The following is a 56,548-nucleotide window of genomic DNA, read 5'->3' as shown; positions in this document are numbered from 1 at the left end:
AGTTCCTCGAAAGAGAGCGTCGCATAGTACGCGTTACGCTCCGCCTCCGACAGTCTTTCCAGTTGTTCGGGCGTCATTTTGGACTTTACAAAGATGTTTGCCTCACATGCTATCAGCACCTGTAAAGAATTGCTCGGCTTATACTCCGAGAGAAGGCCCCTCCCTCCGTATTGAAAAGTGTCAGAAACGCGTTTATGGCTTGGATGAGCGCATATTCCATAGTAAAATCGGAGCGTTGCTCCTACGTGACGAAGTATCTTATCTCTGGACTTTACAAAAAATGCGCGTGAGCGAGCGAGACCTGACGAACCTGCAGGCAATGGCCAGTGTGGCGGCGCAGTGGCGTGAATACCTGCGAACGGAGTGCTGTATCACGGCGTCGTTGAGCGACCAGGACGGGTGCTCGGTCTGCCTGAACTATCAGGAACAGCATTCCGGCGCGATTTACGAACCGTTCACCTGGGCAGAGCTGCACTTTGAGAAGGCGCCGGATGCGCAACTGTGGCTGGCGCGCTTCGTGGCGTGGCATGGCGCAAATCGTAAGGCGCTTGATATGAAGCGAGCGCCGCTCGGGGACCACGCATCGTATGAGGAGCGTTTGGTCGCGGAATTGGAAGCATTACGGGAGAATGCGGCCCAATTCAGGGAGCGTTGTGAACCGGGCTTCGAGGCAATGGGTCGGATTGAGCCCAAGGTCCTGCTTTTCGCTGATAGCTCCGCGACAGAAGGCAAGACGGTCCAGTATGAGTCGCGCGCGCCGGCAGAAATGGCGTATTAGCGGTTAGTGTCCGGGCTATCGACTTGAATTCTGTCGGGCATGCGCGTTAGCCCCGATTCACGGTGCCCAGACAGGCGGAGAATGCGTGGCGACGAAGTCACCGCTCTAATGTAAACTGTCGCCGGCTGCGTCATTAAAAACTACGGGGAACGGCGGTGGCTCAGAAAAAGAATTCAAAACCAGTGCTTGCGTTTGCAGGCCTGACGGTCTTCAGTTTATGGCTTTTAAGTGTCGCACCTAACGGCTGGACGTTGCTGTTAATAGCCCTGATGTACGTCGCACTTATCGGCTACTTTCTGTCGGAATCGCAGAGTAAAAAGCAGGAAAAGCGCGTTACCGCCCGGTATGTGCCTCCGGCCGCAAACGCAAGCTCTGAGAAGGACAGGACCCGCGCGCGCAGTAGTGCGCAGGCCACAACCACAAAATCGGACGGGGTCCGCGCCCACTCATCGGGCAACACCCCCGCCAGTAATCGCTCAACACCGAAGTCCTCCGAGATGACCGAAGACCAGTTCGTTACCTTTGTGACCGGCGACAGGGATGGCAGCGCCCCGAGGTTCACCATTGACTCTCCCAACGGTGAGCCGAGGAAAGCCGCCGCTGCGTCGAGTGCGGCGGAATGTTGGTTGCCGGACGGAAAGTCCGCCAAGGTCGGCCGCTACGTGATTCCGGGCGGCCTGATTTACGTGGGCGCGGGTCTTAAGGCAGCTTCAGCGGTCGGCGTCGAGCCGAGCCTCGTCAATCCGGCGTTGCCCATCGGAAGTCGCGACGACTATACCGTCCATCAGCTCGACTACTTCCCGATGTATGCCAAGGCGTCGAACGACGCGCGCGCCGCCTACCTGAACTGGCTGGCCAACGGGCGGCGTGACCCGAATGCGGACATCGGCTACGTGTTCCTGTATTTTTACGGCCTCGAGCGTCGCGCGTTTATCGACGCCCGGACCGACCCAGTGGCAGAAAGCGAAATCCCGCGCTTGTGCGAGGAGGTTCGCGGGCTACTGTCCGTCTATTCGCGGCACCAGTCGTTTTCGCCCCGCGCGCGCCGCTTCATCGACTTTTTCGAGACAGCTGCCCTAGGCGACCGCCTATACGGCCAGGTGCCCAGTGGCTTCGAGCGGGACACCGAGACTAGCTTTATCCAGCGCCTGGCGCTGTCGCAGGCTGTGAGGGACAACCAGCCCGTGCCCGCCCCCTGGCTGCTCTCGTGGTATCTGTCCGACCGACAGTTCCAGAAGCCGGCCGCCGTTTTTCGTTGCCGGGCACAGTTTGAAGCTCTCTTTGCGGCGGAGTTGCCGGTCATGTTCCCCAAAGGGATTGCTGACCGGTTCAAGCCAGAAAAGGCTGCGAGGCTTTTGTTGGAATACACCCCGGTGTATCCGGGGCTTGAGTCGAAGAGAATCCCTGTCGCGAAACCTGAGTTCGACATACCCGACTTTACGTCGTCGACCGGCCGCATTCCGCCGTTGCTGGATGCCTTTGGGCGCCACGTTGGCGAACAGCTGGACGCTTACACGCGCTTCATTGGGCGAAATCCGGACAAGGCTGACAGTGTTGAGGCCAGTCTGCTGCTGCCGGTCGCGCTGTGGCCGGAGGCGACGCGCGAGTACTTCACGCAAAAGGCTACTGGTCTCAGGGGAGGCAACCCCGTGCTCGAGGCGGTGCCTTTGTCGTCGATGCTCTCACCCATGGAACTGCCGGAGAAGTTCGAGCGACCGCTCTATCTCAGTATTATTGACAGGCTTACGGCGAGCTTTGGCGTAGGCGTGGAGCCGGACCCTCGCTTCGGGAACCCGGTGCCCGCGCGAGACGCCTCAGCTGTACTCTTTCACATTCGCGGCAAGCCCGCGCCGGAGCCAACGGCCGCCTATCGTAAGCGCGCCGCCGAAGTGTGGTTCTATTCGGCAATTGCGCGTGCTGATGGGGTGGGTAGCGCCGCCGAAGTGCTGCAGGCAGACGCCTTCATTGGTCGCATGAAGGAGCAGGCTGAACCAGAGCAGACGCGCCTACGCGCCCTGCTCCGGTTTTATCTTGCTCAACCGATGTCGATGGCCGGCATCAAGAAACGCGGTGAGGTCCTCGAGGAGGCTGACCGCGCGCGAGTCGCGAGCGAGCTGGTGCTGATGTGCAAAGCTGACGGGGGCTTGACCAACGTCGCCAATCTTCGCGTGCTGGAAAAGCTTTTCGAGGCGCTGGGGCAAGACACGCAGGGTCTATATAGCATGGCGCACGCAGGTGCCGTGCATGCGCAGCCGGCGGAGTCGGCAGGCAACAAACAAGGTGCTCGAAAGTCCGGCGCGCAAACGGCGAGCGGCGGCGCGACCTCGGGTTTCTCGCTCGACATGCAGAAAATCGCGAAGTTGCGGGAGGAGACCGCGCAGGTAGGCGAGTTTCTTGGGGCAATCTTTCAGGAACCTCAAGCCGAGTCCATTCCCGCGACAGTGGCCAGTACGGCCGCTCTGGCAGCTGTACCTGTCGAGCCTGCTATTACAGTCCCGGACGTTGCGCCGGTCACGTCGGCGGCAGCAAGTGCGCACGGGCCGTCGACCGCCGACGGCGTGGCTGGGCTGGGTGACACGCCAATTGCAACGGCGCCCCCTCTCGCAGCCGACGCAGCCGACGCAGGCGTGATGGGGCTGGACGCAAAACATTCATCACTCGTTCGCATGCTGCTAGCGCAGTCGCAGTGGAGCCGCAGCGACGTGGCGCAACTGTGCCGCGAGAGAGGACTGATGCCGGACGGCGCCATAGAACGCATCAACGACGCAGCATTTGACAAGTTTGACGATTCGTTGCTCGACGGCGACGACCCTATCGAAATCAACGAAGACCTGAAACGGGAGATTCTATCTTGACAATCCGAGCAAAAGAACGTGAAGCAGTGTTGCAATCGCTGCGCGCGGGGGTCGTACCTCGAAGCGGCCAGTATCTGGTGCAGGTGGGCCGCCACAAGGAAATCGAAGCGCTGGTTGCGGATGTCGACCGGATTGCTGACGGGGGCTCTTCCTTTCGCGTGGTCGTCGGCGAGTATGGAGCGGGCAAAACGTTCTTCCTGAATCAGGTTCGTGCGGTTGCACTCGAGAAAAAACTGGTCGCGGCCTACGCTGACCTGAATCCGGACCGTCGCCTGCAGGCCTCCGGCGGGCAAGCACGCTCGCTCTACTCGGAGCTGATGAAGAACCTCGCAACACGCTCGCGCCCCGAGGGCGGGGGTCTCTCGGCGGTGGTGGAAAAGTTCATCACGAACGTGCTTGAGGAGGCACAAGAAACCGGCGAAAAACCGGAGAACGTCATTGCCCGCAAGTGCGCGCATCTGACGGAGATGGTCAACGGTTATGACTTCGCGTCGGTCATTACGGCCTACTGGCGCGGTTACGACCAGGGAAATGAGCAGCTCAAGCTCGACGCGGTCCGCTGGTTGCGTGGTGAATTTTCCACGAGGACTGACGCGCGCGCGGCGCTCGGCGTTCGCAACATCGTCGAGGATGCGCATCTGTACGACCAGCTGAAACTGATGGCGGCGTTCGTGCGCCTCGCGGGCTACTCCGGTCTTCTGGTGGGCCTGGATGAAATGGTAAATCTGTACAAGCTAGCGAACACCCAGGCCCGTAACGCAAACTACGAGCAGGTCCTGCGCATCCTGAACGACGTGCACCAAGGCTCGGTAGAGGGCCTTGGATTCATTCTCGGCTGCACGCCGGACTCGCTGCTCGATACCCGACGGGGCATCTACAGCTACCAGGCGCTTCAATCGCGCCTGGCTGAGAACTCGTTCGCAAAGAATGGGATGGTCGATTACAACCACCCCGTGCTTCGGCTGACCGCCCTGACGCCGGAAGACTTCTACATGCTTCTTGAGAAGATTCGGCATGTCTACGCCTCGGGCGACGCCTCGAAGTATCTGCTTCCGGATGAAGGTATTGCGGCTTTCATGGAGCACTGCGCGAAGCGGATTGGCGAAGCCTATTTCCGCACACCGCGCACGACCATTACCGCCTATGTGAACCTGCTCTCGGTGCTGGAACAGTACCCGGACACCTCGTGGCAGTCAATGCTCGACAAGGTCGAGGTCGTTAAGGACGAAGGCGGCGCGGCCGACCTCGTGGTTGAGAGTGCAACGGCTACCGAAGGGAGCGACGAGTTTGCAGAATTCAAGCTCTAACTCAGCCAAAATGCTCGACCACCGCATCCAGCGGTGGATTTGGCAAAAAGGCTGGACCGAGTTGCGCGATGCGCAGGAGCGCGCGATTCCGCCCATCCTCGAAGCGAAGAACGACGTCATCATCGCGGCCAGCACCGCCTCGGGGAAGACCGAGGCGGCGTTCATGCCAATCCTGAGCCGCCTGCTCGCTCTTGAGCCAGAACAGGGTGTCGTCCTGTATATCTCGCCGCTCAAGGCCCTCATCAATGACCAGTGGGGCCGCCTTGACCAGCTTTGTGAGGAGCTGGAGATACCCGTCGTGCCGTGGCACGGCGACGTGGCAGCAACGAAGAAGCAGCGCTTTGTAAAGCAGCCGGCCGGCTGTGTGCTCATTACGCCTGAGTCGCTCGAGGCCATCCTTTACAACAAGGGGCACTCCGTTACGCGGCTGTTTGCGCAACTGCAGTACATCGTCATCGACGAGCTGCACTCCTTTATGGGCATCGAGCGTGGCAAACAGCTTCAAAGCCTGATGAACCGGCTCGAGGTTGCCCTTCAGCGGACCGTGCCGCGCATCGGCCTGTCCGCTACGCTGGGCGATATCCGGCTCGCGGCCGAGTTCTTGCGTCCGGGCGCGGGCGACGCGGTCACGCTCATCGAGAGCAAGGAGAGTTCGGGCGCGCTTAAAATCCTCGTCAAAGGCTATCTCGACCTTCCGCCGGTGCTGAATGACGCGGAAATCGCCGCACGGGAGCGTGACGGAGAAGAACTGAGCTTCACCGACACGACCGGCGTCGGCCAGCTGGCTATTGCACGGCACCTGTACGATAACCTGCGCGGTACGAACAACCTGATTTTCCCGAACAGCCGTAACGCGGTCGAAAAATACGCGGCGATGTTGCGCTCCCTGTCAGAAGCGGACGGAGTGCCGACCGAGTTCTGGCCGCACCACGGCAACCTGTCGAAGGAAATCCGTGAAGAGACCGAGCGCGCGCTGAAGCAGTCTGAGCGTCCAGCGACGGCCATCGCGACATCGACGCTCGAAATGGGTATCGACATCGGCACGGTTGAAACGGTCGCCCAAATCGGGCCAGGTCCGTCGGTGGGCAGCTTGCGACAACGCCTGGGTCGCTCGGGACGGCGCGAGGGTGCTGCTGCCGTGCTTCGCGGGTATGCGATTGAGCCGGACATCGACCCGCACTCGCCTATCGCGGATACGCTTCGCGAAAGTCTTGTTCAGCTGGTCGCGCAGGTGCAGTTGCTCCTGCAAGGATGGTTCGAGCCGCCGCGCGCGGCGGGGATGCACCTGTCAACGCTCATCCAGCAACTGTTGTCAGCTATTGGACAGTACGGGGGCATCTCCTTTAAGCAGGCGTACGCGCTTCTGTGCGAGCGGGGGCCGTTCCGGGCGGTTTCGATGCAGGACTTTGCTCTGCTGTTGCGCTCTCTCGGCACGCAGGGCATTCTGCTGCAGGACAGCGGCGGCGCGTTGCTGCACGGGCCTGCGGGCGAAGCTATCGCCAATCACTATTCCTTTTACGCGGCGTTCTCCAGCCCTGAGGAGTACCGGCTGGTGGCGCATGGCCGCGTGCTCGGGTCGTTGCCTATCACTTCGCCCGTTGGCGTCGGCGACTACCTGCTGTTCGGCGGGCGGCGCTGGAAAGTGGAGCGCGTCGACCTGAAGGACAAGGTCGTCGAAGTCCACGCCGCGCGCGGCGGGCGCGCGCCAGCCTTTGGCGGCGAGTCCGGTGCGGTGCACACCCGCGTGAGGCAGGAGATGCGCGCGATACTGAAGGACGACCGCCCCATCGGGTATCTGGACCCGAAGGCAAAGGAGCTCCTTGCGGGCGCCCGCGCGGCCTTCCGCTCAGCGGACCTTGGCGTCACGCAGCGGCTTGTCGCAGGCAAGGATATCAAGCTCTTCCTTTGGCAAGGCGATGAAATCCAGAATACGCTCGCACTGCTGCTCAAGAGCCGTGGTATCGCAGCCCAAAGCCAGGGTCTGGTTATCGCCATCGAAAACTGCGAGGAGGCCCAGCTCGATGAGGCGCTGACCCAACTCGCCGGCACGCCGGAGCTGGCGCCAGAAGCGTTGCTCGCTGAGGCTGAAAATCTCGTGGTCGAGAAGTGGGACATGCTGGTGCCTTCACCGCTGCGCGAGCGCAACTACGCGTCCCTCTATCTGGACCTGCCAGGGGCCTATCGCCTGCTCCGGACCTGGTCGCCTCAGCAGCCGAAGCCGCCGGCCTAGCGGGGGTCTTGTCATTCCCGGAGACTCGGGTTTATACTTATTCCCGTCTCCTCCATGTCTCCTCTAAAGACCATGGATTGCGCCCGCCTCCTGAGGTGGGCTTTTTTTTGTGGACCCGGCATGATGACGGAGTCCCTAAGCGTACACGAGTTCTTTTTCAGCGTTGAGGTGCCGTTCAGCAGGCTCGGTCTGTGACGATGCACCGCGCCAGGTCGCAATTGCGTGCCTTTGCCTAAACCGGCCGCGTCGTGACGAGTGAGCACTTTGCCGAACAAACACGCGGCCTGGTCCAACTACCCCGAGTAGTCAGGTTCCGCTTGCCTTCGTCGGCGAAATCAGGTGCCCCTCGTCGTCATACTACGGTTCGGGGCCGTCGTGATGCACTACCAGCGAAGCGAACGTCCTGCCCGAATATATCCAAGGTTTGGTAAGTCCGATGCGAAAACGGCAGACATCGATGGCGAAAAGATGTTGGGCCATTTGACCTACGATGACGGACGTCACGTCGTTCAGTGGAAGGCCCGGTGCGTAGCTGAGAGCCAGCCAATACATTCCACGCAGGTCGACCGATTTGTCACAATCTTCCGGCCCGTTTGGGTCGAGTGCCTGCGGCGTCACGGTCACTGGCATGGGCAACCAGTTTGCTCTGCTTCCCTGTGGGTTATCGTAGTAACCGCGCGGACCTAATCTCACTCGTCTCTTCGGTCGTTCCTGGCTCTAAAGCCCCTCACACTGTAGCGGGAGCCGTAATGCGAGATTTTGGGAGACATCCATTGAGACATTTATCAATGGATGCGCTCCGACGGCTCCCATGACGGCACCTAATTGACGTCACAGCGAAGGGAGCGACGGCCCCCTTGTTGAAGTAACCGTCGTTTTCTCAGTCTCGGCAACAATCAATGAGACGGCGTTTCAGCCCGACTTCGGCTACCTTTCTCTGCTCTGCGGTTCCCGCCTATGCTCCAACCCAAGCTATTGAAAGCGACTCAGAGTTACCCGTCGCCATCGGCGCAATTTTTCGAACTTATCGCCGCTTCATGCTGACGTTTTAAGATTTCGCATACTATTCTCTCAACAGTCTCCGGGTCAGCATTTTCGACCTTTACTCCTCCCCCCGCGTCCACCGTAAGGGAAACTTTGCGCTTCCGCATCCAGTCTGCAATAGTCCGAGCGAGTTCCCGCGCGGCCTCTTCAAAAAAAGCCGAGACAACTGGGGCCGCCACGGACCCAACTATCGCTAGGATGCTTCCCAAATCTTGATTACTCGGGTCCCCCCGCCTAAGTGTGTGTGCAAAATTGTTGTCATATTTATCAAGCCACATTCTTAATTCGTTGGCCAATTTTCCAGACTGCGCTTGGGTCGAGGCCACAACACTCAGCTCAATTGTCGGAATTTCCACGGGTGTTCTCCTTGGGTTCTTCATGCTTCTCATCCGATAGCGAAATTCCATGCGACCTGGAGGCCACCATCGTAGGGCGTCGGAGCAAAAACAGTTTGACAGAAATCCACGATATGGCCTTGGCGAAAAAAACCAAAACCACGCAAACAGCGGACACGTATTCGAACTGCAAGACGAAAGCCTTTCCCTCTTCAAAATTAAGACCCAACCATCGAAAATGCAGCATGGCCAACCAATTCGCATAGCAAATAATTATTGCTGAGCCAGTCGCTAAAATAGGATTGCGAATTGTAATACCAGCTGCAGTGCAAACAGGGGTAAATCGTAAGAAAAGCAAATATCCAGCATCCGGATAGGTCACGCCATCCATGTAATTCGAACCGACGAAATAGCCCTCGGACACCACATTTAGGGTAATCATCAAGTTTGCTGCGATGAATGCGAAAGTCCCGCCTATAAATTTGACTCGCTGACGACTGCGGGCGGACCGAAACCAATCGGACAGCGGCGCCGTGTAGGACAAGGAGATAAAACCATTTGCCAACTTAGTCCAGATATTTAATTTTTGACCTATCGAAATTGCCGGAACACATATGGCGCTGCTCGTCACCACAAACAAAAGGTATAGTGCCAGGTTTAGTCCAATGTATGACCCCATTATTATAAGAGGTAACATCACAAACACGAACGATAAAATAATAGTCGAAATGGTCGCGTAGAATCGATTGCCAGATATCCTCAAAGCCATCAAGCCAATATAGGTCACCATCACACCAGCTAACAGAAAAAGTATGGAATATACGTTGTTCCCGCTTATCTCCGTTAGTTGTAAATTCGACCAATTTAAAAAGAAATCACAAAAAATTATCTCAAGAACAAACAAAATTCCAAGCAATCGGAGGGTTGAGTGTTTATAGATAGTTTGTGTGGCTAGTTCACTCGGGTTATCGCGAGCAATTAACCTGGTGAATACTCCATAGGCCGGAAGTTTTAATAATGCAGTCAAAAATCGTTGACGGAAATCAAATCGGCTTTTGAATGCGGGGCCGGTGCTCTCGTTTGTGGCCTGACGCGTTCTGTCCTTTCGGCCAACAGCTGACGCAGCCCGAGGTTTGGCGGGAATCGTGCCGGGACCCTCCCTAACATTTTCCTGACGTGCGTCAGGTCTTTCCCCTTGCGTGTGTGTGCGGTACGCGTTCGGAAACAACGAAACACGTGACGCGATGTTTCCTGCAGACTGGTCTGGAGAGTGAACTTCGGGCTTGACTTGCATCGAAGTCGGAAACTTATCGCGAATCCGCTTCCAAGTCAGTTCTTCTAACTGGTAGAGCGTCAACTCTGGTGGCGCGTATCGGTCGCCCGTCGTAAGCACTTCAAGAAGTCCCTCGGCGAATACAGTGCGTGGTGCATCCGACGGGCTTTTCGCTACGTGGTCTTTGCTCGCCGCACAAAATAGCGCGGTACCTCGTGGCGGAGTTTCTTGCGGGAAGCGGGGCGCGTCGTCCGCAAAGGCGTCACAGGCATTGCGTGCAATGGCTTGGGCCGCAGCCCCCTGAAATACCTTGAATGCTTCAGCAGCGAAACAGCAGTCGAGGAAAATAAAACGCCTATAAGCACTAGCGTGCTGCTTAATATTCTCCGCTAGGTCGACGATTCGGAGTCCGGTGGGCGATTCATAGTTCATTCGAATGCTTGCAACAGCCAAGTGATATTCCTGTTGCATACCACAAAAGAATCCGTGGCCAACGTAATAGACGATGAGGTTACGAAGTTCACCGGGCTGCGAAAGTTGACTAAATCCGTCTAGAAAGTCCCCGATGGCGACCAGCTGCAGCGGAGGTAATTCATTGGAGTCAAACAGGTCGAGGATGTTTTCGTCAGGGATTCCTAGTCCGTTGTCAGCATCCTGTAGATATGCTCGAAAGTCCTGCTTGGAACGCAGAAAAGAAGGGTTGGCCTCATAGCCGCCGTGCTCTGGAAACTGCGACGCTCCAAGAAGGATGACTGCGGTAACGGACATTTCCATTCCCTGACGTTGTGTGTCATTCCTACCTAAATGGCGTTCTGATGTATGTGCGTTCCGCCACGTTCTGGAAAGCTTCGCGCCACCCACCGGCAGCATAGGAGCTTTCTTCGAATTTCGCACCAAGGCATGACTGCGTGACATTGCGACGCTCACGAGCGCGAGCTAAATTGCCGGCTTGATGCGTATTGGATGTCCAGACTGCGCACTGACAGAATGGCCATCCTGTCAATGCGGGCGTGCGCAGCTTTCCCGTGTGGGTCGGCTAGTTGCACATGTTCGCTATCTGCGTATGGGTCGGACTCGTTCTCGTGACAAAGTATGTCGCTGTGCCATGCATGTTCAATGCGCCCGTCACAGCGGGTGCGAACAGTGCGGCAGTCGTTCGGTCACTGTCCGACACCGCCACGCTCGCCAGTTATCCGGTTTGTCACCGGCGCATACAGCGGCTGGCGCGGAGTGAATACACCTGAGAGCCTGCTGTCGTCGGCATATGGGCAAGTTTGCTCCCGATATACGCGGTTCAACCTCGCAGTGCCTTGCTCATTTCCGCAATCGGCATATGCATGATGGAGTTCAACAGCCGGGTTTCGCCCGCATCAGGGTGGGCAATTTCAACGACGTGCTGACGTACGCGAGCGACCTTTCCGTCAAGGCCGGTAAGGAACGTTTCGAGCTCCTTCTTCGCACCTGTCGGCCGCATGCCCAGCGCTTGCGCGAACACAAGAACGTTATCACGCGTGATTTCGTTGAAATGCCGTGCCTGCCCGGTTTGCATCGTCAACGCACACTGCGGCCAACGCTCGCCACCCTCATGGTACGTTGCCGTGTTGTAGACGACCGTACTGACGAGGTCGTAGAACGGCGCGAGTTGATAGCCCTTGGCGGTGGAGAAGAACGACAGGTTTTTCAGATGAGCATCGGCGTTGCCAATCAGTATGTTGAACACCGTCCAGCGGAATATCGAGAGCCGAGCTACCGCGCGGGTGCTGACCTTCTCAAGGCACTTCGCCAGTGAATCTCCCGTGGCTTCCCGATATTTGAACGACTTGTCCAATCCGAGCAACTGCACCGCATCAAGGATGTGCAGACGATTTGCTGGCGTTGTACCAGTGTCGCGGTCGAAGCGGTCGACGACGTAGCAGGCCGAAGGTACGCGCAGGAAGTGAGTGTTCGGGACGTTGAGTCCCATTTCCTTAGCGAGCTGCATGCAGAAGAATTCGTTGATGGCTGAGTGCGGGTAGCCGGCGGCGCGCATATCAGGTTTGAGAATGTGCATCGAAGGCTCGGCACCCTCGGGTTCAAACAGCTGATAGTCCGGACGCTCTCCCTCAAGGATGACGAGCGCCTTTTGCTGCGCGCCAGCGGCGGCCATGCGTTTGCGGGCTGCGGCCGTTAAGGCGTGCTGAGGCATCGCCTGGATGCGCTTTTCGAGCACGTCGAAGGACAGGGGCGACTTGCCGCCCGCTGGCTCCTGTTGCGCGTCTGTCAGAAGCGTCAAGGCGCCCGCCGACTCACGTCCGAAATACTCGAGCAGTGCCCACGCATCGTTGCCGTCGGTCCTGGCTTCCCTGGCCATGGCGGCGCGCATACCTTCTTCCGGCAGCAGGTTGTCGAAGAACCACTGGACCGGACGTTCGTTCGAGCCGTCAATGACTTTCCCGCCCTCGAGCGGAAAGGCGGGGGACAGCGCGAATGCGTCGTCCGCGCGCGCCCAGTCCGCATCGTATTCAAACGACCAGATGCCGTTTTCGGCGAGGACAGTTCCGACGCGCCGCCCATCGGCGAGCGCAAACAACGTTCTAGTGGCCATGCGGGCTCCGGCGTTTGCGGCTGGCGGCGTGCGTTCCGGGGGAGATTTCGATGGCTGTGTGGGCTCGCAAGGCGATGCCGAGCTCGGCGAGCAAACTGAAAACCTTCCCAATCTGCGCGGTGGGCTTGCCAGCTTCCACCTCAGTGATGAATCTGGGGGAGAGTCCCGTGGTGTTCGCCAATTGGTCGCGCGTGAAGCGTTGCTCCAGGCGCGCCGCCCGGATGAGGAGGCCCAACGCCTCGGTGGTGTCGATTTTCGTATCCATGCCGATTCCTCCGTTCCCGCTCGGGAACAACATGGCACGTGTAGGTACGAAAACCGACCGTTCGTTCCCGTGCGAATACGAAGCCTTAGAACCTGGGCGCGCGCGAGGCAGTTCGTTCCCGAGACTCCGCGATTCTTGAAGCGATGCCGCCTGCCGACGCAGACGGGTTCGCCTGGGAGGGAAATGGAGTGAAATCAGGCGCTGCGGATGAACCGGAAAACCTGCTCCGCGTGCTGAGCCAAAGCGCCTTTAAATGCGTCCCTCGTCAGACCTTTTTCAGTCGCTACCGGCGGCATCGCTTGTCGCTCGATGTCTTCCCGCAGCAGCGCTAAAGCGCCGGCGAGACAGCTCTGACTGGGCGCGCCCGCCGACAAACACGTCCGTTCGTAGCGGTGCGCATGCAACGCGATATGCGAGCCTTTGGCCTGCAGCCACCTGTCGAGCCGCGTCGGTCGCGCGGGAGAGAGGGGGTGCCCCGTTTCGCTGTCCCGTTCAGCGTGTACCGGCGCGGGGCTGGGTTGCCGGGGTTGCGCGTGCGGCGTGGACGAAAAAATGGCTAGTGCAGTCAGCCCGCCAAGGACCGTCGCGAGGAACGACGCGATAGCGGGACCCGATTTCGGCGGAGTGCGACTCCCGGTGGGCGCCACTGTCGGCTGCATCAAGGACGGCCCCGTTTAGGCTTCGTCGGACCCTCTCCCGTCGCGGCAGCAATAAAGGCGTCTGCATGTGCTTCGGACGAGAAAGTGAAGCGCTGGAACGAGTGAGGCGCGGCAAAGTGGAGGTCGACGTAGGTAACCTTCAGGTCGGGCGCCCACGTCGGGTTCACGAATTTTTCCATGCGGGCAATCGCGGATAGCGGCACGTCCGCTCCCCGGGTCCCGATGGAGACGTGCAGCGTTGGAGCAGCTCCGGCCCGTGTGACCGAGTACAGGGGTTCGTTCTCTGCAAGCTTTTTCTGGAACAACGGAGCGCAGGTGGTTGCGTTCAGCTTGACGAGACGGTAGGGGCCTGTGCCGCCGGCCCCGGCGATATTCGCCCAGAGGTCTCCGCAGGCGAGCGCTTCCTGTCCGCTGATTTCCGGCCGACATTGACGGAATCGGTAGTGGTTCTCCCGCTCCGCATCGGCGGCGATATCGGTTGCCAGTTGCTCCCCGTTGGCCAGGTCGATGTCCCATGGCGTTAGCTTCATCACGAGCTGCTCACAGCTAATCGGCGACCCGGCTAAATCAAGCGCCTTGAAGGCGTTAAACTGCGCGGCGGTCGGCTTTTGAGAACTGCAGCCAGCGGCAAGGAGCGAAAGCGCACCGATAGCGACGAGACTCTTTGCGAAGGTTTTAAGGATTTTTTCCACGCTTTCATTGCTCGAGAACGCCTGTCGACGACGACACGGCACTCAATGTAAAGCCATCTTTTCGTGCGTTTTTATGCGCGTTTAGAACGTCGCAGGATTCGATGTCTAGCGCGCAGCCACGGCGAGCCGCGCGCGCCCAGCGCCGCCCCGACTGTTGCGGGCAACGAACAACTGTTTTGTGAAAGCGCCCGCGTACTTCTACGCGCCGGCTTCGCTACACAAAAGGACGTTGCATGAATAGAAGGAGGAAGCCGATGCAAATAGCAGTCGAAGCAGTAGAAGCAGTTCAAGAGGCCGACAGCGGCCCCGACCTTTCGGTCCAAAAGCCCTCGCCGCGCGCCAAACGCCGCGCCGATAACAGTCGCGCCATCGCACGCCAGGTTCGAATCAATGCGGCAAGCGGGCGCTCTGTGGAAAAGCCCGGTCGCCTGCGCAAGCAACACGCCGGAAATTGTGGCAATCCGCAGTGCGCTATGTGCGGTAATCCTCGCGTGTTCTTCGGCGAAAAAACCATGCAGGAAAGGCGGTTCGACCAACCGAAGCTTCACACTTTCGAGGATGAGCCGCCACTATGACCCCGTGGAACCGGTCCCCTACGCGCACGCCGCCCACTAAACGCGCCGGCGCGCAACGAGATATTGCAGCTGGCGTTCCCGCGCCTTCCGCCCTGAAAAGTGGCAGATAGATGCCGTGACAGCAAGCAGAGGGTCGCCATTCTCAGCGGCCCAGCATCCCCAAACCAAAGGAGTCCTTAATGAAGAAGCGTTTTGTTGTGGCCGCCGGCGCGGCTTTCCTTGCGAGCGGCGCATTCGCCCAGGTTTCGTCAGGTGCGACCGGGGCTGAGACGTCGGCGCCCGCTCCGAGAGAGTGGCGCTCGGAAGGGAACCCGGGCGAAAACGGAGCGCCCGGTTCGCAAAGTCGTCTCGACGCTCGCGCGCAACAAGTCCCGCACGCCGTTGCGGCTGGACGCCCGCCTGAGGCTCAGCCCGTCGCGCACGAGAGTGCGATGGACGCCCCCGCTGCCGAGCCGGAACGTCAGCGCGGCCACCCTGCTCTGCGTGCAGCGCGCCGCGCTCGCGAAAAGTTGCAACGCGGCCGTGCCGAGCGGCGTGAAGCCCGCCTGGAACGCGAAGAAGCGCGGCAGGAACGCAAAAACGCCCGTCGTATGTGACGCGGCATTGACTGCAGCTGATGCGACCGGAAGCGCCGAGGGACTCTCGGCGCTTTTATTTCTCGCGGACTGACATGCACCCCCACGGCCCGGTCGCCCCATTACCTATACGCGGCGGGAGCAGGCGCCGAAAACCTTGCGAATACCTTGCAAGTTCGCCCGCTCGATGTGACACCCTAACCGTTAAAGGGAGTTTGATGAAATCAAAGCTTATGGTAGCGCTCGCCGCTGCCCTTTTTGCGACTGGCGCTCTCGCGCAGGTCGCGTCTACCCCGGCCGCATCTGCGCCGTCCGCCAGCACGCCGGGTGCAAGCAACCCGGCAGGGTGGGGTTCCATGTCCGGACAGCCGGGCGGCGGACGCGTTCGTCAGGACTGGCAACAGTACCGTCAAGACCGCCAGCAGGCGGCGAGCGCAGTCCAGGCGGCACGCGGCGACCAGCAGCAGGCGCAACAGCTGCGCCAGCAAATGCGCAGTGACTATCAGGCCGGGAACATGCAGGCCGCGCAAGCCGACCGCGCAAAGTTGCAACAGGCGCGGCAGGCTGCGGAACAGGCCCGACAGCAGGCGCGGCAGCAAATCCAGGAGGCGCGGCAGGCCCACGAGAAAGCCGAGCGTGTGACACAGGAGCGGCGGGAAGAACACCGCGACCAGTGGGAACGGCAGCCGGCTCACGTTGGTCATGAAATGCGCCATTAACCGGCTTCGGCAGGGATAGTGCAAGCCCCGCTTCCTGCGGGGCTTTTTTATTTTGGGCGCCAACGTGGCGCGCGCTTTGCTGCCGACGGGAAAAGGTGCGTCTCCAACCGGTCTGCGCAATGTGGCGCCAGTCGGTTGGGCTGTGCTACCGTAGTAATCGCCCGCGCGGCCCGGGTGGGTCTTTAACGTCAGAGCGCGCAAGGCTGCGCTCGGCGCCGAGGAGGATGTCATGCCAGCACGCTCCATCGCATCACTGTCACTTTCGTTCGGCCTTGTCTCCATACCCGTCAAGCTGTACTCGGCGACCGAAAGCGCGTCTGGCGTGAAGTTCAACTTCTTATGTGCCGATGGGTCTCGGGCTAAGCAACAATACGTTTCGGAGAAAACGGGGCAGAAAGTCGAACGAGCTGACCTGAAGAAGGGCTACGAGTTTGATAAAGACCGCTTCGTCGTTTTCACTCCCGACGAACTCAAGGCGCTCGAGGAAGGCGCGAGCCATATCGTGGAGATTCTGGCTTTCGTTCCTGACAACGCCATTGACCCAATCTATCTGGACAAGGCTTACTTTATCGCTCCCGACAAACGTGGAGGCAAGCCGTACACCCTTCTGCAGCAAGCACTCCTGCAAAGCCATCGAGGTGCCGTGGCAAAATGGGCAGCCCGGGGCAAGACGAATATGGTGCAAATACGGGCAACCGAGGACGGCCTGGTTTTTCAGCAGCTCTTATACGCCGACGAAGTACGGTCGCTGAAAGACCTGAACATCGAACACGCGCCCGTTACAGAGGCTGAATTGAAGCTGGCCTTACAAATCATCGAGCAAGCGGCGGAGCCGAATTACGACCCGGCACAGTACGAAGACGAAGAAAAGAAACGCATCCTTAAGGCCATTGACCAGAAGATTGCGGGCAAGGAAATCGTTTCCCCCGCTCCGGCAGATGCAACCGTCGGCGGCCAGGTCATCGACCTGATGGAAGCACTGCGGGCGAGTTTGTCCAGAGGCCCCAAAGGCAAGGGGAAGGCGGCAAGCGAACAGCCGGAAGCTGCGAGTGATGTCGAAGCACTGGGAACAAAGGCGAAAAGGCCGGTTCGACGCACCGCTAAAACGCAGGAAGTTCAGGAAACGCCGGCGAAGGTTCGGGGCCGCAAGTGAGACGGCGCAGCAACGTCAATGGCTACTCACTGAGCAGCCTCCAGTCCTTGTTGGGTGTATCGAGACGCGTCCTCTCTGGACTGATTGAGGCCGGCTTTGTCGAGCCTGCGCGGGGAGCGCGCAACGAGATGCGCTTCAGCTTCCGGGACGTGGTGCTTCTTCGCACGGCTTTCCAGCTGCAGTCTGCCCAGATTGCCCCGCGCAAAATCGTAAAGGCTCTGGCGAAGCTCAAAAACGACCTGCCCGGAGAGTTGCCACTCTCGGGTCTGCGCATCACGGCCGTCGGCAATGCCGTCGCCGTTAGAACCGGACCCGCCCAATGGGATGCCGACTCAGGGCAATTGTTGCTCGATTTCGAGGTAGCCCCTATCAAGGGCGACGTTGCGTTCCTCGACACGGTACCGCGCAGTCTGAAGAGTGCCCAGGCGCAGGCGGACGAATGGCTTGCGTTGGCCGAACAACTGACCGACGTCGACCCGGCCGGCGCGGAGCAGGCCTACCGCAAGGTGTTGGAACTTTCACCCGAGCCGCACTACGATGCCTACACGAACCTCGGCGTCCTGCTCTGTGAAGAGCAGGCGCGTTGTCAGGAAGCTTTAGCAATTTTCGAGGAGGGTCTCCAGCACTTTCCGGAGGCGGGTTTGCTGCATTTCAACCGAGCCGTGGTTCTGGAAGAACTGGAACGGATTGACGACGCGGCAGAAAGCTATCGCCAATCTCTCAAGCTCGACCCGACTCTCGCCGACGCGCACTTTAATCTCGCGCGCCTGAGCCAGCTTCGAGGCGACGAACAAGCGGCGCTGCGGCACCTAAATGCCTATCGCCGGCTGGGTGCTTGACATATCAGACCAAAATTAATGCCCCGGGAGCTGCGCTCGCGGGGCATCGAAAATCAACTTACGGTTTCAAAAAAACCGCCTTGCTTCAGTGCGTCGTAAAGCTGCCGCATCGTGCCGTGAAGCACGGACGCCTTTACCTCTTCGTTGTGCGCATCGCAAGGATGCACGTCGACGTCATCGAGGGCCTCGGCGACGACAGCGGCTGCTGCTGCAATGACACACTTGGCGACATCGGGCGTCTCATACAGCGCAACCAGCGGCACGCCCATATCCCGTGCGAGCTTCAGCCAGTTGTCCCAGTTCGCACCGACGTACGCGTAGCCGAAGGCCGGCGCCTCGCCCTCGCCCCACAGAATGCGATAAGCCGAGGGAGCCGCAGCTTTCGCTGCGTGTGTCCGGTTCCAGTGTTCCAGCAGAATGGATACCGTGTCGACCACGCTCGCGGGGAACGGGCCATCGTCGTTGTAAAGTGCGCGTCTGACCTGCGGCTCAATCATGTCGGTAATCTGCTCGTACACGTCCTCGTAAATACCATCGGGACGAGCCTCGAGACGATTCGCCCACAAGTCGAGCTCGACTGCCGCTCCATCGTCGCTTGCTCCCACGGCTTCACGGCGCCGTTCGGCCGCCGCCCGCAATTCCTCGACAACACGCTGGACGGTGGGGGTCGGCTCGGACAAGGTTACGCCCCCCGGTCCCTTGCTGTGAGCGAGCAGAAAGCCTTTCCACTGCTCGGCGACAGACGCCGTTACGTAGCTGCCATCCGGGTGCTTGTTGACCGCCCACGAGGCCGTATCGGCATCCAGTTTGGCAGCTTTGAGGAACCGCTCCTCAAACGTCCGTTGGAGTGCGACCAGTGCATCTTCTTTCGACAGTGTTGCGGACTTCTTCTTTGCCATTCGGGATTCTCCTTGATTAATTGACGTGACCTCCTCCCGTGTAGCTAAGTGCACGGCACGAGGCGTGAGACAGCCGATTAATCCGGACCCGAAGGAAAAACGCCCGTCACGAATGACGGGCGTTGAATGAGAACTTAGCGGCCGCCTTCCTCCGGATACCCCGCCTCGATATTCTCTCGACGGGCCCACTCCGGAAGCCGGGGCAGATACATCCACTGCGCAACCTCCCAATCCCAGCTGCGACCGCCTGCCGGTTGCCAGCCCAGGCTCGCGTGATACTGAACCAGGCCTGCCTTCCAGTCGCGGTGAAACTGCGGGCTTCGATATACGGCCCAGACAAACAGCGGGTTTTCCGCGCCGCCGTCGTGAACCGGTACGTACTCGCTCACCGGCAGAAAATCCAGCATGTCTCCGGGTGAGAGGTCTTCGTGTTTAACAGCTTTTGGCATAGTGGTGTCCTCAGTGACCTGTCTGGTCCTCAATTTTCAGATTAGCTCGGCGGCGCGCGAGGCGCCGGTCGGCGCGGTGCGCTTCAGGAACCGACGGAATGGGGAAGAAATGCGTGTAGCCGTCTTCCCGGAAGTCTCTCGGGTGCGTTCCAACGAACTCGAGGCGTGGTTCTTCAACCTGCGGATGCAGGACAGCCACGTACCCCGACATCGGGTGTGGAAGCTGTTCGGCAACCGCTCGCCAACCTTCGCTTCGCCGCACATCGGCCATCAGCGCCGCGAGCGATTCGAGGTCGAACGTGAAGGTAGCCTGCGCGTTTGTTGAGTCTGCGTCCGTTTCGTTGCAAAGGCCGTGCTTGCGCGCGAGCGCAAGCAATACAGCTTGGTCCATCATTTTTTTATGCTCCTGAGCGTTGTCAAATCCCTCTTGGTCCTGCGCAGTCTAGGCAATCTTTCCGCTGCCCAATTCTACCGGCAGGCGCGGACTGTGGCGTGAAAAAGAAACGCCCGTCGGGGAGACGGGCGAGAATCAAACTAGTGGCGGTTAGAGAACTTTCCTGAGCGCGATTTCGTACGTCGGTGCGCGGGCCTGCAGATGCTCCGGGAAAAACTGCAGCAAAGGCCTATTGTCCTGAAGGACAAAGCGCGCGACGTAATCGCGGCACATGTCGAGGAACTTGAACGCGCGCGCCGTAGAAAACGAGGCGTCGAGCCGCACCGTACCTCCGCTCTCATGTTGCCATTCCAGCGGAAACCTGACATCGGCTGATTGCGGGCCAGTCAAGCGAAGGTAGTCGAATGGTGCGAAGAGGTCCTCATCCACTCGACGGTAGTTCAGCTGGCTCAGCCCCAATTTGGGTTTCAGCTTATAAAAAACATCTAGCTGAATGAGTTGTTGCACGACGGGCCGCGCGTACAGAAAAGCACCCCAAACTGCAGGGTTACGCTCAGCCAGCTCGCGACCCTCAGCAGCGGCCGCTTCGACCGTACTGCACTGGACTGGCGAATGCGCCCATGGTGCGCCGTTGCGTTGAAATACCTGAGTGCAAATCATCGGGTTCTCCGGTTAGCCTTTGAGTTCCGGCGGATTCAGACGGAGTTCTTCCTCGAGCGCCATCCAGAAACCCGTCGGTTGTGCCTCGACCGGACGAGGGTCCTCGCCATATCCCTTGATTGCTTCCAGCACAATCGTGCGCAGACTGAGGCCGGTCAAACAGGGCATTTCACAGAACACACGGTTGTGCACCGCGTTCAGTGCTTCTTTGAAAAGTCCCCAGTTCACGATTCGCGGAAGGTTGGGCGTGAGCCGCTCCTCGTACGCAATGTCAAGCTCGTCCATCTGCTCGACGTCGGCCGGGTTGTCGGTTCCCATGACCTCGCCATCCAGGTTCTGAATCGCGTAGCGGTAACCGGCGCCGCGCAGGAGCAAGTGGACTGCAAGCGAAGGTCTGCCCGCAACTGGCATCACTATCTCACCAAGAGGCTGAAGCATAAGCCCAAGTCCCAGATACCCCTTGACGAGATGGTCGGCCTGCTGCCCGATACGCAGAGGCAACGTCTGGAAAGGGATGGTGTCCAGATGCGAAGGCGCGGGGTCGATAACGATAACGCCAAACTGCTCCAGGTCGTGCCACGTGTTGATGAAACAGGGCACTTTGAGGCTAGAGGGAGATGTCTTTTTGTTCATTTCGAATGTCCTTACAGTTGGAGTGGTCCTCCGACGTATAGCTCCGCCGCGCCGCACAAGGCAGGAGTTTTGTAAAGACAATCGTAACGCAGCGCGGTAGAATGGCACGCCCGCCTGACCGGCGAACAAACGAACCAATAACCCATTGAACGACAGGAAAAGCAAAAAGATGAAGCGTATCCTCGGTGTAGCCCTGCTGGTGGTTGCAATGCATGCTCACGCAGGGTCGTCCTGCGCCCAGTTCAGCCCGAACGGCCTTGAACCCGTGCTGACGAACCAGAAGCTGGCGCCTAAGGCGCGCGAGCTCTGCTTTTCCGATTTTGCTGTCCTCCATTCCGGTATCACGCGCACGCCGCTGTGGTCAGCCGAGCATCTGACGCGAGAGCATCTGCTTGCGGCAAAGGAAGAGGTCAGAACGAACCGTTTCTACGCAGAACCCGCCCTACCCGCTGATGAACGTGCAGAACTTTCGGACTACTTACATTCCGGTTTCGATAGAGGGCATCAGGCGCCGGCCGGAGACAGATGGACAGATGCTTCGATGTCCGAATCGTTTTCGCTGGCGAACATGGCCCCGGAAAATCCTTCGCACAACCGACGATTGTGGGCGCACATCGAGATGGCCGTGCGCAAGATGGCCCTTAGCGCTGGGGAGGCGTATGTCACAACCGGACCTCTATTCATCGGGTCACAGTTGAGCACCATCGGACCCGACCATGTGTTCGTACCGACGGCGCTCTACAAAGTCGTGTACATTCCTTCTCAGCAGCTCGCGTTCGCCGTTGTTGCCGAAAACGTCGCGACGAACCACTACGACGTGAAGACGGTGCACGAGCTTGAGGCGCTCTCGGGGATTTCCTTCCCAGGCATCCCTGCGGGCCTTAAAGACCGGCGTATCGGAGGCTTGAATGGCGTTTGATGCTTTTAAGAACGACGACGAAGCGGTAAACATCGAGGGTGACGCGTTCACCGTGGAAAACGGTTCAGACCGCGTCGTGTTCAACGGTGAGCTGGAAATCAGAAAGGATAAGGCGGGCCTGAAGGCCGCGCTCGCCCTGAAAGATGCGGTCGACTCGGTGGTCGCCGCGTTGCAGGCTGACAAAGCCCTCCCGGAACATGCGAAGGATGAGACGGTCAAGCCGGGCAAGGTAGATAATCCCTTCGCTTAATGTGTCGGCGGCTTCGCGCCGTCTAGCAAAAAAGGCCCCGTGCGAGTAGCGACGGGGCCTTCTGTTTTTGCGGCTATCCGCTCGTGCACGCTTACTTTTTTGCAGGGGCCAGGAAGGCATGCACGGGGCGCTCGACGCCGTAGTGAAGGACAGCGGCCAGGGTGATAGCCGCAACGAGTGCCACGCCTGTGGCGAGCTGCAACGAAACAGAGCCTTCCAGCGCCGATATCGCGGCGTACCCAAGATTCTGGTGGCAGAGATAAAAGCTGTACGTCAGTGCGCCGAGGGGAAGGAAAGCCCGGCGATTGAGCCTTTCGAGTTTGTGACAGGCGAGGAGCGTGAACAGGCCGAACAGGCCGGCGATGATAAGAAACACAACCGTTTCGTTGAGGCGATAACCGGCATCCCGCGCAACATCGGATATTCGCAACTTCGCCGCCTGAAGCGCGACCAGAAACGAGAACAGCACATTGTAGACGTCGTGCCGCGTAGCACGCCCACGGTAGATGTCGAAAAAGGCGGCGCCCGCAACAAAATATGGCGCGTATTCAGCAATGGTGACTGTGCGTAACGGGCCAGCCTTTGTCTTGAGCAGCAGCATCGCGACGACCAGCCAGATGGTCAGGTAGGTCGCTCGGTACCGGTCATAATGGCCGAAGCGGAGCAAAGCCGCGACGGCGAAGTAGAAGAGCCACTCAGGCAGCAGCGTCCAGTAGACGCCGTCGACATACGGGGTGTGCAGAAAGTGCGGGAGCACCATGGTCATGCTGGCGAGATACCCAGCGACGCTGGTTTGGAATGGAACGGGTCCAGCCAGTTTTACGCCGACGAAGGTGATGGTGCACGCTACCCAGAAAACCGGAAAGAGGCGGCAGAATCGAGCACGAAGGAATTCCGACGCTGTCTTTCCCTCTGCGCTCATGGCGATAACAAAGCCCGAGATGAGGAAGAAGAGCGGCACCCCATAAAAGCCGTACCGCGCCGCCGGCACGATGTCCGGGAAAGGCGCTTCATACATACCAAAGAGCGGACCCATGGTGAGGTAGTGAAAAGCGACGACGAGCGCGGCCGCGCAGAAACGAAACAGGTCGAGCTGGTGTATCCTGGAGTGGGGTTGCATGCTGCTCAGGGGGAGAAGTGGTCCTGAGCTGGATAGGAATCGCCTTTAAACAGCACGAAAAACGGGCCGCTCACTGAGCGGCCCGCCTAATCAAACATCGCTTTGCCTGTTACGTATTGGCGAGCGATGGGGTGCCTCCGCCAAAGACGTACTCGATGAAAGAATGGACCAGCGAGACGGCAGGTTTGCCGTGATACGTGCCACTGATGTACCGGATGTGCCAGTCGCTTGCGCAATGAAGGTCTTTCTGGCCGCCGATTGCATAGCCCAGGCTGCGCTCGAGCGCGATGCGGTCCGCGCGGCTCACCTTGCGGCAGAAAGTGGCGCGGGTGATATCGCGGGCGTTGTCCTTGAAGTCGATAAGGGCTTCGACCTCACCCGGGTTCTCCCAGCTTACGTCCACACAGCTGTGGCGGTATTGCATCTTTTCTTTGTTGGCCATCGTCGAGTCCCTAGGTGGTTTCCTGTGGGATGTGTAGCCAATCACCCGTACGGTAGCCGCCGCGCTACTCTCGATTGTGTACGGTTGCAGCCCCGCCGTTGCGGGCTGTTCGGGCGGCCCGCCGGGGCGCTCCCGACGCCTGAAATGCATCTGCCCGGGCTGGACCGCTAAGTCTGCTCGCGCCGCGCAGGCCCCGAAACTTGAGAACACGCGGCGCCTCACCGGTGCCGTTAAGCGACGGCCTTCTCGCCCAGGCGCACGGCTTCCCCGAAAATTCTCGCGGCCTGCACGCCAGTTCGAGCCTCGAACTCGCCTGCCGAACAACCGGTCCAACACTGGAAACCCAGCCCTTCGGAGCCCCGGCAGCGCTTGATGGCAAGCCTCGGGTGCCCTTCGAAGTCGAACCAGGCGAGTGGCCCTTCACTGCCGCGCTCGTCGGCGCGGTCGAAGCCGCGCAAGAACGCCGAGCGACCCCAGCGCGCCGTCGGGATGCCCATGGCCGCCAGGAGTCTGTGCTTCCAGTCGATGCCTTCCCGGTTAAAGCTGCCGGCGTGGAGCGCATCCCAAACGTCGTCGATAAGCCGGGGGTGCAGGTCGAAAACGTTACGGTCGGCCGACATCGTGCGCACTGCAAAGCTGACCCGGCCGTTGTGCTCTATCACGTACACGTCAACGTAGACGCGGCCCTTCGTGCTGAGGACCGGAAGGGCATGTCGGACGACAGTCGGCTCAGGGACGACGGCGGCGCAGGGAACGGCGGCGCGTGCTGAGGCGTTTGGCGGGGGCTGACGGTCCGCCGCAACAACATGTGTAAGCGCGCTCTCGGTCAGTGCGGCCAGCACTTCCTTTTCGGCGTCGGCGAGCGGCAACCATGTCGCTTTCTTGAGAAGACTGAGCAACGCGGTATGGTGCGTGGCCGGAAGGGTCGCGGCAAATTCGATGGCGTTCGTTTGTAACATGAATGTCCTGATTTTTCCTGCAAATGAGTGAAGTTAAGCTTGCGGTTTTAGCCTTTCGTCGTGAGGTCGGCTCCACGAGCCTCCGAGCTAGCCGAGTGACCCGTTCCCATCGTCCCGGTTTCTACACGGAGCATTAGACAACCGGCACGAGGTGAACCATGCTTCAACACAACCCGAACGGATTGACTCTCGCCCGTCAGTCACATTTCGACGACCCCATCCCCGATGACGGGCTGCCCCATGGCAACAGTCGCCGGTGGGGCGACGCTTCGCCGGAGGTGAAGCAGCAAGTCATTAGCGCGTTGGTGAGTGAAAGCGCGCACCGGGGCCTTGGGCGTGACGATATTGCCCACGTGCTGGCTATCGCGCGGATTGAGTCCGGGTTCAATCCCGACGCCGCAGCAACGAGCACAAGCGCGAGCGGGCTGGGTCAGTTCATCAAGGCAACCGGCGCGGCCTACGGGCTCGAGCACGCTAATCGCTTCGACATTGAAGATAACGCAAAAGCGCTGGTGGCTCATTTCATCGACAACAAGGAGCTCGCACGCGAAAACGGTAAGGACGCGGCCTGGATTTATAAATATCACCACGACGGCCCGAAGGAGGATTTCGGAGGGCTGGAGCTGGCGCGCACCGAGGTGATTCCTTACGCGAAGGAATATGCCGCGACGCTTGAAAAAGACGGCCACGACGCGGTTAAGGGCGGCGCGCTGCTGGCAGTCGCGCTGGAGGGTTCGCACGCTTCTCACCCATCTCACTCATCGCCGCATTCTTCGCGCGCCGAGGGAGGCATTCACGAGGCGGCGCCAGAGCCTTTCCCGAAGTCTTTCAGCGACGGCTCGATTACCCTGACCCAGGCGCTTACGGAGCACCTGAAGGATAAAGGGTTTGACGACGCGAGCATTGCGCAGGTCCAGGCGCTAGTACAGAAAATCGAGCACAACGCCGGCACGCGAGACCCCGCGCACGAGTTCCTTGTTCTGCAGAAGGATGGCTCTGCCCTCGCGACCATGGTTTCGGCTCAGGAAGCAGAGGCGATGTCCCGGAGCGGAGCGTCGGTGCTGCCGATGGCCATGCTCGAGGATGTTGCCCGCAACGGCCTGGATGAGAAGTCGCTCCCAGTAACAAGCATCCGGGGCGTCAATGGCCCGAACGCAGACCCGTCTAACCTCGAGTTGGCCGCCCGCAGCCTTCAGCCTGTAAGTCAGGTCGCCTTAATCGAGGCGGCGACCGAGCGGGCGATGCAGGGCGTGAATAGCAGTGTCCGGGATGCTGGCGACAAGAGCAGCGCGCGCGATAATCAGGTGGCGGCCGCAGACAAGGAAAGCGCTCAGTCACGGAAGGAAGCCGGGCGGTCGGCAGAGGCCGCGATGGATATGGCCTGAGCTGTTTTCTGATACGTGGGACGAGCACCGGCGCCGGAACGATTGAGGCAGTCACGCCAGTTGATTGGACGGTGATGCTAGAAAGGGACGCAGCCGGGTCCGTGGCAGTTCCACGTACCGGCCGGGTAGCCATCCCCCCGGGGCAGGTTGGTGAACTTGCCGCAGATGTGGCAAGCGCCGTGGGCGGGCGGCTTGGCGGGCTCGCACAATAACTCGTACAGCTTGCGCCGAAACTGGGCCTGTGCCTTCACCACCTCCTGCGCGGTAGCCGGAGGGAGTTCCGCGAACACGTTCCGGTTTCCGTCGTTCACGTCGACCAGGCCACTGGGGTGCGTGCCGATTATCTTGTAGAGGCCGACCGCCTCGTCCACGTACTGGTCCTTCATCGGTACGGGCATGCTCGCTCCTGGTACGGCGCGGCTCAGCGCCGGGTTCTCATATCAGCTGTCGGTGGAAAAGAGGTGCCGTATTGCCCGTCAGCTTCCATGCAATGCGACCGCGTAGGCTTTCACAGCCGCGAAGCTCTGGCAGCACCAACGAACACGACCAGAACTCCATGTTGTGCGCCCGCTTGAACCATAGGCGCCGGTGCTCGCACCACTCGGTTCGCCCGGGTATCTGGTCTAACTCCGCCGGCATCAAACTAATGTGAGCAACATCGTGCGGGGTCAACGGTTTGCGCGGGTCGACGGGTAGATTCTCGTTCAACCAGGGGAATAGCTCGACGAGCAGCTGCGCCATGAATGAGCTTCGCGCGTGAGAGATTCCCGCTGAAGAAAGGGGTTCGGGTTGTGGCATGGGACCTGTGTCGAAGATTGGCCAGCGTGAATGAAGAAACTTTACAATGTCGCCCCATTCATTGTAAAGCTTTGTTCTCGCGGATGGTTAAGCCGCCCTAGGCAAGCATCCGAGTTGTTTTCAGGTCGAGCACGTCCCTGCTAGAGGGAATGCGTCCGCTAAAGCAGTTCCGCGCTGCTCTCGCCCGCGCCCTTTCTTCGTAGGATGCTTCTGCGGCCTTCACGACGTCGACGCTAGAGCTTTGATATCTTCGTCGGTGACCACGCGGCTTCGGGCGGCTGATATCAGGTCGGATACGGTCATGTCTCTCAAGTCCAGTTAATCGGTTACGGTGCGAGCCGGCGCGTTGGAAAATTTGACAAGGCAGTCGAGGCTCTTATGCACGTGTACACACCGGATTTACGCCTGAGATAGCAGCGCCATCTCAGGGGTCGCGCTCGGACGCACTTAAGAAAAAACCTCGGGTCAGTTTTCGCGTAGCTACACTGGGTTTGCCACCCCTCAAAGGATTGTTATGCGTCGTATCGCCTTGCTTGGAGCATCACTGGTAGCAACGCTGTTGTGTGCCTGCTCGTCTGTCCCAATGGTCGAGCACGGCCCCTATTCGCCACAGCTGAAGTCGCAGTCTGTGCAAGCGTGGGAGTCCGTTGCGGACAAGGTCGCGTTCCACCTCGCCAAGGCCGCTGACGAGGCAGGCGTGCCGGCCACTGACCGTGCGGTGTTCCTTCCGGCCGCCGGCTCGTCGAAATTCCAGCAGGGCCTGCGTGAGTTGTTGGTGACCGACCTGACTGCCCGAGGCTTTGAAGTTGTCGCTGACCCGAACCGGGCTAGCATCGGATTTTTCGAGAACAGCATCTTCGTGAAGCACTCGAGCGACACGCCGTCCGTCTCGCCGATTACTGGTCTCGCCTACGTTCTGACGCTGGGCCTCGCGTTCGACCCATGGAACGACCCGACGTATTCCGAGGTCCTGCTCACCTCTACAGCCACTCGCAAGGGGGCCATCCTTATGCGTGACGAGCAATCCTTCTACGTGCGCCCCGACGATGCGCACGTGTACGACAGCAGCTATCGCTAAGTATTTCGGGCGGGGCCGCCCAAACCCTCGCCGCTGCGTAGCCCCTCATGGCTTGTTCTTGAGGGGCTTTTTCATTCCAAGAGAAAAGGTTTCGCGGATGCCATCCGTCGCTGCCAATTTCGGTGCATCGCACTTCGCGTTTTTATTTATAGCCGGTGAGAAAGTCAAGAAAAGTTTGCGAAATGGGATAAAAAATAAGGTTCTCCATCGCAATACGGTATACGGCCCTCGTTGTACGCAAGGACCGTCCGCTTTCCTGGTTGGCATCCCTGTCCCCGTGAGCCAGAAAGCGCGCCCGACAACCTGCTCTCTGCCGGCTCCGACCCTGGCATGAAGCAAAGCTGGAAAGCCGATGAAGCCGCAAAACAAATTTGATTTCGTAGTTCAGTCCACGGTGCTGCGGGGCGAGAAAGCCAACAAAGCTCTGGAAGCCTTCCCGTCGGCGAACGAACACCAGATGAACCGGTTGGTCGGCTACCTGCCCGACGGGCGTAAGGTAGTTGTCGCACAACGCGGCAACAAGGCCGGCGTCGACTTTACGAAACTCATGGGCGGAAAGGTGTTCGCGGTGGCCGCTGACGCCGTGTCTCCTGTCTACGAGAAGGTGGACGGCAAAGCCACCAAGACACAAAAGCTGGAAGACGGCTTGCCGCTCTTTTCCGCGAACGGCTTTTACCTGCTCTCGTCGAAAGACTACCCGGCGCAGGACATCTGGGAAGCCTACACGCGCCTGAATGCTGACGGCACGGTCGCGCGCATGGTGACGGACGAGCAGCTCGCGCAGTCGCAGACTCATCACCTTAGTTCGGACTTCGATTGCGAGCTCCTGCAGACCGCTATCGAGGAATGCCTCTCAGATGAACGCAATCTGGTGGCAGTTTACGACGCCGCTATGAACAAAAAGCGCGAGCGCCGCATTCAGGACGCGCGGCGCGACGCCGAAGACGCCAACGAGACCTACAGCGGAGTAGAGTTCAAGCAGCTTGCTGTGAGCAAGAAAGACGGCAATCCGTTTGTACTCTACGCGTGGCGCATCGCCGGCGGGGGCGTGCGGGTCGGTGAAATTGTCCGGGAGCTAGAAGAGCAGGACGGGGAGCACACCAAGGTCCGGTACCTGTCGGCGCAAGACGGCCTTACCCGGTTCCTGATGTCGCAGGACTACGCGGATATTGTAAAGGCCGTTGAGGCGGGCCAGACCGTGGAGTTCGGGTTTGCGCAGGGCCACCTCATGCGAACCAGCGTCCAGTTTCGGCTCAAGGTAGAGAACGCCCTCAAGCCCTCTGATAGGGGCATCTTCGGCGATGCGGTGTATATCCATGGCGCTCTGAACGCGTGGACGAAAGCCATCGTGTCAGTGCTGCACTCGATGCATCCTGCTTTTCCTGCGCAGGACTATGACGCGCACCATTACGTGGTGGCTCTGCGTCAGGCCGAAGTGGGCATGAATCGCAACGGCGAGAAGGCTTGGTCGCGGCCGGGTAGCCTCGCCTACGACGTCGCGAGTTCGCTTCTCCCCTGATTGTCGAGAGCGGGGCTTGCCCCGCCTTCTTACAGTTGCAAGCGGCCGAAGTCTAAAATCAAGTGCTGGACTAGGGGAAACCCTACGTCTCTTTCGTAGGGCAACTACGGAGCCGGCTATGGAATTTCGTACTCGAAAATGGGTAAGCCCCGGTGATTTAAATCCCAACGGCGGTTTGTTTGGGGGCAGATTACTTTGCTGGATTGACGAGGAAGCGGCCATCTATGCAATTGGCGTACTGGGTAATCGCCGCGTGGTCACGAAGATGATGTCCGAAATCAACTTCGTCAGCTCGGGTCAGCAAGGCGACATCGTGGAGCTGGGTATCACCGCGATTGCGTTCGGTCGAACGTCCCTGACCTTGCGTTGCGAAGTCCGGAACCAAATCACACGCAGAAGCATTCTCACCATCGACCGTGTGGTATTCGTAAATATGGACGAACAAGGTCGGCCACTGCCGCACGGCAAATCGGAGCGCGACATCGAGTAAGTGTCCTCGGCTTTTACGGGGTCGGTCGGACTGCTGTCACGAAGTTGGTTTCCGGCGATGCTAGAATCCCGGGGTTTCTCGTAACCGAAAGCGCTATGCCTGTTACTGTACAAACCCGCTACACCCGCACGGCCATGGCTTTTCACTGGTCGCTCGCCGTGGTGATGCTTGCCATGCTTGTAGTGGGGTGGAATCTCGATACGATGGGTCCCGGCCCGCTGCACACGCTTCTGCTGAACCTGCATAAGCTGGTCGGCTGCCTGGTGCTGCTGCTTGCGGCCGCACGACTTGCGTGGCGCGTTACGCACAAGCCGCCAACGCCGCACTGGTCGGCGCCCGTCTGGCAGTTACGCCTCGCGGGTGTTGTGCACGCGGGACTCTACCTGTTCCTTTTCGCGATGCCGGTCACCGGCATCCTTTTCACAAACTACGGGAACGGACTCAAGATTTTCGGGGTGCAGTTGCCGCAATTCGGCGACGCGCCGAACGACGACCTGTGTGAGTTCTTCAAACGACTCCATGGCTTCGGACTGTACGCGCTTGCCGCGCTTATCTTTGTCCACGTGGCCGCCGCCTGCTGGCATCAACTGGTTCTCAAGGACGACACGCTCAAGCGGATGCTGCCCGGGAGAAATCCCTAAGGGCGGAAGTTCGTTGCGTGTGCACCGGCTCGGCACGGAGCCGTGTCAAGGCTGGCGTAGTGCCGGCTTGTTGAATCGAAACCGCTCGAGTTGCCGCATCGGCCGCTCTCTGCATTGTCCTATACCCGTCAGGACCCTCTAACTTGACAAGGACAATGTATGGAACTTACCAAGCTGTTGAACACGCTCGACCAGTTTCCTCTCGTGACGGATGCAACTGACCGCATCAACGAGATTTTGATGGCGATGTACTCGGACGACCTTCCGCTGCGTGAGGAAGACGCTCCACTGGACCTTATCCCTCTTAACGACGTCACACTGCGCCAGGTCTATGACCTGCCGGTTGAGGATGACCATTGGTGCGTAGTTGAAGTCCTGTGCATTCGTGGCCGGCCGCTGGCGGTCTTCGCGAAGCATGGATACGTCGACAGCCAACCCGGGGAAACCTTTGTTCTGGACCGAGAGACAGCTAGGCAAATCGGGTGGCAGTTGATGGCCGCGATTGCGGACCGGAATCTCAGGGCGTTCGACAAGCGCCTGGACGAGGCGACTCCTCCGAAGACGCTCGAAGACCTCGGCGGCAACGAGTACGTCGGTTTTCGTCAGGGCGGTGCGTTCTTCGGCATAAAAGACGTGGCCGGCTGCGGGGACTTGAACCGGCTGACGCTCGCGCCTTACGCTGCCTACGCCAGGTTCGACGACGCACTGGTGCGCGTTAAGTCGATTCGCACCACGGGTCGTCGGCATAGAGGGGAGCACAAGCTCTTTGTGCAGACCGAGCGAGGGGAGCATGAGCTGGACGACGGGCGACTGATTTTCGGGTTGACGCCCGCCGAAGGCGACGTCTCCCAGCTCGAAAAGGAAATGTCACCTGAAGCCGCGTGGATGGTCTGCAGTCAAAAGTCCATCCGCAGCGGGATTCCGAGTGCTGTTGTCTACGTCCGAGACCCCTTCAACTGGGCATCGCGTATGGTTCTCATATCTTTCAGGACCCAGCCGGATTACGACGCATTCGTCGAGCGGTACCCGTACGACAAAGTCTTCCTGGGTAGCTTTGCTGACGCAGAGGTTCCCGCAACCGCCCAGGTTGTCTAGTAATTGATTTCAGCCGGTCCCTGTAACTCAGGGCCGGCTTTTCTTTGTTCGGGCCGGGGTGTTGTAGCGCGCGCCTGGCGTCGCCACCCTTTTTGAACTCGTATGGCGGTAGGGCACTAGCGCCCAGCCGATACTTCCTGTGCGGTCCGCGAACGGCTATGGACTCAGACACGGGACTCAACAAAATATGCGAAAAAATTTGAGGCCGCCCAGCTTTCAATGGGTGGCTCGTACTCGCTTAATGCCTCGCGGGTCCAGTCTTCGGGCGCCGGCTTGACAGGAGGCCGACCATATGCCGTCCGTGGATTCCGAATCCATCTTTCCTGGTAACGCGCCGAAACCGTAGAAAAATGGCCTTCAAGCGAGACCCCCATCGACACGAACGGACTCAATGTTGACACGAGGTCAGCATCCAGTTCCAGTTCGTGCGCCTGGATTAACACGCGCTGCCACTCACGCTCGATGGCTCTGACCAGTGGTGCCGCAGAAAAGGCCGTTTCAGTAGCCACCTCGACCGTTACCCCGAGCTTGGTCTCCACTTCGGCCAACACCTCAGGGTCAGCACATCGTTTCCTGACGGCGTTTCTTTCTGCAACTAGGACGTCAGGAACACCCGACAGCATTTCTTTTAAGCGCTTCGGAGCCGCCCAGGCCCGAGCGAGAAAGCCCTTCAGGCCCAAAAGTTCTCCGGCCAGATAGAGTTCCACGTGAGCCGTGCGGTCGTAAGTGTTGTACAGCAAGGCATATCGCAGCAGTTGCTTGGTGCTGTCGCGCTCCTCCAGCGCTCTTTTTTGGTACTTGGCCTTGCCACTTTTCAAAAGGTAGCAGTGCTTCAAATGCCCGAACACAAGCTTGTGCTCGACTGGCGGAAAATCGATTAAAGCGAGTTCCTTTTTTACCATAGCGAGCACACGCCCAAATTGCCAAACACCATTCGGGGAGAACGATACGCGTAGCATAGCTCGTTATTACGGTCCAGCTGCAGCGCGGCGGGTTTCTTCTCTCTCGGAGTGGACTTCTCCTCGCCAAGCGTTGCGTCGCGTTGGCTTGCCAAAACCGTGATAAGTGTCTCACTCTGAAGTTGCCGCGAGCATTCGGTGCGTCCCGCCGAGGCCGACACAAAACACGGAGTTGGTGCTGCTTTTGGCACTTCGTGCTGGACTACAAAATCGAGATAAATGTCTCACGTTTGACCGCGACTCGCGGCGAGCAGCTCGGCGTCGAGCGAACGGACTTCGTAACTAGGTGGCGGCGCGGGAACGACATGGCCCGGAGCGGTTCGACCCAGGGCGCGCCGTCTCTCATTGCCGATAGGCAATCTTTGACAGCATCAAATGCGCGCCGCTACAGACCAACTGCGAATTCAGGTCACTGCGCTCGCATCAACGCTTTGACGAGCGCAGGATTCCGGCGAGACAAGTCAAGTTGCCGAGCAAGGCTTTCTGGTTCGGAAGCGAATCCCTTGCAAACCTCGGCGACGGTCATGCCGTTCTGTCTCGCATGGTCGGTCATGTTGCCCTCAATCGCGCGTTCCCGAGGCCGGCCTCATCGAGGCGTAGGGACAGTCTACGACCGCGTTATCCCGGGAAGCGTGGGAGACGCACAGGCCGGTTCAGCCGGCCCGTGGAACTTAGGGCTGACGTTTTTATCGACCGCCCCGGCGCGCAGCGCCTTGGGTGCACGGCTTGCGCACCAGGCGACAACCAGCGAGGCGACGTAGGGTGCGGAGAGAATGGTCAAGGCGGCCGCCCAGTTCATAGGCTCGAGCGCATGATGGCTGTATGCGAGAACGGTGGCGAGTGCGCCGAAAAGCAGTGTGCCGGCGCTCAGCGCTTCCTCGCGCACGGCGCCGAAGCAAGACGTGCGGGCGGGCTTGCCCTTCTTGGTGACAACAAACCGCGCGCGGCGCCGGAACAGCCCGGCAAAGATGCCCATCGCGACCGAATGATTGAGGCCCATGCTGATAAGGGCCGCCGCAAAAGTGTCCTTCCACGAGCATTTGACCTTCGCGCGGTACAGCGCAATGCCCATGATGCCTCGCAGTATTGGCACGAGAAACAACATGCAGAGCGCAGCGGGGACAGGCGGCTCAATAAACTTCGGCGCGAACAGCATGCCCGCCGTCCAGAAAAGACAGGCCACCGTGCAGAGCGCTTGAAGTGCCTCCGAAATCCACGGAAGCCAGCCCATCAAGAAATGGTACTGCTGCCCTGGAGTCAGCAGTCCGGGGCGCACGAGGTCCGCGAAGTGGCCCTTGAGAATTTGCATCGCACCGAGCGCCCAGCGCCGCCGCTGACTTTTGAGCGCGGCGAAGGTGGTGGGCGCGAGTCCCTTGCCATACACGATATCCACGTAGCGAGTCTCGCCCCCGGCCTTCATCAAGCGCAGCCCTAACTCCGCATCCTCACAGATGGTCCATTCGGCCCAACCGCCCAGGTCTCGCAAAGCCTTCGCGCGCACCATCGTCATGGTTCCGTGCATGATGATGCCGTTCCGGTCATTGCGGTGATGCATGCCGATACGAAAAAAGCCGTCGAACTCATAGGCGGCGGCGCGCTGCAACCAGTCATTCTCGAAATCACGGTGCGCCTGCGGGGACTGCACCAGCGTCACCGCCGGTTCGTTGAAGTGGCCACTGAGGTCGTGCAACCAGTTCGCGTCAACCTCATAATCAGCGTCCACAACGGCCACAACTGCGGCGTCGGCGTGCGTGTGCTGAAGTGCGAAATTGAGCGCTCCGGCTTTGAAGCCAGGGCAGCTCGGCATATGGAAAAACTTGAAATGCTCTGGGTGTTCGTTCACCCACGTTTCGAGTGGCCGCCACTTTGCCTCTTCCTGCGTGTTGTTGTCGACCACGACGACTTCATAGTTGGTCCAATTCAGTCGCGCAAGACTCTCCAGCGTCAGGATAACCATCTCAGGCGGCTCATTGGCGCACGCGAGGTGAATACTGACGAGCGGTTCCTCCTGGCCCTTCCGGAGCCGACGGATACCAAACCGCCTGCGCCATTTGCGCAGGCCGAGCGCTTCGGTGGCCTCATACAGCTGAACCAGTAGCGCCGCCGTACACAAGCCGGCAATGACCTCAAGAAACGCCTGAACCGGGCGCATATCGTAGGCGGTGTAGTAGTCCGAGAATGAGTGGGAGTACCAGTTCATGAAGCCGCTTGCCGTGAAAATCGCGAAGGTGAACCCATAGCGCGCAAGCAGGCGCATCCGATAGGAGAGTAGGCAGAAGGTGAACGCTGGAAGTAGGGCGAAGGCGAACGTGTGCATCGCCCATCTTGGCCACGCGTTATGTTGGTAGACGGTGGTGGAGGCAGGAACCTTCAGTTCACGGGTTGCAGACCAGATACCCCAGTAGCCTCCGCTGCGCCCTTCTTCGGACAATTTCCACGGCTGGTCGAAGGCCTCGATGACGTAGTAGTCGATGTGGCGGGCTTTGGCGCGAACCGCGAACTCCCTTAGGTACAGTGCTTCGTTCTGGCGACTCGCCACGGCCGCGTCCCGCCGGTCCCCGTGACTCGGCCATCCCGTTTCCGTTACGACAATCGGCTTATGCGGGAAGCGCGCCTGGAGCTGAGCCAATCGGTCGAACGCGTAATTTACCGCGTCCGGGGCAGGAAGTTTTTCCCAGTACGGCAGCAAGTGGACCGCGATAAAGTCGACGTGATTGGCGAGTTCTGGATATTTGAGCCAGACATGCCACGGCTCAGCGGTCGAGACGGGCTTGCTAGTGTGCTGGCGCGTGACGTCAAGGTAGTGAATCAAGTCCGGTTCAGAGATGGTGTTTGTCAGCAACGTCTCGTTGCCCACGATGAGCCGGTCGACATTTTTATGCTTTTCGGCGGAGTCCCACAGCGCCGCTAGTTCGGCATCGCTCTCAAAATTCGCGCCGGTGATGTGGGCGCCGGCCATGACTTTGAGTGAGCGCTCCTCGGCCAACGCGACCACGTCAGGGCCTTCGGTCGACGTGTAGGTGCGAATTCGGTTGGTCACACCCGCGAGCAGCTTCATGTCCTCGCGTACCTCGTCGGCGGTGGGATAAACGTGCGTAAGCGGACTCTCGCCAGCGCGATACCCGCTGTAGGTAACGCCCGAGAAGTGGCCGTCCCAAGCAGCGGGGGTGGCGGGGTTCTCGAGGCAGGCCCACAGTGCGCCGGTGGTGGCGGCGGCGACCGCGACGATGACGAGACTCAGAAAAAATTGCGCGTAGAACGAGCGAGTGCGCAGGGCGCGCAGAATAATTGGCATTGGCGCTTCTAGTTGTTCAACGCGCCTGCAGAAACGAGGTCGGGGGGGTGCCCCTTGCGTTTATCACAGCCGCGCCGAAATTGATTGTGCCGAAGGCAGGGTTGAGAGCGGAATACCCCCGGCAGGCACAAGACGGACCGCCTTTACAAAAGTATCACGGAAAATCATGTAAATGTAAAGGCGCGCATGGTCGTCGGAGGGTCAACATGGTCGGCGATTTGATTGGCTGCGGTTGGTGGGCCAGATGGCGGTCATCGCGTTGGAAGTTTTGACCAGACGACCTATCGCGACTTTTCAGATGCACGCGTCATCCGCAGTGGTCTCTGCCTTCTTGGTCTCCGTGCGCGCGATTTTCTAGTCTGGTCAGAACCGGATTAATCGGATGCACTGTGAACCATGTCAAATCTTGATGATGGAGTCGCGGTAACGCAAACGGAATTGCGGGCGCGCGCGTCGGTTTATTTCCGGAGACACGTTTTTTCAGAGAGGCCCGGATTTTCCGGCGGCGTATTTTTCCCCAAAGACCCGGAATTTTCGAAGACCCGGTTTTTTGGGCACGCAGATTCTAAAAACACCGGCCTGGCCGTTTGGCGGCGTGAGACACGTTTTATCCGACGCCTCCATGACTGAACGCATCATTATTAGACTAATGATGCAAACCGGGCGGCGGAGCGTTGTATATCGCTTGTTATCTGTTGTATTATTTATTTTATACGGTGTTTTTTGAGGTGGGAAAATGACGGCGTCGACGGCAGAAACGGTTGCACAAACGATGGAGGAGGCGCTCGAGCGCGATATCCTTGCGTTGAAGGAGGAACACCGCGATACGCAGCCCCTGTACCGCGCCGTCGCCGCCCTGCTCTTCTTCAAGTATGGCCAGCCCCCGACAGCCAACCATATGTACACGCTCGTCCGGCGCGGCAGCATGTCAGCACCGGCGCAGGCGCTCAAGGCTTTCTGGAGCGAGCTCCGGGACAAGAGTCGCGTGAGGCTTGAGCGCGCCGACCTGCCCGAGCCATTAACCACCCTGCTGGGGAGCTTTGGCGCCCAGATTTGGGAGCTGGCCCTTGCTCAGGCTGACGTCAGCCTCGAGAGCTTCCGCGCGGAGGCGCAATCGGCCGTCGACACCGCAACGGCCGCGCTCGCGGGTGCCGAGCGGGAAATCTCGACGCTGCAGCACGTCATGGAAAACAAGAACCGGACGATGCTCGCCAAGGACGAGCGAATCGAGGCGCTCTCTGCGGAGCTAAGCGGCGAGCGGGCGCGAGCCGCACTGGCAGACCAGCAGTTAGCTGAGGCGCGCGCCGAGCACGAGACGATGCGCCGCGAGGCACAGCAGGCCCGCGAAGAAGCACGAAGCTTGCTCGAGGCGGCGCAGCGGGACCATCAAGCGGCGCTGGAACGGCTCACTGCCAACGAGCGCCGGGCACTACTTGAGGTCGATTCCCAGCGGCAAGCCGCGAGCAAGGCGACAAAAGAATTGGGGACAGTGCGACAGGAGCTGCAACTGGCGCGTGAGCGAGCGGCGCAAGAGGTACAGGAGCTACAGCAACAGAATAGCAGCTTGTCCCGCCAGGTTGGCGCGCTGGAAGGCGCGTTGCGCGAACTTCGTGCACAGACGAAGCGGCCGCTGCAGGAGCCGTCCCGGGCTACCCCCGTTTCGCGCCGATTGAGGGCGGCGCGTTAGCCGAGGCTATGGTCGACACGGACAATTGAGTGTGAATCGCGTGTTCAGCCGCCGTATCCAGTTTGGTTGCCAATGGTGGTAGCGCCGATAGCACGGAGGAGTTTACAAAACATTTGAGTCGGGATTTTGCCGACGCCTAAAAGCCTGCGCTAGACGAAGACACTTTTCCCTGGAGTATCAGTTGTCTTCGGATACGCAAACGAGCCTTGAACCGGGCACGTCCGGCCCCGCACGGCGAATGTCTCGGGCGCGCACGAAATCGCTGGACCAACCGGTTAGGCGCGACCTGTTCCTGTCCGCCGCCCCCTACGTCATGGCCGTCGCCCTCCTGGCGGATATCGTTGCCGTCTTCTACGCGGCAGCGACGGCGACTCCGCCCATCTTCCATGGCGGAAGTCTTTCTGGTGGTAGCGGCGCAGTCAACAGCGCGGATGCTCTGGCTGAATGGCTTTCCTCGGACAACGCGGCGGCAGAGGCCATCAGGCTTCTGCTTTCCGCTGCGTTGGCGCACTCGCACGGCGGGTGAGCTGCAAAGAAAAACCGCAGCCAGGCTGCGGTCGAATGAGGGTTAAGGGTAGTCGTCGCTAACATTGACGACAGTCCATGACGGGAGCCGTGCCGGGAATATCACCGCTCTCGGTGCAGAGTAAGAAAGGGGCGCGAGCTCGTCGTCCCAAAACACTCCATCGACCAGGAGAATGGTCTCTGCGTACGCGACCGCGAGTAAGTGCTCCGCCATCATATCGTCGGGCATGAACCCGACAAATTCGGCAAGCTTTTCGGTCGCTGCAACGATTTCCCGCGTGGCAATCTTCGCTTCATCCTCGCCCAAAGGAAACCCCGCCTCCTTTTTAGCCTCGTCTTCCGAGCGGCAGTACATCACGCGTGAGTCTTCCGCTTCGCTGTCGTAGTACTCGACCGTCCAGACGGTCTTGTGGACCACCCAGCCCTTCTCGACGCCCCATGCCCGGATGAGGAGCCGTTCGTCGTTGGACAGCGCGTGATAATCGAGAAACTGGTTGCCCCGCTTGGAGAGCCGCCATAGTGGCTGTCCTCCTAGGCGTGCAATTTGCCGCCAAGCGTCGGGATACTCTGAAACGGACAGGCCGTGCCCCTCGTGACTCTTGGAAAACTGGCTTCCCTTGGCTCGCGGGTCGAAGCTTCCGATGTGATACAACAACTCGAATGATACCGTTTGCACCTGCCCCTCCTGATGGCCTAAACATTCGAGGTGTAGCAAATGCGGAGTCGACGGGAGTAAAAGTGGCATGAACTCCACCACTATCCTCGCGGCAAGGCCGGAGCTGTTGCGCTTCAACCGGACTGCGTGACTTACTGCAGGCGGCCACCGCCCGGCGGCGCATCGGCTGTAGGTGCCGCGATGAAGGTGCCCTCTCCCTGCTGGAGCTGATAAAGAGTCTGCACCTGCTCGATTCCGACGTCGAGCAGCGCCTGCCTGACGAATGCAACGGTGTCCTGTTCGCTGATGATTCCAATCGCGCGCTGAGTCAGCCCCGCGACCAAGGTTCCGTCGAGCAGCGACAGTAAAGATACCCGGTATTCATCGACTCGGCCGTTTGCTCCAAACGGGGCGATAACCGCGCGTACCGCACGGGGCGACAAACCGCGCTCCTCCAGAGCACCGGTTGCCTGACTGAATAACATCAACGTGTACAGCGCGACTAGTCCCTGCCGAAAGCCTCCGAAAAAACCGAGGGGAAGCACAACTAGCACCTCGGTTGTGGCGAGTCCGAGCATCTGAGCGACATGCGGCTGGGCGGCGCGTGTCCATTGATGGCCGCGTTCGATGAATGCGTCATGCGCGCCGTCTGTCGCCTCGGTCGGCTGGGAGAGGCTAAGCGCCGAGGCCTCGTCGCCGCTCACGACCGTCCCGAGGATGAAGCGGAGTTCGCACACCATCTGGCCCGGCGAGGCATCCCGCTCGAGCGGCCAGCCTGTCTGGGCGAGCGCGTCTGCTGGCACTTCGCACCCTTCAACTACCGCTGCGTGAACGGCGTCATTCAGGTCGCTCACGGTGCAGAAGCCCAGCTTGGAAAGCTCGTCGGGGTGGTACAGATAGGGACTCACGACCATCGAGGCGTCGTCGGGGAGCAGTCCCTGTGTCCGAAAGCTCTCCAGAAATGATTGGAAGGCAGGTCCTTTCAAGTAATCCCGAGGGGCCGACGGCAGACCCTGCGAAAGCGCCACCACCGGGACGACGAAAAGCGACTGGAGTGTGGTCGAGCCGTCTTCCTCAAGAATGGTGGTGTGCTCCGCAACCCACTCCACGCGTTCGTTCAGGTTGCAGAACGTGTCCTCGTCCTCGGCCAACGCCAATGCTTCCCGAATCTCGTCCTCGCGCTCTTCGTAGAGCAAGCGGTCGACGAGCTCGTTGAGCTGCGCGTGAATGGCGTCTTCCTGCGCCGGCTCACTGCATTGCCGAAGGGATTGCGTCAATGAAACGAGCTGGTAAGCAACGGGACTGGTGGTCATGGGCGCGCGGGATGGGTTGTCTGCATGGTGAAGCGATTCGCTTTATTCCGCATGGCCGCCCCGCCCTCCGGTTCATTCATTTTCCCATCTTCCTGTCCTGTTGCGGGCGCATCACGTTGAAAACTTCGTCGCTACACAGAGTTAGGACAACAACCGGGTGTTTATGATGATGCAACTCGATATTTTTGAAACGCCCGTTCAGGCTGAAGTGAAGCCTGTTCGGATGCAGATGCAGGAAGAGACTCTCGACGAAAAAATCGGGCGCGCGGTAAAGGCAATCCGAACATTGTTCCAGCAAAGTCTCGCTGTCTCAATTTCGTTTTCAGGCGGAAAAGACTCGAGTGCGTTGATGCACTTGACCATGGAGGCCGCTATAGCTTCACAGGCGGCCGGCGAAGCGCCCCACGTCGTCGTCTTCTCGTCGGATACGGGTGTTGAGAACCCTGAGGTGGCCCTGCTGCTTCGGCGGGAACACGACAAGATTCGCTCCCACCTGACGCTGTATGGCATTCAGCACGAGGTACTGTTGACTCAGCCCTCGCTGGCGGCATCCTGGCCGGTACGGGTTTTGTCGGGCAGCAAGTTGCCTTCGTTTCCGGGCAACTCTCACGACTGTGCAGTCGACTTCAAGGTCAAGCCGATTCGCTCTGCGCGCAATGCCGTGTTCAACGCGCTGGGCAAGGAGCGGACGGTCACGCTGATAGGTACCCGCTTCGAAGAGTCGGCCGAGCGTTCACGCAACATGACACAGCGCGGAGAGCTCGCTCACACGCCGTATCTGAACGATGAAGGCGAAAAGGTGCTGAGCCCGATTGCTTTCTGGACGACAGACGACGTGTGGGAGCTAATTGGGCTGGTCCGGGCGGGTGTCGTGTCGTCGTATTCTGACTTCGAGGAAACCTTCAAACTGTATGCTGACGCAGGCGGCACCAGTTGCGCCGTTGTATCGGATGCGATTACGGAAGGCATCAAGAAGGCGCGCGGTGGTTGCGGCGCCCGTTTTGGCTGCTACGTCTGCGTCGCTGTGGGCAATGACACGTCGCTGGACACGATGATTGAGACGGACGAACGGTATTCGTACATGTCCGGCCTGAATCGACTTCGCAATGTAATCGCAAAGACCCGTTGGGATTATTCGAAGCGGTACTGGGTCCAGCGTAGCATCGACGAGCAAGGCAACATGAAGATTCAGCCGGACTGCTATTCGCCCGCCTTCTTGCTCGAGCTTTTCCGCTACAGCGCGTCTCTCGACTATGCCGAGCGCCGTGCGGCGGCGCGCCTGGGAATTGCGCCGCGTTTTCAGCTGTTAAGCGCGGAGACAGTTGTGGTCATTGATGCCCTCTGGAGTTTGAACGGCTATCACGCGCCGCACACGGCATTGCTCGAGTGGCTGGATATCTCGAAGGGTCGCGCGTTTTACGAGGTGCCGGACATCGCGAAGGAAGAATCGGCGGAGCGCAAGCCCCTGCCGAAGGCAATCGCTTACCCCGTGGGCAAAACGTGGGATGGAGAGGTGCCGGCGATGTTCACTGGCATGCGCGACGCCTTGTCGACGTTTGCCGATTGTCGCGAGACCCGTGAAACTAACGACGGCCGCACTGTGCTTGAGCTGGAAACCAGCAAGCGCATGGAGGTGGACGTCGAAAGCCTATGTATGGCGCTCGACTTCGAGTGGGACGGCATTCTCAAGCGTCATAACGAGAAGCCGACGGACTGGACGGCCGGCTATAGATTCTGGACGACCTACGGCACGTTGGTACTCTCAGCAAGCCAGACGACCGAACACGACGACATGCTCAGGCGGACCGATTGGCGCGCCAAGAACGGTTTTTTGGGCGAGGCGGGCAATATTCGGGCACAGGCACTCTGGATGGCAGCCGCGAAGGGTCCGGACGATTCCGCTGGACAGCGCCTGGCACAGCAACTCGTGCTCGACGCAGAAGTCGTTGGTTGATGCACGATTTAATTTGATTTTGAGCCCACTGGAATCTCCAGTGGGTTTTTCTTTTGCAGCCAAGGGACCATGAAAAAACCGCCAGCGAGGGCTGGCGGTTTCAACAATCAAGTTGCATAAGACGTCAGGAGACGCATATCGAGATGCGCAAGTACGTCGTGAATCTCCGGAAGGAGCGGATATTCGTCAAGCTCTGCTCTCGCAATCGCACAGACGTGTTCACCTGCGGCCGTGCGCACCGCCTCGTACTTCTCACTAATGCAGAAATAGTAAGCCAGCCGCATTTCGGAAGTCGTCTTCCCCCCAAAATGTATCCAGTCTGACTCGGCCGTCAGGATACCCGCCTCGTCCTGGAACTTGCGGACCATCGCGCGAACGTTCGACTCGCCCGGCTCAACCGCGCCGCCAAGTCCGTTCAGCCAGCCCTTGAGTTCGTCGGGGTGGTCCTTCAGTATCAGCACAACCTGCTTGAGGTCGGGCGAGAGCATGAAGCCTACGACAAAGTCTCCCTTTAGTTTGTTGCCTGTGATGGGTTGCATGATAGTTCTCTGTAAAGGTTCCTGGCTCGTATAGCTCGTGCGAGGAGTGGTGTAAAGGTTGATGTGAGGGCCAACGCCCCCGCCTGCAATGGCTGCGAGCCAGAAAACCCCGCATTTCGTTTGTGTTTGTAAAGGATGGCCATTACAATAAACATTATGCAAACGACACAGAACACTATCCGGGAAGCCTTGCTGGCGTTCCTGACGAAAGCGGCCGCGCCTGTCGGCTTTTATGACCTCCGCAAGGCGTTGCGCACCAATGATTCCGCACTGGAAGCAGCGATTGTTGTCGCGTCGGCCAGCGGCGAAGTGCGCCGTACTCTTACGGGCAAGATTGTCCGCCCCGGCTCGGTAACTCCGCTGGTCGGTAAGGTCTCGGCGAACCCGCGCGGATTTGGATTTGTGACGCCGGAGCAAGGCGCTGAACAATTCATCCCGCCCTCACAGATGTCCACCCTGATTGCGGGCGACGAAGTTGCCTACGTCATCCAGAAGTCTGACCGCAACCTTGGCAAAGAGAACGCGGACGTGCTTTGGGTCGAGCACCGGCCGGAAAGCTACTGGCTCGGGACTGTCAACCGGGTCGGCGAGCGCTGGGAGTTCACCCCCGACGAAGCCTTGCAACCGAAGGTGCTCCTGCCACAGGCCTGCCCTTTTGTAGATGGCGAATGCGTGCAGATTGGCATTCCCGAGAACACCGCCCCAGCCGCGCAAATTTCGCCCGAGTTCGTCCAGTCGCTCGGCAAGCGCGACCGCTTCGGCTTTGACACCGACTATTCCATCGCCAAGTGGCGCATTCCGACCGAGTTCAGTCGCGGCACGCTCACCGAGGCTTTCCTCCTGCCGGCGACGATTGACGCCGAGTTTGCCAATCGCGAGGAATACCTCGCCCGGTGGAGCGAGGAAGCTGAGCGCAGGCGTCAGCCAAAAGCCACCCAGGTTCTGTCGTTCAAGGGCACGGTGTCCGGCGCGGACCCCTCTGAGGACACCACGGTCGTAGGAGAGCGGCTGCGCAATACAGCGCGCGCAGAAGCCGGGAAACATCGCATGGACATGACCGAAGTTCCCTTCGTCACTATCGATGGCCCGACAACGAAGGATTTTGACGATGCGGTGCACGCGGAGCGCGCGAGCGGGGGCGGATTTGTGCTGCGGGTTGCCATCGCAGACGTTGCGCACTATGTGACTCCGGATTCGGCACTGGACCGTGAAGCGCAGCTGCGCGGCAACTCGGTCTACTTTCCTGAGCTCACGATTCCGATGCTGCCGGAAGTCGTGTCCAACGGCTTGTGCTCGCTGAATCCCGGTGAGCGCCGCTACGCGCTGGTCTGCACGATGAATGTTAGCCGAGACGGTGACATCGAGGCGGCAGTGTTCGAGGAAGCGGTTATGGTCTCACATGCGCGCATGACCTATCAGCAGGCGACTAACCTGTTGAACGGGGACACCGCCCGCGTGTCCGGCGCGCTGGCAGGCGGCGGTCTTGAGCAGTTGCGCGTCCTGCACGAGCTGTTCACGGTGCTGCAAGCGCGTAGCGAAGAACGCGGCGTGCTGGAAATGGAAAGCCGGGAACCGAAGCTCGTCCACGAGGACGGCGATGTCGACGTTGAATGGGAGTCGACGACGCTCGCTCACCACATCATCGAGGAATGCATGCTGGCGGCGAACCGTTCGGCGGCGCGCTTCCTGCAAGAGCGTTCGAAGACGCCGATTTACCGCTATCACGCTGCGCCGGAAGGCGATAAGTGGGCCGCGACCCGCGCGCTCCTGTCAGCGCATGGCATCGCGATTGGCGAATCGGCGACGCTTAAGGAGTTCCAGCAGGTGCTCACCGCCGCCGCCGGCCGCGAGGACTTCCCGGTCATCGAGCAGGCGCTGCGTAGCGCGATGAGTTCCGCCGTCTATGACACTGTACGCGCGAGCCATTTCAGCTTGGGTATGGACGCTTACACCCACTTCACGAGTCCGATTCGTCGCTATCCGGACCTGTTGGTGCACCGTGCCATCAAGGCGGTGCTCGCGGGCAAGGACGCGCCGGCATTCGACCACGAGACACTGGCCGCGCATTGCAGCGCGACAAACAAGCGCGCCACTTCTGCGACGCGTCTTGTGTGGACGAAGATTCTGAAGCACTGGATGGCGGCGAAGCATATGCACGAAGTCCTGCGCGCGAAGGTGATTCGCGGCAACAAGCGGGGCATGAAGGTGGTGTTCCTCGATTGGGATACCGCCGCGTGGCTCGACAGCTCGTCGCTTTCTGAACACGGCTGGACGTGGGACGAGACGACGGAGCTGTGGACGAAGAACAGCGCACTGGAGCCGGGCGCACATCTAACGGTCAAGCTGGTCGCCGCAGACGAACGCGATTTGCGCGTCGAACTGCACAGCCAAGAGGTCGTCGTCGCTTAGCGGCCAACCTCGCACTGCGCGGGCCGCGAGGCTCGCGCAGGGTTAGCTCGGGCACGAACCGTGAGTATTGGGCGCATAGGCGTACAGTCTTCCGGACTCGGACCTTCGCTGATGAAACCAGAGAGCGTGGAATTACCCAGACGCAACGTGTCGATTCGGATGGTCAACGTTGACACGATTCCCCGCATCGGAGAAAGGGCCGGCACATCCTGATTTAGCGCTCGACCGCGCGGGTGCTTTCCTTTTCCGGGGTCGGTGCTGTTGTCTCTGCGCTATACCAACCAGGACAACTACTTTTTGAAGGACTGCCATGCTATTCATTCTCGGCCTGATTATCGCTGCTTGCTGTGTAGCTGTGCATTTTCTGCACGGCCTTGCACTCGCTCTCGCTATCACCGGCCTTCTGATGATGGGGTTTGTGCTCTTCGCCACCCTGCTTTTCACGAGCAAGCTTTTCGTTGCAGTCAAAGTTGGAGGCAAGCTCTACCGGGCTTACAAGACTTACTCGACGCACCAACAGGCGCGTCAATACTGATTCGCAGTCTGATTCCCGACCCGCATAGCCTTCGGCTTGCGGGTTTTCTTCTGGGGCGGTTGCGAACTTCCTTATCTTCCACTCAGTATCCGAAAACGTGAAAAAAACCGCTGTTGCCAGTTACATCCTTGTCGTCGCACTCATCATCGCAGCGCTGCTGCTCAAGCTCCTGTCCGCCCTCATCGCGGGATTTCTCGTCTATACGCTGACCGCGCGACTTAGCCATTACCTGGCGCGCAAGACCGGTTCGCCGTACTCGCGTCCCCTTGCGCTCGCTATCGTTCTTGTATCCGCGTTGGCCGGTGTTGCGGGCGTCGTGATGCTGATGAACGGCCTCGTCAAGAGCCACGAAGGGCTGCCGTGGTTGTCGGACAAACTTGCCGAGGCGCTGGACTCTCTCAGGCTGACTCTGCCCGACCCCTTGCAATCCTATTTACCTTCGAACGTTGATTCGCTCCGGGTGCTCGCCATTGGCGTCATGAAAGCCCACAGTGAGACGATTTCGGCGGCCGGCATCAACACGTTGATGCTAAGCGCGCATGTGCTGCTTGGCATCGTCTGCGGCGCGATGGTCGCGTGCAAGACATTCGAGGACCCCAGTGCCTATCGACCGCTCTCCGGCGAAATGCTGCGGCGATTGCGAGCGTTGCGGGAGTCCTTTGAAAAAGTTGTCTTCGCGCAGGTGCGCATTTCTGCACTGAATACCGCTTTCACCGCTCTGTACCTGAACGTCGCACTACCGCTCTTCGGGATTCATCTGCCACTCACCAAGACGCTGGTCGTGGTCACGTTCCTCGTCGGCTTGCTGCCGGTGGTAGGCAATCTGATTTCGAACAGCGTTATTGTGCTCCTAAGCGTCGGCACTTCGATTCACGCAGCAGTCGCATCACTGTGCTTCCTGGTTTTGATTCACAAGCTCGAGTATTTTTTGAACGCGCGCATTATCGGCCACCAGGTTCATGCCGCAGCCTGGGAGCTGATTCTGGCCATGTTGGCGATGGAAGCGCTATTTGGCGTTCCGGGCCTCATCGCGGCGCCGGTGCTCTACGCGTACATGAAAAGTGAGCTTGAGTTCGGTGGCCTAATCGGCCTGCGCGCGCAGGGGGCCGTTGAACGGACGCAAGCAGTCACAGCGGACATCTGAAAGCGCGAGATGGCTACACGAAGTGCGTTGAGCAGTTTTCGAGGACACACTTCAAGGAGCTTCAGATGCGTAATACCCAGGAGCAGAATTTCCTGCTGGACGAGATGGCAGAGGACGCAAAACTCAGCCACGTCGTCGACAGCGTCGTCATCAATGGCACGTACTACATCCTCGGCTTCAAGGGAGCGCGGTGGGCCTTTGTGTATGGGGCTGAAGACGGAGACTGGGGTTGCTGCTTTCAGTCTTTCGGGGAAGTGGGTGAACCCTACCAGCCATGGTTCGAGGACGCGGTCCTGCGTCACCGACGTGCTGCGCTCCCCGAGGCCTACGACCACGGAGATGTGCCCATCCGGTTCGCGTTCGTCGAGGAGCACAAGGGATGTCCACAGGAGCGAGTGGGCGACGTGCCTGCCTCGGTAGTCCACGCGCTCGGATATCGCCGCGCTTTTGAAGGCTGGATGAAAATTCCGGCCAATAGCATCGACCGGTGGGATGAGGCCGCAATGCCAGCCGACGTGAGCGCAATCCTGCCGGGTATCTGACGAGAAAACGCGTCATTAATTTGCCAGCCCCCTCGGAGTTTCTCCGTTGGGGCTTTTTTATTCTGGCGCGCGTCGCGATGCGCCGGCAGCCGCGCCTTTTCGAAGGCCGGGCGCGCCGTCAGCTTTGTTTCAGAGCTGCGCGGCGGATTGCTGAAGCGAACAACCGAAATGCCTTGTACCGGCTCGCAGTCCATTGAACGCGGCTATCCCTGCTCACATACATCCGTGCACTCGTGAAATCCAACCGGATGATGGCGCCATTAACCTCCGCGCAGATATGGTCGACAGGAATTCGGACGTCGTCAACCAGGATGAAGGACTGGTATGTCGGGTCATAGTCATCGCTCCGACGAGACGACAATTCCAGCTTGGCTCTCCAGTACCGTGCGAGTTCCTGAAACGCCGCAGAATCCTTCAACGGATTCAGCCCCGTCAAAATGGCGCGGTCGCCGATAGAAAAGGCGCCGCAGCTCACCTCGTACCTCTGCTTGAAGATATGGGTCGAGAAAATCCGGTAGTGCCCAGTTTTTTCAATCTTCATTCCGGCCTCTCCGGTTTTCCGAATCGTGGTTAGCTGACGGTATCGAGTAGGTCTTTCACCCGTGCGTCGCCGAACTGCGATTCTTTCTTTGGCTCCATGAGTTGTCGGTTCTCGTACTCGATGCGCAGCAGCACGGCGAGCGCCGCATAGCCCATAATCAGGCTCGAGCCGCCGTAGCTGACCAGCGGCAGGGTCAAGCCCTTGGTTGGCAGCAAGCCGATGTTCACGCCGATGTTGATGAACGCCTGAACCCCGAGCCACACCGCGATGCCTTGCGCGACCAGCGCCTCGAAGTAGCGCTCAAGCTTGGCGGCGCGCAGGCCAATCCCGAACGCCTTCCAGACGATGACGGCGAACAGCGAGAGAACAGATGCGACTCCGACCAGCCCGAGTTCCTCGCCGACCACCGCGAGAATGAAGTCGGTGTGCGCTTCCGGCAGATAGGAAAGCTTCTCCACGCTGCCGCCAAGACCAACGCCCAGCACTTCCCCGCGCCCGAATGCGATGAGCGAGTGCGAGAGCTGGTAACCCTTGCCGAGCGGGTCTGCCCACGGGTTCAGGAAGCCCAACGCGCGCGCCATCCGGTACGGCGAGAGCTTGATGAGCGCGAAGAACCCGACGCCGAGCACTCCCGCGAGCGATGTGAACCAGATGGGCGGCATGCCACCAAGAAACAGAAGGCCGAACGTGATGGCACACACGACAACGGTAGAGCCGAAGTCCGGTTCAAGGAGCAGCAGACCGCCGGCCAACCCGATTGCAGCCGCCAGCGGCAGCAATCCCTTCGTGAAAGAACCCATTAGATGGAACCGACGCGAAATGAAGTCGGCCGCAAAGATGACCGCGAAAAGCTTCATCGTTTCGGAAGGCTGCAGATTCGTGAAGCCCAGTGAAATCCAGCGACGGCTACCGTTGACCACCTTGCCCACATGAGGCACGAGTACGATTGCGAGCAGGACCAGCCCGAAGGCGAACAGCCACGGTGCGAACCGCTGCCACAAGCGCATCGGCACCTTGAAGACAGCGAATCCCACCACTCCGCCCAGGAGAAGGTTGATGCCGTGGCGAATCACAAAATACAGCGGCTGGTGGTTGGTCGACTTCGATGCCGCCGCGTAGGGGATGGACGCGGAGTACACCATGACGAACCCAAAGGCTGCCAGGCACAGCGCGGCGTACAGGAGGGAGTAGTCGATGAGGGTGTTGCGGGCGCGCGGCCGGGTGCGCAACAGGCGTTTTACGTAGGGGGTCATGTAAGCTCGGTGAAGCGACAAGGGCCCCACATGTAGGCAATGTGTTTAGCCTTGGATTTCCTGCGGTTTTCGACCCTTGGGCGAACTGGCTGTGGACCAGTTCGCCCTGTTGCCCGATTAGAAACCACGCGGCGTCATCAGGTCGGCGGCGCGCAGGTGCCCCCGGGATTCGAGCGGGACCTTGACCCACGCGAAGACGGTCATGTCGTGGTACCCGGGCGACGCCCGGAAGCCTGCCCCCGCGCCGACAATCAGGTTGGGCGAAACCAGTGCGGCCACCGTCGTCGTATCCTCGCCGAACGCGCCCGAGGTGTAGCCGGTGTACAGCTGACGCGCGGCATATCCGACGCGGCCGCCCGTCTTGAAGAGGAAGCGCCCACCCTCCTCCGACTGCGCGTTGAACACGAGGCCGGCCTCGCGATTCGACTTGGGACTCCAATACCCCGCGAAGGCGCCATCGTACCGGTTGGCGTCGTAGCGGTAGTTGCTAAGGCGCACTTCCGGACCGGCGTTCAGCCAGCTCCAACCCTTCACGCTGAAGTCGCGCGTCAAGGCGAGGCTCGCCGAGTAGAACGGGTTGACATCCGTCCCGTGCGCGGTCACCGCACCGCCGGCAACCGTCTCGCCGACATAGAACTGGGTGTGCCCAATTGGCTCGCGCGCCGCCAGTTCAAGCGAAGACGATACGGCTGGCCCCGTGCCTGCCGACGCGCCCAGCCCGCCTTCATACGAACGAAGCGAATCGTAGATTGCGTCACGACTGGCCGTCACGCGAATGTACTGGTCTTCGTTTTCCGAAACCCGCTGGTATTGGAGCTTGCCGAGCACCTGCGTGGTGCCCTCGCCCGGCGTCTCGAGCGCGACGCCAGCTACAACAACCCCTTCCCCGATTTCCTTCCGCACGGCGCCGCCCAACTGCTTGCCCCACGCGTGACGTACGCCATCGTTGAGTCGAACGGCCTGCGCATCGACGCGCACTGACAGCTCAGGGTCATGGGCCGGGGTAAGCGCTGCTGAAAGCTGTGGCAGCGTCCAAACGCTCAGCTTGTCTTGGCCTTCCGTGCCCGACTTGTTATCGAAGCTGAAGAACGTCTGGACCGCCGCTTCATGCCCTTCGGGAGGGTGGTTCTCTAGCTGCGCCGCCCGGTCGTAGAGGCCCATGCGCTCATAGTGCTCAGCAAGGACCTGGCTTGCAAGAGACGATGAATGAGCTTCCTTCCTGACGAGCAAGCGCAGCATGCTGTAGTCGTGGTTCGCGGCCGCTGCGTACACGAGACCCTGCTGATATTCCTCGGCCTCGGGCGCGTCTTTGTGCAGCTTCGCAAAAATCGCTTCGGCTTCTGCGGGCCGGCCCTTTTTTAGCAACGCCCAACCTCGAAATGCGACGGTCGCCGGCTCCGCCGCGCCGCCCGTCTCGTCGACGAGCTTCAGCGCGGCTTCGAGGAGCGCGGGGTCGTCCGACATTTTCGCACGCGCGAGAACAATGGCGGCATGCAAGCGCTTTCCGTCCGGAGTGGCGAAGTCGCGTGACTCCGCTTCTGCCTCCTGGAGGCGCTCCTGATGCATGAGTGACAGCGCGAGGCCCATGCGCGCCGCCGCTGGGTCCTTTGCTCCTGAAATGGCCTGCCGGAACAGCGATTCCGCGACCTTGTCATTGTGAGCGCGGTCTTCGAGCCAACCCGACACCTCAATGGCGGACGCGTCGAGGGTAGCCGACGAATCCGCGCGCAGCGCGCGCGAGTAAGTCAGGGCGCTCGCGTAATGACCCGCCGTGTTTTCCTTGTACATGCGCTGGAGCTGCAAGGCTGTGCGAATCTTGTGCAACGCCGGCTTGTCAAAGACTGGCTCAGCCAGCAAGCGGTCAGTCTCTTCCGCTGGCAGCGCGTTGGCCGCTTTCCATGCGGTCCCCTCGAGCTCATTGCGAGCGGAACACGACTGAAGCAGGTTCACATACAGCGCATACGCCTGGTCGGCATGACCGCTCGAGGCTAACGCCTGGGCGTGATTCCATTTCGCCGGGAGGTCGCCGCACCCTTGCGAGGCCTGATGCGATGCGATGCCGGCGCGGCGCTTCGCATCCTTCAGCTTTGCTGCGCTCATCTCCCGTGCAGCGGGTGCTGCGCCCGGCTTAACAAGCTTGACTGCGGTTTGCGCGGCCGCCGCGCTGCCCCAACCGTCCACTCCTGAGACAGCCGGTTCGGAGGGATGTTCGGCGGTGGTCGGAGAAGCGGGGCCGGCAAGTGCGAAACCGGGCAACGAGAGTATGGTACCGATAGCAGCTGCGATAAGCGTGCGATTCATAGAATTGTTCTCGAAGAGTACCCGCCGAGGGCGGGATTAAAGAGTGCCTGACGAAAGTCTTCTGGCTTCCTGAGCCGCCAACGTCGCGTTTGTGGACCAGAAGGCGAGCAAAAGGAGCGTCGACAGCAGCGTCCAGAAGACTTTCGGGTCGGCCAGCATGAGGCGCATCCGGCCGACCAATGAGCGCTTGGTCACTGCGAGCGGTGTGGCCTTATCGTCGCGGGTGTCAAACAGCGCCGCTTCGTGAGTGAACAGCTGCCACGCCCCGGGCGCGCGCAACATGCTGACGGAACGGGCGACTGCCGTCTCGTCCTGACCGAGCAAAGCAACGACTTGCACGCTGCCGGCGCTACTCGGCAGCGAAACCGCCTGTCCTGTCCTCAGGGGCGGGTACACCGGCAGCCCGCGTCGAATTGCAGGGTCGATTGAAAGGTCGCGACCGAGAATCAGCCCCGATGGACTGCCCTTTACATTGAAGCGGAAGTCAACGTCGGTGACCCGCCCTGTCATCCGTGCCTTGATTGCGACGAAGTTGAGTGCAGCCGCTTTGAGCGAAGGGTTCGGCTCCGTAAGCGACACAGCTAGCCGGTCGTCGGGTACATGGACAACAGCCGAGGCGTCAACAGATGTCGTGGCAGTGCCCGGGAAAACAAAACCCGAATCCACAAAGGCATGGGCTGCCCGCACGACATCGAGGTCGCTATCACCCGAAACGACGACGACAACCGACTTCCCGTTATTGGCGGGATAGACACCAAGGAACGGCCCCGCAATGCCCGTCGCGACCGCTGCCGGCAGGTAGGGAGCCAACGTTTTGCGGGTGCCGACTAGCAATACGTCGCCAGCCTGCACGACCTTTTGCGCGATGGCCCAAGAGGTCCGGTCGGCGTTTTTTTCAACTGTCGCGGCCCCGTTGCGGTAATGCGCCGTGACGTCGACCTGCGGCATGCGCGCGGCGATGCCCTGCAGTACCAGCGCCGCTGCGCGTAACTGCGCTTCCGAGTCGGAGTTGCGCCCGGTCACAACAGTCACCGCGCGAGGCAACCACGCTCGCCGGTCAAACGCCACCGGAAGCTGCGCCAGAGTCGGTGCGTTATTTTCCCGAAGGCCCGCAAAGTCGAGCGTAACGGACGAGTGTGCATCGTCGACGGCAGCGAGGTAAGCACGCGCCGGGTCACCGCTCAGAGAGGCCGACTTCGGCACAAGGGCAAGCTGAACGCTGTTTACGCCGGGGACAAAGGCGTGGGGAGGCAGCGCAACGGTCTGCACTCTTGTTCTTTCAGCCTTGACTTCTGTTGCCGGCTCACCGTTGACCCATACGATGTACTGTGAATCTGCCGGGACCGCAGCGGCGGGCGTGACTCGAAGATGCACGCCGCTAAGTACTTCTCGCGGCGACAGCTCGAGCGTCAGCGCGTGGGCGGCAGCGGCTGCATCGCCGGCCGAGAGCAGGGCCGAAAAGGGTCGCGTCGCGGTCTGTGCCATCAATGGCGAAGCCGCCGTCGTTAGCAAAAGCGCGACAGTGGCGCCTATTATCCACTTAGCCATTCAGAGCCTCCCGGCCGAGTTGACGGGCATGCGCATGCGCGCCTTTCGCAGACAGTGCAAGCATGCCTAGCAGGGATTTGACGAAGTTTGAGGAGGATTCACGACGCTTCCACGTCTGCACCCAGCGTTCGCTGTCGCTGAAAGCAAGGGCAACGGCGGCGCGCTCTTCTTCCGGCGAGTGAAACGAATAGAGCGCAACGTATTCGCTGGGGTTGTTGCTCGCCAGCTTGAGGGTCTGTGCGTCGAGCAGATGCGTCCGGAACTTGACAGCAAACCGGTTCAGAACCACCTCGGCGGGCACGAGTACTCGAAGTCCGAGCTCGTTCGCATCGACGAGCAGGGCCTCTACTTCACCGGCGTCGGTCACTAGCGTGACAGGTTCGTTGATGTCAACGCGCGGACGTGCGCGGCGCTGAGCCCTCTCGAACAGCGCGCCGAGCGCGCCGAAGCTGAGAAACAGATTGATGCCGAGCCAGACTATGGCCATGATGAGGATGACGCGCGATTCAGGTTCGAGAATCATCCGTGCGATGCCCCATCCCATGCCAACCACGGAGGATACGAAAATCGCATAGAAAGGCAGACGGAATTCGCTGAGGAAGTCTGTATCGTTCTTCTCGCCCTTCGGCGTGACCTTGAAAGTAGGAGCGCTTGGGCGCAGGAAGGTCGAGATGAGCGCCGGCAGCATATAGAACGCCTGAAGCGTCTCATACAGCTCGGATGAGAAAATCCGGCGGAAGCGTCCATTGAGTCGCTCGGCCGTCACCAGTGTGGCGACGAGATACGGAAGCGTATAGCCGACAAGGTTCTCGCTGCCGCCCGGATACATCTGCAGTTTGAATACGATGCTAAGCAGCGGCACAACGAACGTGACGAGGCGGGCGAAGGGGAAGAACCAGAACAGGCCGACGGAAAAATAGCTGACTCGCTGACCCAGCGTCAGCCCTCGAATGAACCACGGATTCTGCTTGATGAGAATCTGCATCATCCCAGTCCCCCAGCGGATGCGCTGAATGAGGAAACCCGATATCGTCTCCGGCTGAAGCCCCGCAACCATCGGCCTGCCAAAATAGACAGAACGCCACCCGCGCTGATGAAGTTTCACCGAGGTCGAGGCGTCTTCAGTGATGGAGTCAGTAGAGAATCCGCCGACTTCGAGAATGGCTTCGCGCCGCACCACAGCGCCGGAGCCACAGAAAAATGACGTGTTCCACATGTCGAGGCCCTTCTGGACCACTCGATAGAACAAGTCGTTCTCCGCCGGCATCTGGTTAAAGAGGCCCAGGTTTTTCTCCACCGGGTCGGCGTTCGTGAAGAAGTGCGGCGTCTGGACAAGCGCCGTTTTCGTGTCGTCGATGAAGAACCCAACCGTGTTGCGAAGGAAGTCCTCCGTCGGAATATGGTCGGCATCGAGGATGGCAATCAGCTCGCCCGACGTGTTTCGCATCGCTGCGTTGAGATTGCCGCTTTTGGCGTGTTCGTTCGAGGCTCGAGTCAAATAGACAGCGCCATGGCGAGCACACAGTGCCTTGAGCTGCTCGGCGCGTTCGGTCAGCTCTTTTGCCTGCTCCGGGCTTTTCGCGTTTCGCGCGCGGGGAAAGCCGTCGTCGAGCACAAAAACCCTGAAGCGGTCTTTCGGATAGTCGATTTCTACGGCTCCGAAGACGGTCGGCGCGACAACTGAGAGCGGTTCCGAGTAAGTTGGAATATAGATGTCGACAAACGGTAGTAGCGCGTCATCGGCCGGCAACGGTTTGGGCTGCCGCTCGAGAAGCCGCGAGCTGACAAAATACCCAAGTAGAGCGATGCCCATTGCGTAAAGCTCTGCTGCGAGCAGTGCAGCAGATGCGAGCGCCGAGAGGATGCCGCTGTGAATCGGGAATGATTCGAAGCGCCAAGCGATGTACCGAACGACGAGAAAGCCGCTGTATGTTAACAGCAACGGTCTCGCTGCAGCGGCCTGCACCGGGACGATAAGAACAAACAGACCCACGAGATATAGCCCGTTTGCCACCGGGTCAGCGACGCCGACCGAAATGACTGCCAACACAATAAGGCCTGCCAGGGCAGCAAACGCAGCCGTCTTGTAAAGTGTAAAGCGCATTGCGCTATGCCCATCCGAGTTGTTTTGTAAAGTGTCTGTCCGGCAATTGCGTGCGAAAAATTGCGCGAAGAAATTTGAGAAGGGTTTGTGCTTCCCCGCAAATTATATCCGCGTTTACACTTGCTCTCAATGTAAAGCTAAAAATAGACGGTAAAAACGTGGCGCTTCGACACTCGCTGCGTTGCTCGCCCGCCTAGAGCCGTCTTTTCGCATGTCGAGGGGTTCCGAGGCTCGCGGCTTCTCCTGTGCTTGCCCAACGAGATGCACATCGCTTGCTGTAGCCGGCCACGCGGTCGGGTTTCGACCTGAACGAGAAAAAGGCCACCAAATGTGGCGGCCTTGAAATAAGCTTTACAGAACGTCTTACTGCGCGGCTGGCTTGACCGTGAGGTTGAACCAGCTGTGTATTCCGCCGTTGTCCCAGTCATACTTCCACGTTGCCTCAAGGCCGTTCGACTTGAGCCACTCGCTGAAGTCGAGCCAGACACTGTGATACTTGTGCCGTGGTTCGACAATGCCGGCCGTCTGGGACCACGAACTCACGCCCAGGACCCGTGCGACCTCGCGGGTATCCGCTTGGCCAAGGGCAAACGGTTTTGGCGCGCGGCCCGCTTCGATTTGAGCGATGACGGTCTCGCGGACTGCGCCAAAAAACGCTTCGACGCGTTCCAATGCGACAACTTCCAATTCGCCTTCGGCGGCGGCCCTACGGCGCAGGGCCTCGAGCGAGCGTGCTTCCTGGTCTGCGAGAATGGAGCGAAGACGTTCGCCCAGCGTGTGACTACTCATAAATGCCTCCGGGTGGCCTCAGAAAACCAGTCTAGCGACGCGGGCGGCCTTCTTGTTCCGGGCAAAGAAAAACCGCGCAAGACTGGCTTGCACGGTAGTGAATCGAGTGGATTGTAATCAATCGGCGTAAGCCATTTTTCCCTGATGCGCTCGCAGGAAAGCGAGAACGTCTTCTTTTTGCGCCTGACCGTAATACGGATGGGGTACTGAGGTCTCGAAAGCGGCCGCTACGTCAGCGATGAGTTGCGGCGAAATGACAGTCAGAACCCGCCCCTCGAAAGCCGCCATCACCTTTTGCACCACCTGAGGAATACCTTCGTCCAGCGTGGCCCCGGTGACCACGGACATTCTCGAAAGGCTCCCAATCCATTCGAAGGGGCCGCTATAGCGGTCGTCCGCGAAATGCAAGCGCTCCTCCCGCGTTCTGCAATGGGTGTATGGGATGTGTTCCGCGCGCTCCAGCCAGAAGTTGAAACTGTACCAGCGCCCGGCGACCTTAACCTCCGTCTTGTTGGCTGTTTCGCGGCCGTCCGCATACGAAGTACGGCTGTCGCAACGAGCGTCCTGACGACGCGCGCTCTTTTGTTGTCGGGTTTCGCAAACGCGAATGTGCAAATCGCCTGCCATGTTTCCTGTCCTTTTTTGAAATTCCCCTTTGCTGGGGCGGCGCGCAGTGTAGCCAGGTTGCCGTTCGCTGGTTAATCGGCCGGTTCGCTGTTCGGCGATATCGACGCCGCGAGGAAATCGTTCATTTCCAGCCATCCGAAAAGGCTGGTAATCCGAATCGGCTTGGCGTTGTCGTTCAGAACGCTGAGAGCCTGCTCGCGCGTCAGCCCGTGCT

General features: G+C 59.7%; 52 protein-coding genes (2 of these 52 running past the window's edge). 23 read left to right on the top strand and 29 right to left on the bottom strand.

Features of this window, described 5'->3' with window-relative positions; genetic code table 11:
- Positions 1-77, bottom strand: the 5' portion of a protein-coding gene (locus tag F6X40_RS23975) for a hypothetical protein (RefSeq protein ID WP_187629503.1). Its footprint begins 157 nt before the window's first position; the window shows 77 of its 234 coding nt (coding positions 1-77); it begins with the start codon at positions 75-77; the stop codon falls past the left edge of the window.
- Positions 78-280: 203 nt separating this feature from the next.
- On the opposite strand from F6X40_RS23975, the gene F6X40_RS23970 reads away from it, so the two are divergent.
- The 4 genes from F6X40_RS23970 to F6X40_RS23955 all read left to right on the top strand — a co-directional run bounded on the left by F6X40_RS23970 (position 281) and on the right by F6X40_RS23955 (position 7,170).
- A complete protein-coding gene (locus tag F6X40_RS23970; protein WP_187629502.1) occupies positions 281-778 on the top strand; it encodes a hypothetical protein in 498 nt (165 codons plus the stop codon).
- A 155-nt stretch (positions 779-933) separates the two neighbouring features.
- Positions 934-3,633 (top strand): TerB N-terminal domain-containing protein, encoded by a 2,700-nt coding sequence (locus F6X40_RS23965; RefSeq protein WP_187629501.1) that lies wholly within the window; start codon positions 934-936, stop codon positions 3,631-3,633.
- The gene (locus tag F6X40_RS23960; protein WP_187629508.1) at positions 3,627-4,940 is read left to right on the top strand and encodes an ATP-binding protein; all 1,314 of its coding nucleotides are present in this window, start codon (positions 3,627-3,629) and stop codon (positions 4,938-4,940) included. The genes F6X40_RS23965 and F6X40_RS23960 overlap by 7 nt, the downstream gene beginning before the upstream one ends.
- A 10-nt stretch (positions 4,941-4,950) precedes the next feature.
- On the top strand, positions 4,951-7,170 hold the full coding sequence (locus F6X40_RS23955; protein ID WP_187629500.1) for a DEAD/DEAH box helicase: 2,220 nt from the start codon (positions 4,951-4,953) through the stop codon (positions 7,168-7,170).
- A gap of 992 nt (positions 7,171-8,162) precedes the next feature.
- Here F6X40_RS23955 and F6X40_RS23950 read toward each other — a convergent pair.
- From F6X40_RS23950 to F6X40_RS23930, 5 genes are all read right to left on the bottom strand, one after another.
- Complete coding sequence (locus tag F6X40_RS23950; RefSeq protein ID WP_187629499.1) at positions 8,163-8,570, bottom strand: effector-associated constant component EACC1; 408 nt, start codon at positions 8,568-8,570, stop codon at positions 8,163-8,165.
- Complete coding sequence (locus F6X40_RS23945; protein ID WP_187629498.1) at positions 8,551-10,590, bottom strand: hypothetical protein; 2,040 nt, start codon at positions 10,588-10,590, stop codon at positions 8,551-8,553. Before F6X40_RS23945 ends, F6X40_RS23950 begins: the two co-directional genes overlap by 20 nt.
- 526 nt (positions 10,591-11,116) lie before the next feature.
- Positions 11,117-12,406: a HipA domain-containing protein gene (locus F6X40_RS23940; protein ID WP_187629497.1), complete on the bottom strand. Its 1,290-nt coding sequence runs from the start codon at positions 12,404-12,406 to the stop codon at positions 11,117-11,119.
- Positions 12,396-12,671: a helix-turn-helix domain-containing protein gene (locus F6X40_RS23935; protein WP_187629496.1), complete on the bottom strand. Its 276-nt coding sequence runs from the start codon at positions 12,669-12,671 to the stop codon at positions 12,396-12,398. Before F6X40_RS23935 ends, F6X40_RS23940 begins: the two co-directional genes overlap by 11 nt.
- Before the next feature lie 658 nt (positions 12,672-13,329).
- The gene (locus F6X40_RS23930; RefSeq protein WP_187629495.1) at positions 13,330-14,022 is read right to left on the bottom strand and encodes a hypothetical protein; all 693 of its coding nucleotides are present in this window, start codon (positions 14,020-14,022) and stop codon (positions 13,330-13,332) included.
- A gap of 254 nt (positions 14,023-14,276) precedes the next feature.
- On the opposite strand from F6X40_RS23930, the gene F6X40_RS23925 reads away from it, so the two are divergent.
- Both F6X40_RS23925 and F6X40_RS23920 read left to right on the top strand, forming a co-directional pair.
- Positions 14,277-14,597, top strand: a complete 321-nt coding sequence (locus F6X40_RS23925; RefSeq protein WP_187629494.1) for a hypothetical protein — start codon at positions 14,277-14,279, stop codon at positions 14,595-14,597.
- 179 nt (positions 14,598-14,776) lie between these two features.
- On the top strand, positions 14,777-15,193 hold the full coding sequence (locus F6X40_RS23920; protein ID WP_187629493.1) for a hypothetical protein: 417 nt from the start codon (positions 14,777-14,779) through the stop codon (positions 15,191-15,193).
- 203 nt (positions 15,194-15,396) lie between these two features.
- Here F6X40_RS23920 and F6X40_RS23915 read toward each other — a convergent pair whose 3' ends face one another.
- Positions 15,397-15,888: a hypothetical protein gene (locus F6X40_RS23915; protein ID WP_222946145.1), complete on the bottom strand. Its 492-nt coding sequence runs from the start codon at positions 15,886-15,888 to the stop codon at positions 15,397-15,399.
- 232 nt (positions 15,889-16,120) lie between these two features.
- On the opposite strand from F6X40_RS23915, the gene F6X40_RS23910 reads away from it, so the two are divergent.
- Together F6X40_RS23910 and F6X40_RS23905 are read left to right on the top strand one after the other, a co-directional pair.
- Positions 16,121-17,044, top strand: a complete 924-nt coding sequence (locus F6X40_RS23910) for a Ku protein (RefSeq protein ID WP_187629491.1) — start codon at positions 16,121-16,123, stop codon at positions 17,042-17,044.
- Positions 17,041-17,883, top strand: coding sequence for a tetratricopeptide repeat protein (locus F6X40_RS23905; protein WP_187629490.1), 843 nt, complete (start codon positions 17,041-17,043; stop codon positions 17,881-17,883). The genes F6X40_RS23910 and F6X40_RS23905 overlap by 4 nt, the downstream gene beginning before the upstream one ends.
- A gap of 53 nt (positions 17,884-17,936) precedes the next feature.
- Here F6X40_RS23905 and F6X40_RS23900 read toward each other — a convergent pair whose 3' ends face one another.
- The 5 genes from F6X40_RS23900 to F6X40_RS23880 form a co-directional block, all read right to left on the bottom strand.
- The gene (locus F6X40_RS23900) at positions 17,937-18,782 is read right to left on the bottom strand and encodes a hypothetical protein (RefSeq protein ID WP_187629489.1); all 846 of its coding nucleotides are present in this window, start codon (positions 18,780-18,782) and stop codon (positions 17,937-17,939) included.
- Positions 18,783-18,916: 134 nt separating this feature from the next.
- Complete coding sequence (locus tag F6X40_RS23895; RefSeq protein ID WP_187629488.1) at positions 18,917-19,231, bottom strand: hypothetical protein; 315 nt, start codon at positions 19,229-19,231, stop codon at positions 18,917-18,919.
- Positions 19,232-19,241: 10 nt separating this feature from the next.
- Positions 19,242-19,625: a hypothetical protein gene (locus F6X40_RS23890; protein WP_187629487.1), complete on the bottom strand. Its 384-nt coding sequence runs from the start codon at positions 19,623-19,625 to the stop codon at positions 19,242-19,244.
- A gap of 150 nt (positions 19,626-19,775) precedes the next feature.
- Positions 19,776-20,285: a hypothetical protein gene (locus tag F6X40_RS23885; RefSeq protein ID WP_187629486.1), complete on the bottom strand. Its 510-nt coding sequence runs from the start codon at positions 20,283-20,285 to the stop codon at positions 19,776-19,778.
- A gap of 12 nt (positions 20,286-20,297) precedes the next feature.
- Complete coding sequence (locus F6X40_RS23880) at positions 20,298-20,918, bottom strand: hypothetical protein (protein WP_187629485.1); 621 nt, start codon at positions 20,916-20,918, stop codon at positions 20,298-20,300.
- A gap of 169 nt (positions 20,919-21,087) precedes the next feature.
- Between F6X40_RS23880 and F6X40_RS23875 the strand changes: the two genes are divergently transcribed.
- Together F6X40_RS23875 and F6X40_RS23870 are read left to right on the top strand one after the other, a co-directional pair.
- Positions 21,088-21,837, top strand: coding sequence for a DNA/RNA non-specific endonuclease (locus F6X40_RS23875; RefSeq protein WP_187629484.1), 750 nt, complete (start codon positions 21,088-21,090; stop codon positions 21,835-21,837).
- A complete protein-coding gene (locus F6X40_RS23870; RefSeq protein ID WP_187629483.1) occupies positions 21,827-22,087 on the top strand; it encodes a hypothetical protein in 261 nt (86 codons plus the stop codon). Before F6X40_RS23875 ends, F6X40_RS23870 begins: the two co-directional genes overlap by 11 nt.
- 91 nt (positions 22,088-22,178) lie before the next feature.
- On the opposite strand, the gene F6X40_RS23865 is transcribed toward F6X40_RS23870, so the two are convergent.
- From F6X40_RS23865 to F6X40_RS23855, 3 genes are all read right to left on the bottom strand, one after another.
- Entirely contained in the window at positions 22,179-23,207 is a 1,029-nt protein-coding gene (locus F6X40_RS23865; RefSeq protein ID WP_187629482.1) for an acyltransferase family protein, read from the bottom strand.
- Between the two features lie 109 nt (positions 23,208-23,316).
- Positions 23,317-23,649 (bottom strand): hypothetical protein, encoded by a 333-nt coding sequence (locus F6X40_RS23860; protein ID WP_187629481.1) that lies wholly within the window; start codon positions 23,647-23,649, stop codon positions 23,317-23,319.
- A gap of 230 nt (positions 23,650-23,879) precedes the next feature.
- Complete coding sequence (locus tag F6X40_RS23855; RefSeq protein WP_187629480.1) at positions 23,880-24,608, bottom strand: hypothetical protein; 729 nt, start codon at positions 24,606-24,608, stop codon at positions 23,880-23,882.
- 158 nt (positions 24,609-24,766) lie between these two features.
- Between F6X40_RS23855 and F6X40_RS23850 the strand changes: the two genes are divergently transcribed.
- The gene (locus tag F6X40_RS23850) at positions 24,767-25,993 is read left to right on the top strand and encodes a lytic transglycosylase domain-containing protein (RefSeq protein ID WP_187629479.1); all 1,227 of its coding nucleotides are present in this window, start codon (positions 24,767-24,769) and stop codon (positions 25,991-25,993) included.
- 77 nt (positions 25,994-26,070) lie between these two features.
- Here F6X40_RS23850 and F6X40_RS23845 read toward each other — a convergent pair whose 3' ends face one another.
- The gene (locus tag F6X40_RS23845; RefSeq protein ID WP_187629478.1) at positions 26,071-26,391 is read right to left on the bottom strand and encodes a hypothetical protein; all 321 of its coding nucleotides are present in this window, start codon (positions 26,389-26,391) and stop codon (positions 26,071-26,073) included.
- 914 nt (positions 26,392-27,305) lie between these two features.
- On the opposite strand from F6X40_RS23845, the gene F6X40_RS23840 reads away from it, so the two are divergent.
- From F6X40_RS23840 to F6X40_RS23820, 5 genes are all read left to right on the top strand, one after another.
- Complete coding sequence (locus F6X40_RS23840; RefSeq protein ID WP_187629477.1) at positions 27,306-27,869, top strand: hypothetical protein; 564 nt, start codon at positions 27,306-27,308, stop codon at positions 27,867-27,869.
- Between the two features lie 352 nt (positions 27,870-28,221).
- A complete protein-coding gene (locus F6X40_RS23835; RefSeq protein WP_187629476.1) occupies positions 28,222-29,388 on the top strand; it encodes a hypothetical protein in 1,167 nt (388 codons plus the stop codon).
- A 118-nt stretch (positions 29,389-29,506) separates the two neighbouring features.
- The gene (locus tag F6X40_RS23830; protein ID WP_187629475.1) at positions 29,507-29,878 is read left to right on the top strand and encodes a hotdog domain-containing protein; all 372 of its coding nucleotides are present in this window, start codon (positions 29,507-29,509) and stop codon (positions 29,876-29,878) included.
- Positions 29,879-29,973: 95 nt separating this feature from the next.
- Complete coding sequence (locus F6X40_RS23825) at positions 29,974-30,519, top strand: cytochrome b (protein ID WP_187629474.1); 546 nt, start codon at positions 29,974-29,976, stop codon at positions 30,517-30,519.
- 159 nt (positions 30,520-30,678) lie between these two features.
- Positions 30,679-31,614, top strand: coding sequence for a hypothetical protein (locus F6X40_RS23820; RefSeq protein ID WP_187629473.1), 936 nt, complete (start codon positions 30,679-30,681; stop codon positions 31,612-31,614).
- A 164-nt stretch (positions 31,615-31,778) separates the two neighbouring features.
- Here the strand turns inward: F6X40_RS23820 and F6X40_RS23815 are convergent, their stop codons facing one another.
- Both F6X40_RS23815 and F6X40_RS23810 read right to left on the bottom strand, forming a co-directional pair.
- Positions 31,779-32,573 (bottom strand): hypothetical protein, encoded by a 795-nt coding sequence (locus F6X40_RS23815; RefSeq protein ID WP_222946144.1) that lies wholly within the window; start codon positions 32,571-32,573, stop codon positions 31,779-31,781.
- Between the two features lie 607 nt (positions 32,574-33,180).
- Positions 33,181-35,868 carry a glycosyltransferase family 2 protein gene (locus tag F6X40_RS23810; protein ID WP_187629471.1) on the bottom strand — a complete coding sequence of 896 codons (2,688 nt, stop codon included), beginning with the start codon at positions 35,866-35,868 and terminating at the stop codon, positions 33,181-33,183.
- 736 nt (positions 35,869-36,604) lie between these two features.
- On the opposite strand from F6X40_RS23810, the gene F6X40_RS23805 reads away from it, so the two are divergent.
- Together F6X40_RS23805 and F6X40_RS23800 are read left to right on the top strand one after the other, a co-directional pair.
- A complete protein-coding gene (locus F6X40_RS23805; protein WP_187629470.1) occupies positions 36,605-37,555 on the top strand; it encodes a DNA-binding protein in 951 nt (316 codons plus the stop codon).
- A gap of 181 nt (positions 37,556-37,736) precedes the next feature.
- Complete coding sequence (locus F6X40_RS23800; protein WP_187629469.1) at positions 37,737-38,081, top strand: hypothetical protein; 345 nt, start codon at positions 37,737-37,739, stop codon at positions 38,079-38,081.
- A gap of 42 nt (positions 38,082-38,123) precedes the next feature.
- On the opposite strand, the gene F6X40_RS23795 is transcribed toward F6X40_RS23800, so the two are convergent.
- Positions 38,124-38,756 (bottom strand): hypothetical protein, encoded by a 633-nt coding sequence (locus F6X40_RS23795; protein ID WP_187629468.1) that lies wholly within the window; start codon positions 38,754-38,756, stop codon positions 38,124-38,126.
- A 131-nt stretch (positions 38,757-38,887) separates the two neighbouring features.
- Positions 38,888-40,048 carry a DUF2863 family protein gene (locus F6X40_RS23790; protein WP_187629467.1) on the bottom strand — a complete coding sequence of 387 codons (1,161 nt, stop codon included), beginning with the start codon at positions 40,046-40,048 and terminating at the stop codon, positions 38,888-38,890.
- A gap of 163 nt (positions 40,049-40,211) precedes the next feature.
- On the opposite strand from F6X40_RS23790, the gene F6X40_RS23785 reads away from it, so the two are divergent.
- Positions 40,212-42,002: a phosphoadenosine phosphosulfate reductase family protein gene (locus F6X40_RS23785; RefSeq protein WP_187629466.1), complete on the top strand. Its 1,791-nt coding sequence runs from the start codon at positions 40,212-40,214 to the stop codon at positions 42,000-42,002.
- Between the two features lie 107 nt (positions 42,003-42,109).
- On the opposite strand, the gene F6X40_RS23780 is transcribed toward F6X40_RS23785, so the two are convergent.
- Positions 42,110-42,541, bottom strand: coding sequence for an NUDIX domain-containing protein (locus tag F6X40_RS23780; RefSeq protein ID WP_187629465.1), 432 nt, complete (start codon positions 42,539-42,541; stop codon positions 42,110-42,112).
- A 156-nt stretch (positions 42,542-42,697) separates the two neighbouring features.
- On the opposite strand from F6X40_RS23780, the gene F6X40_RS23775 reads away from it, so the two are divergent.
- From F6X40_RS23775 to F6X40_RS23760, 4 genes are all read left to right on the top strand, one after another.
- On the top strand, positions 42,698-44,950 hold the full coding sequence (locus F6X40_RS23775; RefSeq protein ID WP_187629464.1) for a ribonuclease R family protein: 2,253 nt from the start codon (positions 42,698-42,700) through the stop codon (positions 44,948-44,950).
- A 310-nt stretch (positions 44,951-45,260) separates the two neighbouring features.
- Positions 45,261-45,485 carry a hypothetical protein gene (locus F6X40_RS23770; RefSeq protein WP_187629463.1) on the top strand — a complete coding sequence of 75 codons (225 nt, stop codon included), beginning with the start codon at positions 45,261-45,263 and terminating at the stop codon, positions 45,483-45,485.
- Between the two features lie 97 nt (positions 45,486-45,582).
- On the top strand, positions 45,583-46,629 hold the full coding sequence (locus F6X40_RS23765) for an AI-2E family transporter (protein WP_316251839.1): 1,047 nt from the start codon (positions 45,583-45,585) through the stop codon (positions 46,627-46,629).
- Positions 46,630-46,694: 65 nt separating this feature from the next.
- Positions 46,695-47,171, top strand: a complete 477-nt coding sequence (locus F6X40_RS23760) for a hypothetical protein (RefSeq protein ID WP_187629462.1) — start codon at positions 46,695-46,697, stop codon at positions 47,169-47,171.
- Positions 47,172-47,289: 118 nt separating this feature from the next.
- On the opposite strand, the gene F6X40_RS23755 is transcribed toward F6X40_RS23760, so the two are convergent.
- The 8 genes from F6X40_RS23755 to F6X40_RS23720 all read right to left on the bottom strand — a co-directional run.
- Positions 47,290-47,712, bottom strand: a complete 423-nt coding sequence (locus F6X40_RS23755; RefSeq protein WP_187629461.1) for a hypothetical protein — start codon at positions 47,710-47,712, stop codon at positions 47,290-47,292.
- Positions 47,713-47,741: 29 nt separating this feature from the next.
- Positions 47,742-48,965 (bottom strand): putative lipid II flippase FtsW, encoded by a 1,224-nt coding sequence (gene ftsW / locus F6X40_RS23750; RefSeq protein ID WP_187629460.1) that lies wholly within the window; start codon positions 48,963-48,965, stop codon positions 47,742-47,744.
- A 117-nt stretch (positions 48,966-49,082) separates the two neighbouring features.
- Complete coding sequence (locus F6X40_RS23745) at positions 49,083-51,065, bottom strand: hypothetical protein (protein WP_187629459.1); 1,983 nt, start codon at positions 51,063-51,065, stop codon at positions 49,083-49,085.
- 237 nt (positions 51,066-51,302) lie between these two features.
- On the bottom strand, positions 51,303-52,814 hold the full coding sequence (locus F6X40_RS23740) for a cellulose biosynthesis cyclic di-GMP-binding regulatory protein BcsB (protein WP_187629458.1): 1,512 nt from the start codon (positions 52,812-52,814) through the stop codon (positions 51,303-51,305).
- Positions 52,807-54,918, bottom strand: a complete 2,112-nt coding sequence (bcsA, locus tag F6X40_RS23735; protein ID WP_187629457.1) for a UDP-forming cellulose synthase catalytic subunit — start codon at positions 54,916-54,918, stop codon at positions 52,807-52,809. Before bcsA ends, F6X40_RS23740 begins: the two co-directional genes overlap by 8 nt.
- A gap of 363 nt (positions 54,919-55,281) precedes the next feature.
- Positions 55,282-55,707 carry a hypothetical protein gene (locus tag F6X40_RS23730; RefSeq protein WP_187629456.1) on the bottom strand — a complete coding sequence of 142 codons (426 nt, stop codon included), beginning with the start codon at positions 55,705-55,707 and terminating at the stop codon, positions 55,282-55,284.
- Positions 55,708-55,824: 117 nt separating this feature from the next.
- Positions 55,825-56,334, bottom strand: coding sequence for a hypothetical protein (locus tag F6X40_RS23725; protein WP_187629455.1), 510 nt, complete (start codon positions 56,332-56,334; stop codon positions 55,825-55,827).
- A 71-nt stretch (positions 56,335-56,405) separates the two neighbouring features.
- Positions 56,406-56,548: the end of a hypothetical protein gene (locus tag F6X40_RS23720; RefSeq protein WP_187629454.1), read on the bottom strand. It continues 247 nt past the right edge of the window; the window shows 143 of its 390 coding nt (coding positions 248-390); its start codon lies off the right edge, out of view; its stop codon occupies positions 56,406-56,408.

Source organism: Paraburkholderia sp. UCT31 (assembly GCF_014397655.1).
Taxonomy (GTDB): Bacteria; Pseudomonadota; Gammaproteobacteria; order Burkholderiales; family Burkholderiaceae; genus Paraburkholderia; species Paraburkholderia tuberum.
The sequence above is the reverse complement of the archived record's forward strand: the minus strand, read 5'-3'. Positions and strand labels throughout refer to the sequence as shown.

Coding starts and splice junctions, on each gene's coding strand:
- F6X40_RS23970 (WP_187629502.1), top strand. CDS start 281: ATGCGCGTGAGCGAGCGAGACCTGACGAACCTGCAGGCAATGGCCAGT.
- F6X40_RS23955 (WP_187629500.1), top strand. CDS start 4,951: ATGCTCGACCACCGCATCCAGCGGTGGATTTGGCAAAAAGGCTGGACC.
- F6X40_RS23945 (WP_187629498.1), bottom strand. CDS start 10,590: ATGTCCGTTACCGCAGTCATCCTTCTTGGAGCGTCGCAGTTTCCAGAG.
- F6X40_RS23940 (WP_187629497.1), bottom strand. CDS start 12,406: ATGGCCACTAGAACGTTGTTTGCGCTCGCCGATGGGCGGCGCGTCGGA.
- F6X40_RS23935 (WP_187629496.1), bottom strand. CDS start 12,671: ATGGATACGAAAATCGACACCACCGAGGCGTTGGGCCTCCTCATCCGG.
- F6X40_RS23925 (WP_187629494.1), top strand. CDS start 14,277: ATGCAAATAGCAGTCGAAGCAGTAGAAGCAGTTCAAGAGGCCGACAGC.
- F6X40_RS23920 (WP_187629493.1), top strand. CDS start 14,777: ATGAAGAAGCGTTTTGTTGTGGCCGCCGGCGCGGCTTTCCTTGCGAGC.
- F6X40_RS23915 (WP_222946145.1), bottom strand. CDS start 15,888: ATGGCGCATTTCATGACCAACGTGAGCCGGCTGCCGTTCCCACTGGTC.
- F6X40_RS23910 (WP_187629491.1), top strand. CDS start 16,121: ATGCCAGCACGCTCCATCGCATCACTGTCACTTTCGTTCGGCCTTGTC.
- F6X40_RS23900 (WP_187629489.1), bottom strand. CDS start 18,782: ATGGCAAAGAAGAAGTCCGCAACACTGTCGAAAGAAGATGCACTGGTC.
- F6X40_RS23895 (WP_187629488.1), bottom strand. CDS start 19,231: ATGCCAAAAGCTGTTAAACACGAAGACCTCTCACCCGGAGACATGCTG.
- F6X40_RS23890 (WP_187629487.1), bottom strand. CDS start 19,625: ATGATGGACCAAGCTGTATTGCTTGCGCTCGCGCGCAAGCACGGCCTT.
- F6X40_RS23885 (WP_187629486.1), bottom strand. CDS start 20,285: ATGATTTGCACTCAGGTATTTCAACGCAACGGCGCACCATGGGCGCAT.
- F6X40_RS23880 (WP_187629485.1), bottom strand. CDS start 20,918: ATGAACAAAAAGACATCTCCCTCTAGCCTCAAAGTGCCCTGTTTCATC.
- F6X40_RS23875 (WP_187629484.1), top strand. CDS start 21,088: ATGAAGCGTATCCTCGGTGTAGCCCTGCTGGTGGTTGCAATGCATGCT.
- F6X40_RS23870 (WP_187629483.1), top strand. CDS start 21,827: ATGGCGTTTGATGCTTTTAAGAACGACGACGAAGCGGTAAACATCGAG.
- F6X40_RS23865 (WP_187629482.1), bottom strand. CDS start 23,207: ATGCAACCCCACTCCAGGATACACCAGCTCGACCTGTTTCGTTTCTGC.
- F6X40_RS23860 (WP_187629481.1), bottom strand. CDS start 23,649: ATGGCCAACAAAGAAAAGATGCAATACCGCCACAGCTGTGTGGACGTA.
- F6X40_RS23855 (WP_187629480.1), bottom strand. CDS start 24,608: ATGTTACAAACGAACGCCATCGAATTTGCCGCGACCCTTCCGGCCACG.
- F6X40_RS23850 (WP_187629479.1), top strand. CDS start 24,767: ATGCTTCAACACAACCCGAACGGATTGACTCTCGCCCGTCAGTCACAT.
- F6X40_RS23845 (WP_187629478.1), bottom strand. CDS start 26,391: ATGCCCGTACCGATGAAGGACCAGTACGTGGACGAGGCGGTCGGCCTC.
- F6X40_RS23840 (WP_187629477.1), top strand. CDS start 27,306: ATGCGTCGTATCGCCTTGCTTGGAGCATCACTGGTAGCAACGCTGTTG.
- F6X40_RS23835 (WP_187629476.1), top strand. CDS start 28,222: ATGAAGCCGCAAAACAAATTTGATTTCGTAGTTCAGTCCACGGTGCTG.
- F6X40_RS23830 (WP_187629475.1), top strand. CDS start 29,507: ATGGAATTTCGTACTCGAAAATGGGTAAGCCCCGGTGATTTAAATCCC.
- F6X40_RS23825 (WP_187629474.1), top strand. CDS start 29,974: ATGCCTGTTACTGTACAAACCCGCTACACCCGCACGGCCATGGCTTTT.
- F6X40_RS23820 (WP_187629473.1), top strand. CDS start 30,679: ATGGAACTTACCAAGCTGTTGAACACGCTCGACCAGTTTCCTCTCGTG.
- F6X40_RS23815 (WP_222946144.1), bottom strand. CDS start 32,573: ATGCTACGCGTATCGTTCTCCCCGAATGGTGTTTGGCAATTTGGGCGT.
- F6X40_RS23810 (WP_187629471.1), bottom strand. CDS start 35,868: ATGCCAATTATTCTGCGCGCCCTGCGCACTCGCTCGTTCTACGCGCAA.
- F6X40_RS23805 (WP_187629470.1), top strand. CDS start 36,605: ATGACGGCGTCGACGGCAGAAACGGTTGCACAAACGATGGAGGAGGCG.
- F6X40_RS23790 (WP_187629467.1), bottom strand. CDS start 40,048: ATGACCACCAGTCCCGTTGCTTACCAGCTCGTTTCATTGACGCAATCC.
- F6X40_RS23785 (WP_187629466.1), top strand. CDS start 40,212: ATGATGATGCAACTCGATATTTTTGAAACGCCCGTTCAGGCTGAAGTG.
- F6X40_RS23780 (WP_187629465.1), bottom strand. CDS start 42,541: ATGCAACCCATCACAGGCAACAAACTAAAGGGAGACTTTGTCGTAGGC.
- F6X40_RS23775 (WP_187629464.1), top strand. CDS start 42,698: ATGCAAACGACACAGAACACTATCCGGGAAGCCTTGCTGGCGTTCCTG.
- F6X40_RS23770 (WP_187629463.1), top strand. CDS start 45,261: ATGCTATTCATTCTCGGCCTGATTATCGCTGCTTGCTGTGTAGCTGTG.
- F6X40_RS23760 (WP_187629462.1), top strand. CDS start 46,695: ATGCGTAATACCCAGGAGCAGAATTTCCTGCTGGACGAGATGGCAGAG.
- F6X40_RS23755 (WP_187629461.1), bottom strand. CDS start 47,712: ATGAAGATTGAAAAAACTGGGCACTACCGGATTTTCTCGACCCATATC.
- ftsW (WP_187629460.1), bottom strand. CDS start 48,965: ATGACCCCCTACGTAAAACGCCTGTTGCGCACCCGGCCGCGCGCCCGC.
- F6X40_RS23745 (WP_187629459.1), bottom strand. CDS start 51,065: ATGAGCGCAGCAAAGCTGAAGGATGCGAAGCGCCGCGCCGGCATCGCA.
- F6X40_RS23740 (WP_187629458.1), bottom strand. CDS start 52,814: ATGGCTAAGTGGATAATAGGCGCCACTGTCGCGCTTTTGCTAACGACG.
- bcsA (WP_187629457.1), bottom strand. CDS start 54,918: ATGCGCTTTACACTTTACAAGACGGCTGCGTTTGCTGCCCTGGCAGGC.
- F6X40_RS23730 (WP_187629456.1), bottom strand. CDS start 55,707: ATGAGTAGTCACACGCTGGGCGAACGTCTTCGCTCCATTCTCGCAGAC.
- F6X40_RS23725 (WP_187629455.1), bottom strand. CDS start 56,334: ATGGCAGGCGATTTGCACATTCGCGTTTGCGAAACCCGACAACAAAAG.